The organism is Rothia mucilaginosa ATCC 25296 (genome assembly GCF_000175615.1).
Lineage (GTDB): Bacteria > Actinomycetota > Actinomycetes > Actinomycetales > Micrococcaceae > Rothia > Rothia mucilaginosa.
Genome location: NZ_ACVO01000014.1, coordinates 1 through 57,671 on the forward strand (window position 1 = coordinate 1; position 57,671 = coordinate 57,671).

A 57,671-nucleotide genomic window follows, 5' to 3' on the forward strand; every position below is an offset into this window, starting at 1 on the left:
GGCCCGTGCCGGTTCTGCGGCCCGTGCCGGTTCTGCGGCCCGAGCTGATTCTACGACCCGAGCCCAGCCGCGGAAAAAGGATGCGCCGCTACTGAGCGATGAGCAGCTCCGCACCACCGCCGAGCTGACCGTGCGCGATCTTGCCGCCTACGCCCGAGGCGAGGTGAGCCGCGCCGAGCTGAGCGAACGCGCGGCACAGCGCGCTAGCGCCACCTACCGTAAGGCGCTCAAAACGCTCAAGCATTCGCTGGGTCCCGCCGCGCACACCATGACTGATGACGCTATCTACGAGCTGGTCGATATTGCGTTGGCGGCGCGGCAGGCAACTCAGCCGGAAGCACATCAGCCGGGGGAACCTGCCCGGAAAGCACCCGCCCGGAAGAAGCCGGCTCAGAAGAAAACAGTTCAGAAGGAACTAACTCAGAACGAACCGATCCCGCAGGAGAGCGAAACTGCCGCGCGGGATATTTCGGCGCGCCCGCAAAAGGTAACGAAGGCAAGCGAAGGGGGCGAGCAGAAGCCTGCACCCAAAAAGACTGCATCCAAAAAGGTCGCAGCGAAGAAGACTGCTCCCGCAAAGAAAGCAACCGAATCCGAATCCTCGGTGAAGAGGGTAGCTGACTCCAAGACCGCTACGCAGAAAACCCCCGCGCCGAAAAATGCTGCGCCGAAAACCATGCTGAAGAAAGCGCCCGCCCAGAAAACTTCCGCGAAGAAGGCAACTACGAAGAAGGTTGCGGCTGAGAAGCCCACATCAGCTGCCGCGGAGGCTAAGAGCCGTGCCCTGGCGCGCTACGCCTCCGAAGATCGCATCGAAAATGCGCCGCTCAAAAAGTACCTGCCAGCGCCCAGCGCCAAGGCAATCGCTACACACCTGGACCTGCACACCGTCGGAGAGATGCTCGAATACTTCCCGCGCAAATACCTGCCGCGCGGCGAGCTCAGCTCCTTCGCCGAACTCGTTGAAGGCCAGGACGTCACCATCATCGCCCGCGTGGTGCACGTGAGCACCCGAACCATGGCGGCGCGCCGCGGCAAAATCACGGAAGTGACCATCACCGACCGGCTCTCCGACGCCACCGGGCAGGACGCACCCGCAGGTTTTGGGGCTGCCGGTTTTGGTGCCACTGGTTTTGGGGCTGGCGGCCCTGTATCCGTGGTGCCCGGGCGAGCTAACCGCCCCGGCGCATCCGGTGCATCCAGCGTATCCGGCGTATCCAGAGTATCCGGTGCGCCCGCGCAGAGCTGGCAGGCGACCGGGATGCACAACCCGCGCATCAACGCGCTCGCTAACTCCACGCAGAACCCAGCTGCCCAGAACCCCGTGGTACAGAATTCCAGTGCACAGGGCAGGGGAGTGCAGCCCGTCTCCTACAGTGGCTACGCAGACAGCTACGGTCAAGACTCGTTTGGTCAGGATAGTTTTGCGCAGGGAGGCCTCTTTGGCGTGCCCGCGCCCAGCATGACGAACCCCGGTGCGCTCATCGGCTCGCAGATGAAGCTTTCCTTCTTCAACGCCTGGACCGCCGCCCGAGAAATCCGCGAGGGTGAAACCATGATGTTCTCCGGCAGAGTCGGCATCTACCGCGGCGAATACACCCTCACCAACCCGCACTACGCCCTGCTCTCGAAGGATGCCTCCGGCGCGGACGTCACCGACGCCGCCACCGCCCCCGTGCCCGTCTACCGCGCCCCCGTGAAGCTGCCCACCGACCGCATTAGCGGCTACATGGCGCAGCTGCTCGAAAAGGTGCCACTCAAAGAACTTGAAGACCCGGTACCCTACACGATTCGTCGCGCCCGCAAGGTGCCCTCGCTGGAGTGGACGTACCGCGCCCTGCACACCCCGGACTCTGAGGACACCTGGCGTGCCGCGCAGGCACAGATGCGTTACCGTGAGGCGTTCGTGCTGCAGAGCGCGCTCGCCCGCCTGCATTCGGTGCGTGCCGCGCACCTGACCCAGCCGCGCCCCGCCGTGGAGAGCGGCCTCGCCGATCGGCTGCTTCAGGTTCTGCCCTACGAGCTGACCGAGGGGCAGCAGAAGGTGGGCGCTGAGATTGCCGCGGATTTGTCGAGTGAATCGCCCATGAACCGCCTGTTGCAAGGTGATGTGGGTTCCGGTAAGACCGTGGTGGCTCTGCGCGCCATGCTGCAGGTTGCCGATGCGGGCGGCCAGTCCGCGATGCTCGCCCCGACCGAGGTGCTTGCCGAGCAGCATTTGCGTTCGGTGCTGGACATCCTGGGGGATATGGCTGCGCCCGAAGACTCTGACGCTGATGATTCTGCCGAGGGAATCCCTTCGGGGAGCGGGGAGGAACCCGACCGTGTGCGTGTGCGCCTGCTGACCGCCTCCATGGGTACCCGCGCCAAGCGCAAGGTACTGCAGGAACTCGCCGACGGCACCGCCCAGATTGTGATTGGCACCCACGCCCTGCTCTCCGACGAGGTGAGCTTCCACGATTTGGGTCTGGTCGTCGTGGACGAGCAGCACCGCTTCGGCGTGGAGCAGCGCGACGGCCTGCGCGGCACCGACGGCGCCCTGCCGCACCGCCTGGTCATGACCGCAACGCCCATTCCGCGTACCGTCGCCATGACCGTGTTCGGTGACCTGGACGTGTCCGTGCTCGACACCCTGCCCGCCGGCCGCCAGAAAATCTCGACCCACGTGGTGCCCCTTGCCGAGAAGCCCGCCTGGGCGTCCCGGTTGTGGAGGCGCGCCCGCGAAGAAATCGACGCGGGTCACCAGGTGTATGTTGTCGTCCCCAAAATCGGGGAGGATGGCGACAGCTTGGAGGAGGGTGCCGCGTTCTTTGGCGCATCCAGCCTGAACGGTGCGGGCGCGGGCAACTCTGCCCAGGGCTATTTCGGTCAGAGCGGTAGCGCCAGTAGCGACGGCAAGGTTCAGCTGACCTCGGTCGCCTCAATGTACTCCTACCTGAGTGCGGAGGACGCCCTCGTCGGCGTGCGTATCGGCACCCTGCACGGCCGCATGGACCCGGCGGAGAAGACCTCCGTCATGACCGCTTTCGAGCGCGGTGAGATTGACCTGCTCATCAGCACCACCGTCATTGAGGTGGGCGTGAACGTCCCGAACGCCACGCTCATGATCATCATGGACGCCGACCGTTTCGGCATCTCGGGCCTGCACCAGCTGCGCGGTCGTGTGGGTCGCGGCGGCTACGCGGGCACCTGTCTGCTGGTTACCCGCCAGGAGGAGGGCGGCGTGTCCCGCGAGCGTCTGGATGCGGTTGCCTCCACCACGGACGGCTTCGAGCTTTCCCGCATCGACCTGGCGCAGCGCCGTGAGGGTGATATTCTGGGTGCTGCACAATCGGGCTCGAAGAGCACCCTGCGGTTCTTGCGGGCGCTCGCCGATGCCGACATTATTGAGCGTGCCCGCGAGGATGCCCGCTCGGTGGTGGAGAAGGACCCGACGCTGGCTAAGCATCCGTCGTTGGCGCGTACGATTGACCGCGCCCTGGACGCTGACCGTGAGGCGTTCCTCGGCAGGGGATAAGCGCGCAACGGGGCAGAACCCTCTGCCCGCCCACCAACCTGCGTTGCCCACCACTCGCTGAAACCGTGACGTCAACACACCACACTAGTTAAGAGGAGAGACCTATGAGCCGTATTATTTCCGGTGCTGCCGGAGGCGTTCGCCTTGCTTCGGTTCCGGGGGATAATACTCGCCCCACCACCGACCGGGTGAAGGAATCCCTCTTCTCGAAGCTGGAAAGCTACGACATTATTCGTGGCGCCCGCGTGCTGGACGCCTTTGGCGGTTCGGGCGCGCTCGGTTGCGAGGCGCTCTCGCGCGGTGCCGCCTCCGTGACGCTGCTGGACACGTACCCGAAGGCTGTTGCGGTGATTCGCAAGAACGTTGCCGCGGTGGAGAAGGCGATGGGCCGCACTGGTTCTTCTGGCGCTACCGGTTCTACGGCGCACGTGCAGCAGTCTCAGGCGCTGACCTACGTGAAGTCCGCCTCCGGGCCGTGGGATCTGGTGTTTGTTGACCCGCCCTACGCCATGCCGAATGAGCAGGTCAGCGAGCTGCTGGAGGCGCTCACCCCCAAGCTTGCCGAGGGCGCCGTGGTCGTGGTGGAGCGTTCTTCGCGCGATGCGGAGCCGGTGTGGGGCGAGGGCCTGTACTGTTTTTCGACCCGTCAGCACGGCGAGACGGTGCTCTACTATGTAGAGCCTGACGAGGTTGAGGAGCAGGCGGGCGACGAATCCGGCGAGGACGCTGAAGAGCTCGCCGCCTGACCTTTCCGCCCGCATCCTGCGCTCGCCCGCATGCCGCTAACCCGCATCCTAAATTCGCCCGCATCTACTCATTCCAACGTCTGATATTTATTCGTGAAGGAACCGCCATGATCGCCCTCTGCCCCGGATCTTTTGACCCCGTGCACCACGGCCACCTGGAAATCATTGCCCGCGCCGCTCAGCTCTTTGACGAGGTGATCGTGGGCGTGGCGCACAATAGCTCCAAGAAATACCGTTTCTCCCTGGAGGAGCGCGTGCAACTGGTGCGTGAGTCCCTGCAGGAGCTCGGCATTGAGGGCGTGAGCGTGGAGCCGATTCCGCCGGGCGTGCTGCTTGCCGAGTACGCGGCGGAGCGTGGCGCGAAGGTGCTGGTGAAGGGTCTGCGTTCGGCGACGGACTACAGTTATGAGGCTCCGATGGCGAGCATGAACCGCCACCTGGCGCAGGTTGAGACGGTGTTCTTGGCGGGTGAGGACCGCTACGGTGCGGTGTCGTCCACGATTATTCGTGAGGTGGCGTCGCTGGGTGGTGACGTGACTCCCTTCGTGCCGGAGGCGGTCGCCCGCGCCCTGAAAAACACCAAGGAAAACGCCTAGAAAACGCCTCATCAACCCGGGCGCGCACCCGTCCGACACGCCCACCGGCAGGACCCCGGCAGAATAACTCGCACCGCCGACCGGGCACTTAAGTCCCCCAGTAGTAGCCCCGACCGACCGATTAAATGCCGCGCGGCGCCTCCTTAAGGGGATATTTAAGAGGTGAGCGCCACTTAAAGAGATTTAAAAGGCGCTTAATCTTGATTAACGGTGCGAATGACCCCTAAAATGGGACTTTGGTTTATACATTTCGTAAGGAGAAACGCCATTTCACGTGCAGACGCATCGCCGCTGGTGGTATCGGTTACTAACCTGATGCACCGTCCCGGCACCATGGAAACCCTCACCGAGGTCGTGCCCGCACCGGCAGACCTGGGTAACGCGCTCATCGGCGTGGAAGAGGGTTCGGATATTGACCTCGATATTCGTATGGAGTCTGTTGTTGATGGTATCCTAGTTACCGGCTCCGTCGTTGTGGATGTACACGGCGAGTGTAGCCTCTGCTTGGATCCGATTGATTACGAGATGTCGGCCAATATTCAAGAGCTTTTCGTCTTTGAGAAGGCCCCGGCTGGCGGCCCCGAAGACGAAGTAGATGAGCAGTACGCCGTTGAGGATGATTCCATCGACCTTGAACTGGCTCTGCGGGACGCAGTAATCCTTCAACTGCCGTTCCAGCCTGTTTGTAGGGACACCTGCCAGGGTCTGTGCGCCGATTGCGGTGCGCGCCTGGAGGATGACCCCGGGCATCATCACGAGGTGTTGGATCCGCGCTGGTCGGCCCTGCAGGGCCTGCTCGGCGCAGATACCGAAAACTAAATTGTTGTTACTAGAGATTGTGAGATAGCTGTGGCTGTTCCCAAGCGCAAGATGTCCCGCGCTAACACCCGCGCACGCCGTTCCCAGTGGAAGGCATCCGTGCCCCAGCTGGTTAAGACCGTTGAAAACGGTCGCGTGACCTACAGCCTGCCCCACCAGGCAAAGGTTGTAACCGACGCTGCAGGCAACGCCCTGTTCCTGGAGTACAAGGGCCGTAAGGTTGCAGACGCCTAAGAAGCGGTGAATCCTTATGACTGAATTTCCTAGTGTTGATACTAGGGAGTTGCGTAAACGTCTCGGAGTCGATATCGACGCCGAGACGTTTTTGCTATCCCTAACCCACCGCTCCTACGCCTTCGAGAACCCCGGGGTGGAGCATAATGAGCGCCTGGAGTTCCTGGGCGATTCGGTGCTTTCCCTGGCGATTGCTGAAGAAGTGTACCGACGCTACCCCGACCTGCCCGAGGGCGAGCTCGTGAAGCTGCACCACGTGGTGGTGTCTACGGTGGCGTTGGCGAAGGTGGCACGCGACCTGGATCTGGGCAGGTACATCCTGCTCGGTAAGGGCGAGATTCACACCGGCGGCGCCGATAAGGACTCGATCCTTGCCGACACCATGGAAGCGATTTTTGGCCTGACCTACTTGGAGTGCGGTCGCGAGGCGGCTCGTGACCTGGTGCTGCGCCTGATTGCGCCGCTGCTCGACGATGAGAAGGTCCTGAACTCTGGACGCGACTGGAAGACTGAGCTGCTGAACCTCGCCACCGCCCGCGGCTGGGGAGACGTGCGCTACGAGGTCACCGGCGAGGGCCCGGACCACGCGCGCGTGTATACTGCGGTCGCTATTGTGGCGAACCAGCAGACCGGTACCGGTGTGGGTCCGAGCAAGAAGGAGGCGGAGCGCCTTGCCGCTGAGCAGGCGTATCGCGTTCTGGTTTAGGCTCATTCAAGCATCCTGCAGGTCTGTTAGCTCTGCGGGTTCTTGATTCTGCAGCCTCGCTGATTGGAGGGAATCATGCCCGAACTGCCCGAGGTGGAAACCGTTCGTGCGGGCATCGCCGACCATTCGTTGGGTCGGCTCGTGCAGGCGGTGCGCGTGGTCGATGCCCGTTCGCTACGCAGGCACCTGCCCGGTCCCGCCCACTTTGAGGTGGCACTCACCGGCAGGGCGCTGCGCGGTGCCTACCGCCGCGGCAAGTACCTGTGGCTGACCCTGAGCGAGGCGGATGGCACGCTTGCTGACGAGGCGCTCGTGGTGCATCTGGGCATGAGCGGTCAGCTGCTCGTGCGCGATGAACCGGGCGATGAACCGGGCGGTGATTCCGGCAGCGACTCGGGCAGCGAGTCGGAGGCTCGCGCGGCCTTTGATGAGCAGCCGCGGCACCTGCGCGTGGCGCTCGAACTGGGACCGGTGGGAGCTACCAGCGCTGCGGGAGCCACCGGCGGTACGGTGAGCACCAACCGGGCAGGCACCGGGCAGCGGTTGCTCTTCGTGGATCAGCGCATCTTCGGCGGCATGTTCCTCAGCCGGCTGGTGCCGGACGTACCCGCGGCAGTTGCAGTGAATGAAGCTGCGGCGGGTGAAGCAGCGCCGGGTGAAGTACCGGAGCGTTTTCTGGTACCTGAAGCGGTCAAGCACATTGCCCGCGACCCGCTGGACGAATTCTTCGACCCCGCGGCGGTGCGCCGCAAGTTCCTGCGCACCTCCAGCGGCATTAAGAAGGTGCTGCTGGACCAGTCGGTGATCTCCGGCGTGGGCAATATCTACGCCGACGAGGCGCTGTGGCGTGCGCGGCTGCACTACGCGAAGCCCGCACGCACCCTCAGCGCCGCCCAAACCCGCGAACTGCTGGAGGCGGTCACGCAGGTGCTGCGCGAGTCCCTGGCGGCGGGCGGCACAAGCTTCGACGCCCTGTACGTGAACGTGCTGGGCGAGTCGGGCTACTTTGAGCGCTCGCTGAACGCCTACGGCCGGGCCGGGGAGCCCTGCCACCGTTGCGCGGAGGCGGGCCGCACAACCCTGATGGTGCGCGAACCGTTCCAGAACCGTTCGTCCTACCGTTGCCCGCACTGCCAGCGGGCGCCGCGTTCTCGCTAGATAAAGGCTCACGCTAGGTAGAAGCTTACGACAGGTAAAGGCTTACGATAGGCACAAGCTCACGCTAGATATGCGAATGACGGCGTAGCTACGTTCCTCCCATACGGGGGATGTAGCTACGCCGTCATTCGTTTAAACCTCAGTTGTATAAACCGGGGGTGGGGGGAGTCAACCCGAAAGCCACCCCGATAAGAAGCAACTGGCGGCTGTACCTATCGCTTGTACCTGTCCCCGTAGAACAAGCCCAGACGCTCGTAGCCTTCCTCAATCGACACGGCGGGCTCCCACTGCAGAAGCTCACGGGTGCGGCGCTGATCAAACCAGTGTGCGGTCGACAGCTGCTCGGCGAGGAACTCCGTCATCGGCGGCTCATCACCGGCGGTTACGTTCTTCGGCAGGCGTTCCCACACGCGCTCAATGACCTTACCCGCCAGGGCCGCAACCTTCGCCGGAACCGAGAAGCGCGGGGCGGGAACGCCCACCGCCTCACAGAAACCACCCAGTAGTTCAGCGATAGTGCGCGGCTGACCGTTCGTCACCACCAGCGCCTTGCCCGCAAAAGCGTCGAGGCGTTGGTAGCCGCGCACCACGGCGTCCGCGGCGTTATCAATGTAGAGCGTGTCAATCAGGCCCGTACCGCCAGAGAGCAGAGGCAGGCGGCCCGCGGCGGAACGCTCCAGAATGCGCTCGACCAGCTGGGTATCGCCCGGTCCCCACATTAGGTGAGGACGCAACGCACCCACGCGCAAAACCCCGCCACCGGGCAGGGGAGTACCGTTCGCCTCCAGCGCCAGAAGCTCAGCGGCAGCCTTCGAACGCGCATAGTTACCGCGCGCATGCTCCGGGGACGCCACGCCGGCACCGTCACCCACAATCGCCGCACCGGCATGAGCCACCGACGGCGACGAAATGTACAGGAACGAACCCACCGAATGGTTCAGCGCCGCCTGCAACAGGGTGCGGGTACCCTCAATGTTGATGCGCTCATAGTCAGCCCACTCGCCGCTCACCGAAACCTTCGCCGCGGCATGCACCACGCCGTTCACGCCGGTCAGCGCCAGATCCACAGCCTGCGCGTTCGTAATATCGCCGCGCACCTGCTCAAAACGCGGGCGAATCGAATCGGGCAGAAGCGCCGCAATACCCGAATCGCCACGCTGAAAAACGCGCACATCGTAGCCGGCACGCAGCAACGCCAGAACGCTCTCACGACCCAGCAGGCCGCTCGCGCCGGTAAAGAGGATGCGCTCGCCAATACGCGGCGCGAAATCGGGCTCCTCAACCGGGCGCAGCGAACGCGGGGCGGGGTCGGTGTAGCGCGCCGCCAGCGGCTGCGCAGGCTTGCGGAACCGCGCCGTCGGGGAGGTCACCGCATGCGCAGTCGACAGGCGGTGTCCAGACAAGCGGGGTGCGGGCTCGTGGGAAGAGGACTCACGCGAAGAATGAGGGGACATCATACTCCTTAGACTTAGGGATCCGGCAGGCGCTTACGCCCCCGCAAGGACCTTCGACGCCCACTCACCCAGGGCGGGGCGGTCAATCTTCGAATTATGGCGAATATCGGTCGGATGCTCGTGCACCACCAGCACCGCGGCAAGTTCCACGCCGGTGTCCTCGGCAACCTTCTGACGCACCAGCTGCGACAGCTCGAAGGGCGCCACACCCTCCGCAATGGGGAAGCGGCGAGCGCCGGGCACGCGATCGAGCAGGGCACGCTTGAGACCCGATGCCGACTGGCGCGCCTCCAGGGTGGCGGTGTTCGCGGACGCCTCAATGACCAGCACCGGAGCGGCAGTACCGGCAGGGCCCACCGCGACCAGGGCGGCGCGGCGCACCTCGGGCAGGGACTCGGCGGACTGCTCAGCCGCAACCGGAGTCAGCACGCCCTGCGAAGTCAGCAGCACGTGGGCGAGGCGACCCTCAACCCACAGGCGACCCGAAGCGTCCAGATGACCGACGTCACCGGTATGATGCCAACCCGGAGTGCTAATGGACTGCTCCTCAGTCACCCACAGGGTGTCGTAGCGGTCCTTCACATGCGGTGCCGAGACCAGAATCTCACCGGTCACACCCGGCTCATGGGTCAGCTCATCCGCGACCGAACCGTCCTGCAGCAGAGGCGCAATAGCCACCGCCGCACCGTACACCGCGAAACCAACGCACACGCCGTCACGGGCGAACGGGTCAAGCACCTCACCGGCAGCATTCGGGGTACCCTCAGCAATCGCCTGGCGAATCATCTCGAAAGACACATCGGTCACCGGCAGACCCTCGGTCATGCCGTACGGGGTGTGCAGGGAGGCGTTCGGCACCAGGGCGGAGAGCGCCTCCAGCAGTGGCACGGGAATCGGCGCGCCAGCACTCAGAACGGTCTGAACCTTAGCCAACGCCGCACGCTGCTCACCGCTGAGCTCATCGGCGGTCGCCACCACATTCACCAGGGCGGCGGGGGATGCAAACACGACCGACGCATCAATAGCCGCCGCAGCCGACGCCAATGCCGAAGCCGTCAGGGTCTTCGGGCGGGTCACATCCATCGTCGGGGTCACGCTGGTAGCACCCAGCGCCGGACCCAACAGCGCAAACGGCGCGAAGCCAGCCACCAGACCGCTACCGGGCGCAAAACCGTACGTATTCGCAATGGCATCGCGCATACCCGCCAGCTGACGCTGCGTGTACACCACACCCTTAGCCGGGCCGGTCGAACCGGAGGTGTACAGCACCGCCGCATCAGCATCCGGCACGGGGGAGGGGAACTCCACCACGGTCGGGGTGGGCACCGGCGCACCCGGAGTACCGTCAGCGGCGGGCGCGGTAAACACCGAACCGGCAACGCCCAACAGCTTCTCCTGCACCGAACCCAGCGGCTCCACAGAAATACGCACACCCGGCCACAGCAGGGTACGGGCGGCACTGAGCGCGGTGGGAATACCCACCAGGAAGCTCGGGTTAGCGCCCTTCAACGCGCGAGTCAGACCCGGAATACCCAGACCGGTATCAGCCACCACAATAACAGCGCCCAGCTTCATGCAGGCGTAAATCAGGGTGGTCAGGCGGGCACCCGGAGGCACCATCAGGTTCACGCGGTCGCCCGGACGCACACCCAGGGCGTGCAGGCGGGTCGCGGCGGCGTTGACCTGCTGGTTCAGCTCAGCCCAGGTCAGGGTCACAGAAACGGAGGTGCCGTCGCCCTTGGGGTCCATATCCACCACGGCGGTGGAGGTGTCATTGGCGCGTTCGGTGAGGGCAGCGAGCATGGGGCGGAACGCCGCGGGAACAGCGCCCTCAGCGCCCTCAGCGGCAGTGCCCTCGCCGGTAGTCAGACCGTGGCGGCGCGCGCGGGCGGCACGATGCTCCGCCTCAACGTTGTGCGGGGGCACCAGAGCGCCATCCTCCCTTGTGCCGAAAGTCTGCGCAAGCCACGAAATCATGGGGGTGGCAATATCGTAATCCTCAATGACCAGGTGCGAGGCCTTCTCGTAGCGGTGCACCTTTGCCTGCGGCATGCGCTCCATCAGGTCGAACAGGTAGCGGCGCTGGAACACCGGGTCCTTCGTGCCCCACTGGAAGAACGCGGGCACGTCCAGGTCACGGATCTGCTCGGCAATACGCTGCATCGGCGTATAGGAAGGAATATCGGTGCCGGTCGGAATATCACCCACAAAATTACGCACACCCTCACGCCACGCCGAATGAGCGTACGGCGCACGGTACGTACGGTAAATCGCCTCGTTCAGTGGGCTCGGGTACAGGCGCTTAGGCTGCTGACCCACCGGCTGCGGCAGGGCGCCATCAAGCGCCCCGGCACCGGCAGAACCCGGCGCGGGCAGGCGGCCCTCATTCTGAGCCAAACCCAAGGTCACATCAATAAACGCGGTCGAATCGTGAGTACCCCACTCGTGCACACCCAACGCCAGGCGCAGGGCGGCAGGGATATTCTCAATGCCGTCATGGTAGACCGCGGTGTTCGTCAGCATCACGCCCGAAAGAATCTCACGATGCTCCAACGCCCAACCAAAGGACACCAGCCCACCCCAGTCATGGGCGAGGGTCACGACCGGCTTATCGGTCTCATCCAGACCGAGTGCCTTCGTGAAATCACCCAGGTCAGCGATACGGTCGGTCAGGGAGCGGCGCTCACCCTCCAAATCCAGGTGGGTGCGCTCCGAATAACCCATATCAATCTGATCAACCGCAACCACACGCCACGGGGCGCGCTCATTCACACCCGCATCCAGCACGGTACGCCACAGGTACGACCAGGTCGGGTTACCGTGCACGCACAGGATCGTGCCAATCGGCTCCAAACCCTGCTCGACCAGCACCGGAAGGTTATCCAGGTAGTGCCAGCGGCGCGCGCCAGCCTGCTGCGCCCGCTGCTCAATGGGGGCGGAGGTGGGCACCTCCAGAAGGTGGGAGTAGCGCGGGTTCACGCCCGCCCATTCCTCCGGGTTATACGGGGGCTGAGCCTTAGGGAAGTTCAAATGGCGCATGCTGGGAATCCTTCCGGATCGAATCGGTGAATGTCTACCGCAAAAGCTAACGGGTTACCGGCTAAAGGCTGCTGGCTACCGGGTTACCACTGAATCTCAAGCAGGGCAGTGTTCAGGCCAGAACCCACACCCATGCACAGAATACGGTCGCCTTCCGTGTAGGTCGGCGCGCACTCGGCGAGAGTCATCGGCAGAGCCGCCGCAGCCACATTGCCCCACTTCGGGAAGGTCAAGGGGATGCGCTCACGCTCAATACCGACCGCCTCAATAATGGCGTTCGTGTGGGCGTTAGAAATCTGATGGGTCACGTAGGAGGTCATATCGTTCCACTCCCAGCCGTCCTGATGCGCCTGCTCCCACGCCTGCGCCACCAGCTCCAGACCGTGCTTGAGCAGGCCCTCGGCGTCAGTGTTCATACCCTGATCCGCCTCGCCACCGATGCACAGGTTACGGTGTTCAGTGCCCGCGCGGGACACCGAACCGACGATGCGGTGGCCCTCCGGGTGGCGGTCAGCGCGACCAATCACAGCCGCTGCCGCACCCGAACCGAGGGTCAGGGTCGCGAACTGAGCCAGCACATCCTCGCGGGTCGAATCGGGGTTGTTCAGAATGCGCACCGCGGTACGGTGCCACGGGGAGGGGTCCTCGCCAGCGACAATCAGGGCATAGTCGATAGCGCCCGCATCAATCATGGTGGAGGCGACAGTCATCGCGTTCACGAAGCCCAGGCAGGCGTTCGTAATATCGAAGTTCAGGGCGTGACGCGGCAACTCCAGGCGGTCGTGCACACCCACCGAAACGGCGGGCTCAAAGTTATCGCGAGTCACCGAAGCGTTAATCAGCAGGCCAATCTGGGAACGGTCAATACCCGCCTCCGCAATAGCCTTCTCGGCTGCGGCAACCACGCCGTCCTCGAAGGTCTGGCCTTCAGCCCAGCCGCGGCGAGTGCTAATACCGGCAAGGCGCTCCAGCAGGCCCTTCGGCATGCGCAGACGCTTATAGGTTTGGGCCAGCTGCTCATCGAAGTAGTCGCTCGTGACGACATCCGGAGGCAGCTCATGGGTAATGGACAGCAGAGCTGCATTAGCGTGGCGAATGTCAGAGTTCGTGCCGACCTTATCGGCGGATGCATTCAACAATGGTGTGGCCCTTGAAAATAGAAGTCAGTGGGATACATAGAAAAACGCGGGGATGCGAACAGCGGCCCCGCAGAATTCGTGATGCTCATTCCAATCTACCGCACCGACCGGGCGAACCCGTATCCGTAGACCCAATATGAACGCGCCCGTTCACCCCGCGCGTAAGATGATGCACAATGAGGAACTTTGAACCCCCTTCACCCCGTGCACGTTCACGCCGCTCGCCTGCCGCACCGCGTACACTAGAGGGATGCCGCCACGCACCACAGAACGTGCCCGGCACACACCAGTTCTTCTGCAGAAAGGCCCCTTGTGCACCTGATGTCGCTGACCCTGCGCGGGTTCAAGTCTTTCGCCTCCGCCACCACTTTTGAGTTCACCCCCGGCATTAATGCGGTGGTCGGCCCCAACGGCTCCGGCAAGTCCAATGTGCTGGATGCGCTCGCCTGGGTTATGGGCGAGCAGGGCGCTAAGAGCCTGCGCGGCGGCAGCATGAAGGACGTTATCTTCGCGGGCTCCGGCGAGGCTGGTTCGGGTGACGGCGCCCAGCGTGCGCCCCTGGGCCGCGCCAAAGTCACCCTGACTTTCGATAATTCTGATGGCACCCTCAGCATTCCCGCTGATCGGGTGCAGATTTCGCGCACCATGTTCCGCTCCGGCGGCAGCGAGTACGAGATTAACGGTTCCCCGGCGCGCCTTGCCGACATTCAGGACCTGCTCTCGGAGGCGGGTCTGGGTCAGCAGATGCACGTGCTCGTCGGCCAGGGTCAGCTGGATGCGGTCCTGCACGCCACCGCGCAGCAGCGTCGCGACATGATCGAGCAGGCGGCGGGCGTGGTCAAGTATCGCCGCCGCCAGGAGAAGACCAGCCGCAAGCTGGAGTCTGTGGCATCGAACGTTACCCGCCTGAGCGACCTGGTTGCCGAGCTGGATTCGCAGCTGCAACCGCTGAGCGAGCAGGCAGAATCCGCCGCGACTGCACGCCAGCTACAGGCGCGCATCCGCCAGCTGGAGGCGGTGCTTTTGGCTCGTCAGCTGGGTGTTCTGCAGGCTGAGCAGGCGCAGGCTCTCGCCTCCGAGGTGGAAGGTACCCGCCGCGCCGAAACCCTGAAAGAACAACTGGAGGCGGCACGTGCAGCGTCCGCGAAGCATCAGCAGGAGCAGAACCGCCTGAACGCTGAGGTCACCGCCTGCCAGAAGGCCGTGTCGACCCTGCGCGAGTCCGCCGCGCGCGTGCGCACCGTGCAGTCCATCGCCGCCGAGCGCGTGCGCACCTACCGCGTGGAACTGACCGAGGCGACCGCCGCCGCCCGCGCCGGATACGAACGCGCCCTGGAACTGCTGGAAGAACGCCGCGAAGAGGCAGAGCGCGCCGTGGAAAGCTACGCCAGCTTTGAGGAACGCTACGATGCGGCGCTGAAGAACCTTGAGAAGGCGGCGTCCGAGGTGGCGCAGACTGAGCGCGCCTCGGGCGAGGCGGCGCGGTCTCGTGCCCGCGCGCAGGCCCAGCTGGATGCCGCCCGCGCCGCTGCAGTGGAGGCGACCCGCGCCTACGCGGCGGCGGCTGAGCGTGCCGCAACCCTGCGTGAGGCGCTGGGCCAGAGCCTGGGCGAGGCACCCGCCGAGCCCGGTGCTGAATCTGCCGAGGCGGTGTTCGACCCCGAAACCGGCGAGCTCATGGATTCTTCGAACGAAGGCGTGAGCCTACTGCGCGTGCTGGATGCCGTGCAGATTGACCCCGAGTATGCCCGCGCGGCGTCTGCGGCGCTGACATCGCTCGCGACCGCGGCGTTGAGCGTGCCGGTTGAGGACGCCGAGGTGTCGCAGTTGCGCGGTGATAAGGGGGACGAAAGCAACGAATCTGCCGCGAAGGAACTTTCAACAGAACTGCCCGAAACCACCCTGCCCGAATCCTGCGCTACCGAGCTGCACGAGCTGGGTATCCGCCCCGCCACCGAGATGATTGAACCGCTCAGCGAGGACGCCGCCGCGCTCGCCGGCATCGACGAGCACGCCCTGGCGCGCGTCACCGCGGCGCTGGGTGAGCGCCTGGCGGGTGTGCTGTTCGCGCCGGATGCCGCCTCCGCGGAGCAAGCCCTGCACCTGCTCGCAGAGAATACCTTCGCAGGTCAGCGCACTATGTGGCGTATTTTTGACCCCGCAGGCACCGAGCACACCCGCTACAGCCTGCTCTACCCGGCTGAGGGCGCCAGCCCCCTGGAACTTGCCGCCGCATACCGCGCCGCCTCCCAGGTCGTGACCCGCACCCGCGCCGAACTGGACGAAGCCGAACAGACCGTTCAGCAGGCTCAGACCGCGGCAGAATCGGCGGTCGAAGCAGAACGCGAGGCGGCGAAGGCAGCGGGCGTGGCGAGCGCCGAGCATGCCCGCGCCTGCGCCCAGGCGGAGTCCCTGGAAGCCTCCGCGCAGAACATTCAGAATGAGCGTGCCCGCCTGAACGAGCGCCTCACCGCCGCGGAGGAATCCGTAGCCGAAGCGCGCACCGCCTACGAGTCGGCGCGTACCCGCGAGGATTCCTACCTGGCGGGCACGGGGGAGCAGGCACCGGCGGCAAAGATTGAGCGCCGAGCCCAGCGTCTGGGTGAGGTGCTTGCCGAGCAGGTGGGCGAGCGTGAGCAGCAGCTGCACGAGCTGAGCGGCGCCCTGAAGAACGCCCAGGAGGGCCTGACCAGCACGAACGATGAGGTACAGGATTTGCAGGCGGCGCACGCGGCGGCGCTGACCCTGCTGGCGCGCACCCAGACGGAGGCGGCGCGCGTGCAGGAGCGTGTGCAGGCGCTGGCTGAGCGTGCCCGCCTGGTGACCGGTTTGACCCTGGAGCAGCTGGAGGGGGAGTACTCCGAGCAGCTGCCGGTTGACGTGCCCGCAGATGAGGCTTCCGAAAACGCGGCTTCTGAAAATGCTGCTACCGAAACGGCGTCAGAGACTACCGAAGCCTCCACCGAAAGTGTCCGCGCTCGCCTCAAGGCAACCCGCGCCGAACTGGAGGCGCTGGGCGCCATTAACCCGCTGGCGCTGGAGGAGTACGAGGCGCTGTCCGAACGCCATGCCTACCTGAATCAGCAGATTGAGGATTTGAAGGCGACCCGCCGCGACCTGAACACGGTCATGGACGAGGTCAGCAGCCACATTGCGGAGGTGTTCACCGCCGCGATGGAGGATATTAACACCCACTACCGCCGCATCTTTGAGACCCTGTTCCCGGGAGGCGAGGGCCACCTGGAGCTGGACGACCCGTCCGATCCGCTGAATTCGGGTGTGGAGATTCACGCGCGCCCGGCAGGTAAGAAGGTTAAGCGCCTGTCGTTGCTATCTGGCGGTGAGCGTTCGCTTGCTTCGCTGGCGCTGTTGATTGCGATTTATATGTCTCGCCCGTCGCCGTTCTACGCCCTGGACGAGGTTGAGGCGGCGCTGGATGACCGCAACCTCTCGCGCCTGCTGCAGGTGATTGGTGAGTTGGGGGAGCGTTCGCAGCTGATTGTGGTGACGCATCAGAAGCGCACGATGCAGATTGCGGAGACCCTGTACGGGGTGTCGATGCGCGGTGGCGTGTCGACGGTGCTTTCTCAGCAGATGGAGGAGTTGCGCGAGCTGCTGTAGCTCGCCGCACACCCACCCCGGCGAACGTCACATGTCCTAGGAGTGGTCATGTGCACTCCGGGGTACAGGTCACCGCTTGCGCCCGGGTACTATAGGGGGATATGTGCGAACACCGCCCATCTATTTGCGGTTGGCGTGGTGTTTCGCTGTGATCAGGCCTGATGCCCCGCCCTACCCGCGGTGCGCATCCGGCGGCAACCATCCAGGGAAGGAATAGTGATGAGCGAGAACCTGGCAGATGCTTTCCTCAACGGCGAGTCGTTGAAGAATGCCCCCGGCCCCTATTTTGGTGAGTACGGCGGGCGGTGGATGCCCGAGTCGCTGATTGCCGCCATGGATGAGCTGGAGGCAACCTTTAACGAGGCGAAGAACGACCCCGAGTTCATTGCCGAGTTCCAGCGTCTTTCTGCTGAGTATTCGAACCGTCCGTCGCTGCTGACTGAGGTTCCGAAGTTCTCTGAGCATGCTGGTGCGCGTGTGTTCCTCAAGCGTGAGGACCTGAACCACACGGGTAGCCACAAGATTAATAACGTGCTGGGTCAGGCTTTGCTGGCTAAGCGTATGGGTAAGACCCGTCTGATTGCTGAGACCGGTGCGGGTCAGCACGGTGTTGCGACTGCGACCGCGGCTGCGCTCTTCGGTATGGAGTGCGTGGTCTACATGGGTGAGGAAGACACTGAGCGTCAGTCGCTGAACGTGGCTCGTATGCAGCTGCTGGGCGCGAAGGTGATTGCGGTTCAGAACGGTTCCCGCACCCTCAAGGACGCCATTAATGAGGCGCTGCGCGACTGGGTTTCGAACGTTGAGAACACCCACTACCTGCTGGGTACCGCCGCGGGTGCGCACCCGTTCCCGGCGATGGTGCGTTTCTTCCACGACGCTATCGGTGAGGAGGCGCGCGAGCAGATTCTGGCTGAGACTGGCCGCCTGCCTGATGGTATTGCTGCCTGCGTGGGTGGCGGTTCGAACGCGATTGGTCTGTTCCACGCGTTCTTGGACGATGCGTCGGTTGAGATTTACGGTTTTGAGGCTGGCGGCGACGGTGTGGATACCGGTCGTCACGCGGCGACCATTACTCTGGGCCGCCCGGGCATGCTGCACGGCGCGATGACCTACCTGATGCAGGATGAGGACGGCCAGACCATTGAGTCCCATTCGATTTCTGCTGGTCTGGATTACCCGGGCGTGGGTCCGGAGCACTCCTACCTGTCCGATATTGGTCGCGTGACCTACGAGCCGGTGACTGATACCGAGGCGATGGACGCTCTGCGTCTGCTCTGCCGCACCGAGGGTATTATCCCGGCGATTGAGTCCTCGCACGCTCTGGCGGGCGCGTTGCGCGTGTGCCAGCGTTGGGCTGCTGAGGATCCGGAGGCGGCACGCGAGAAGACGATGATTGTCTGTCTGTCCGGTCGTGGCGATAAGGACATGGAGACCGCGCTGAAGTGGTTCGGCCTGGGTAAGGCGATTCCGTCCTCGACCCTGATGACCGGTAATAAGGAAGCTGCCGCATCCGCTGCACAGAACGCACAGGCTGAAAGTGAGGCTAAGTAATGAGCTACCAGGACGCTATTTCTCAGTCGGCACCTTTCACGGTGCTGGATGGTTCTTTCCCCGCTCCGAATGCGCAGTCGCCTCTGGCGGCTCGTCTGGCTGAGTGCGAGAAGCAGGGCCGTGCGGCGCTGATCGGCTACCTGCCGGTGGGCTTCCCGACCCTGGACGAGTCGATTGACGCGGCGATTGCTCTGGGCAATAACGGCGCGGACATTATTGAGCTGGGCGTGCCTTATTCTGATCCGGTCATGGATGGCCCGGTGATTCAGAAGGCTACCGGCGTGGCGCTGGAGAACGGCTTCAAGCTGCCTCAGCTGTTTGAGGCGGTCCGCCGTATTACCGAGGCGACCGACGCGGTGGTTGTTGTGATGACGTACTGGAACCCGGTTCTGGCGTACGGTGTGAAGAATTTTGCGCGTGATTTGGCGGCTGCCGGTGGCGCGGGCATGATCACCCCGGACCTGGTGCCTGATGAGGCGTCGGCGTGGTTTGAGGCTTCTGACGAGTACGGTCTGGATCGTATTTTCTTGGCTGCTCTGTCTTCTTCGCCGGAGCGTTTGGCGACTATTGCGAAGGCGTCGAGCGGCTTCGTGTACGCCGTGTCGGTGATGGGCGTGACCGGTGCCCGCACCTCCGTGTCGGAGGCGGCTCGCACCCTGGTTGCGGACATTAAGGCTGCCGGTGCGCCTCGTGCGTGCGTGGGTCTGGGCGTTTCGACTCGTGCCCACGTTGAGGAGATTGGCGAGTATGCGGACGGCGTGATTGTCGGTACCGCGCTGGTGAAGGCTTTGGCTTCTGGCGGTGTTGAGGCGGTGGCTAAGCTGACCCGTGAGCTGGCGGGGCGTGAAGGCTAATGTCTGATGTGCTGTCGCTGGCGAGCGTGCCGGTAGCTAACGTGCTGGCTTCGATTCCGCTGGGTTCGATTCCTTCGCCGAGCGTTTCGTACCTGCAGCTGGGCCCGTTCCGTGTGCATTTCTATGCCCTGTGTATTCTTGCGGGTATGGCGGTGTGCTTGTGGCTGGGTTCTCGCCGTTGGAAGGCGGCGGGTGGTACCCCTGAGCGCGTTTTTGACGTGGCGATGTGGGCTATTCCGGCGGGCATTATTGGTGCCCGCGCCTACCATGTGCTGATTACTGACCCGGGTAGCTATTTCGGTCCGAATGTTGCTGATCCGTGGGCTTTCCTGAAGATTTGGGAGGGCGGCATCGGCATTATGGGTGCCGTGTCGGTTGGTGCGTTGGGCGCCTGGTATGGTTGCCGCCGCTACGGGATGAATTTCCCGGCTTTTGCGGATGCGGTAGCGCCGGGTATTCTGCTGGCTCAGGCGTTTGGCCGCTGGGGTAACTGGTTCAACCAGGAGCTGTTCGGTAAGCCGACGACTCTGCCGTGGGGCTTGGAGATTAGCGCGTCGAGCGGTAATTTCCCGACCCAATATCCGGCGGGTACGCTGTTCCATCCGACGTTCCTGTACGAGTCGCTGTGGAACCTGCTGGGTGTGGCGTTGCTGCTGTGGCTGGGTCGTAAGGGCGTGCTGAAGCTGGGTCAGACCCTGTGGCTGTACGTGTTCTACTACGGTGTGGGCCGCCTCTTCATTGAGATGTTCTTGCGTATTGATACCTCGGAGATGCTCTGGGGCGTTCGTATTCACGTGTGGACTGCTCTGTTGCTGGTTCTGCTGGGTGCTGCTGGTTTTGTGGTGGCTGGTCGTCGTGCGGCGGCGAAGGCTGCTGCGGGTATTGAGCCGGCTCCTGCAGAGATTGCTCCGAAGCCTGCCGCAGATGAGCCTGCAGAGGGCGCTGAGGAGAAGGCAGCCGAGAAGGCAGAGCCCGCGGAAGGATTTGACTCTTCTGAGTCTTCGACGAAGGGCTCCTAGCTTTCATCTTCTAGCTCTATCTAAATTTCATAGAAAAACCGCCGGATGGGGGAGCGCCCCCGTCCGGCGGTTTTTTATGCCCGCTATTTGTGCTTGCTGTCTGTTTCTTGCTGGTGGATGTTCTCATGGTGGCATGTGCCGGGACCCTGCGTGGATTTGGGCTGTTGAGAAGGCATAATAGAGGTATTGCGTGTGGCGGGTTCCCGCGTAAGGAGTATGAGGCTCTTCGAACGCCCGTCGCGTCTGCGTTTAGAAACACCCACTCGACGTACAGGATTTTTATCGTGAGCTCTTCTGCCGGCGATTCTTCGCGCCCCGTTTCTCCCTCTTCTCGTCCGGGTCTGACCCGTCGTCGTCTTGTGGCTGGTGCGGCGTGGGCTGCCCCGGTTGTTGTGGCGTCGTCGGTGATTCCGGCGTATGCGGCTTCTGATGAGGAAGGCGAATGCACCGGCCCTTACGAGGATTCGACGATGGTCACTGCCGGTGACGGCGTGAAGAAGGTTGCCGTGCTGACGGTTCCTGCGGGCGCTAAGCGTATGCGTTTTACCGCTGTGGGCGGTGCTGGCGGCACGAACTACACTGTGGCTGATGCCGGTTCCGGTGCCATGGTGGAGGGTTCTATGGCTGTGCGCGGCGGCCAGACTATTACTCTGACTGCCGGTTCGGGTGGTATCGGTAATGGTGAGCTGAAGCCCGCTGAGGGCGGCGACGGCTACGGTGTGGGCGGCTCCTCGAAGGCTTCTTCGCCGGTTCCCGCGAACGTTGTTTCTGCGATTAATGATTTGACCCGCATTTCTGGCGGTGTGACCGGTCGCGGCGGTATGAGCGCTGTGCTGTATTCGGCGTCCGGCGGTGGTTCCTCCGCTATTGAGGTGGATGGTGTGCCCATGATTGTTGCCGGTGGCGGCGGCGGTGCCGGTGTGCTGGCGTCGTATGCGACGGTTCTGCCGAATCCCGCGAATGCGGGTGCTGTGCGCCCGACCGCGCACTATTCGCTCGATAGCTCCGGTGGCGAGCACCAGTTCAGCACCGGTGGTGGCGCTGGTTCAGGTGACGGCGACGGTTCGCCCGGTTTTGTTGGTTTCACCTCGTACGAGGCGCAGTCTGATCCGATTCTGACGGTGAACCCGGGTTCGGGTGCCGCCGGTGGTGTGGGCGGTGCCGGCGGTGAGAAGCTGAACCCGCCGGCTGTTGATGGTTCGGTGATTGGTTTTTCGAGCACCTCCACCCAGAAGCTGGTGAGCACTGCGACTGCCGGTGCGGCGGGTGCGAGCGGTTTCCGTGCGAAGGGCGCCGATGGTGTGGCGAGCTATTCGTACCAGTGGGATCAGACTCCGGAGGGTACCGATAACCGCCCGTCGAATGCTGGCGAGCTGTTTAACGGCTACCAGTCTGTGGTTTCTGGAGGCGGTGGCGCCGGTTATGGCGGCGGCGGCTCCGGTGCTGCGTTGAGCGTTTCGGCTCGTGTGGTGTCGCAGAAGTGGAATAACGATTCGGCTCGTGCCCGCTATGCGGTGGGTTCGGTGCAGCTGGCTGGCGGTGGCGCTGGCGGCGGTACGTTCATGGATTCTACGGTGCGCATCATGGATCTGGGTTGGGCGTTGAATGCTCCGAATGGTCCGGGTGAGCGCGGTGCTGGTTATATTGAGGTTGCTTTCTGCTTCTAGGCAGCTAAGTCTCATCGGCTAAGAGTTCCTGTGAGCCTGTAGGAATCGTATAGGTGCAGATTGAACCCTTTCTTTAGGGTGGTATGCGCCTCAAACTTAATATTTAAATTTTTTCTGAGTGCCTCCCAAGCCGCTTGTTTGGGAGGCATTCTCATCTTCTGTGTTGTTTCGTCATAGCGTCATATCAACCTTTGGCGGTTTAGCGCATTGGTCGGAATGGACCTTATCGAAAGCTCATCCTTGCTCGTGAGAACGCCTCTATCTAACCCCTCTGTCATATTCGGGGAAGGTCCTTTAGATTGGCGGCTCATCATTTTACGGTGGAAATGTAAAGAATACGCGCGCTCACCCCGCTAGGTTGCACAGCGCAGATTGCAGATTGCGGCTTGAGCGCGGCCACCGATGACTAAGGAGTTTAGGTCATGTGCAAGGAAACCATGAAGGCTGTTGTTGTCCCTGAGAAGGTTGACGGTTCGGTTGTTGTCCGTGAGGTTCCCGTTCCGGCTGTCGGTTACGGCCAGGCGCTCGTGAAGATTGAGTACTCGGGCGTGTGCCACACTGACCTGCACGTGGCTTCCGGTGATTTCGGTGAGGTTCCGGGTCGTATTCTGGGCCACGAGGGCATCGGCCGTGTCGTCAAGGTCGGTGAGGGCGTTGAGTCCCTGAAGGAAGGGGACCGCGTGTCGGTGGCTTGGTTCTTCGAGGGCTGCGGCCACTGTGAGTACTGCACCTCGGGCCGTGAGACCCTGTGCCGTTCGGTGAAGAACGCAGGCTACTCGGTTGATGGCGGCATGAGTGAGTACACCTTGGTGACCGCTGATTACGCTGTGAAGGTTCCCGAGGGCCTTGACCCGGCACAGGCAAGCTCCATTACCTGCGCTGGTGTGACCACCTACAAGGCAATTAAGGAGTCGCTGGTTCGCCCCGGTGAGTGGCTGGTTGCTTACGGCGCTGGCGGTCTGGGCAACCTGGCTGTTCAGTACGCTAAGAAGGTTTTCGGCGCCAAGGTTATCGCTGTTGATATCAATGACGACAAGCTGGCTCTGGCTCGTGAGACCGGTGCTGATCACGTCATCAACGGCCGTGAGGTTGAGGATGTTCCGGCTCGTATTCGCGAGCTGACCGGCGGTGGCGCTCACGCTGCTGTGGTGACCGCGGTATCGAAGGTTGCGTTCAACCAGGCTGTCGAGTCGGTTCGTGCGGGCGGTTCCGTGGTGGCTGTTGGTCTGCCCTCGGAGATGATGGAGCTGTCCATTGTGAAGATTATTCTGGACGGCATCCGCGTGGTGGGCTCCCTGGTGGGTACCCGTCAGGATTTGGCGGAGGCATTCCAGTTCGGTGCTGACGGCATCGTGGTTCCGGTGGTTCAGCTGCGTGAGGTTGACGAGGCACCGGCTGTCTTCGAGGAAATGGCGGCGGGTAAGATTACCGGCCGTATGGTTCTGGACTTCGCTAGCCTCTAAGCTAGCGGATGGGTCGAGGCGCCCGGTAGGGCTTCAAGGTCTCACTCGGCTGGGGTCTTGCCGGTAGTTTCGATGGTTATAGCGCCTAGGGCGCATCCCGTGTGGCGGGGGAGTAGGGGTACTCTTTCTGCTGTGCATACGACGCGGGGTGCGCCTTAGTGTTTTTAACGCGGCGTTTTAGGGTTCCGAGTTTTGAGAGCCGTTATCGTGAGGAGCTGAAAACCTCTGTGAGTACTAGGCACCTAAACGTAATATACGCGGGAATTTATTTTTGAAAATATCGGGGAATATCTCAAAATTTTCACAAAATTAGTTCAATATAGCATTTTGTTTGACATCTACAGGCCTCAAAATGCATACTTGTATTGTAAACATTCAACCACTGGTTGAAGCGTAATATTTGCCGAAGAGATAGGTTTCGAACGCCCCTGCACCTACCCTAGATGTAACGGGATATGACGTGTGAAGGTTTCGGCCCTCCTAGATATCGATTCCTTCTCCCAGAACGCCATACCCGGGTGAATTTCAGCATCTTCGTACCGTGCCGTTATTCACCGTTGAGTCCTTAATTCCGGCCAGGCGCCCCTCTAGACACCTTCGGATTGAGGTCTCACCAACGATTAGTGTGGGCCCCACGGACATAGTCAATGGGGACTATGTCCGCCACACTAATCCGGGGCTTTTAGGACACTGCATGACTTCGTGGTGGTTCGCCCGCCACGCTATAAATTTACCTGCCGGCACGGGTAACATAGCCGGGTTCTCTACTCACTCGGTAACCCACCCGCTGCAGAACGCATCTTGATTTTTGTGTTGTTCAGAAGATGCTTCCTGTAGCAAAAGAACGAGGGGCACCTCTGCCAGGTGCCCCTCGTTTTTATATGCGCGTTGCAGTGTTTATTAGCTGCCGCGCCGTTGAGTAAATGCCACGCTCTTAGTAGATACCGCGCCGCGCGGTCCAGCGGATCGTGCCACGCTCAAAGTCCATGTAGTACACGCCGTTCGCGTAGGACTCGTCGCCGCGTGCCGCACCGTAGCGAGCGGTATTCTTCTCCCAGTGCTTGAAGATTGCGCCGTTACCGTTGGTCTCGTACGCACCGTACGCATCCGACCAGAGCAGTACCTTGCCGGAGGCGAATCGCACCTGAGCACCCGTGGAGGTGGCGGTTTCGTCGGTCACCGGTGCACCCCAGGTGCCGCGGTGCTGCAGGAAACGGTGGTAGAACGCGCCGCCGGTGTGCAGGCGGTGGGTGCCGGTCTGTGCGGACCACACGTAGGTGGTGCTGCCGGTGAATTCCTGCTTGATGATGCCGTTGCCCAGATTCTGCTCGTCAGTGGTGGGCGCGCCCTTCATGCCTGCCTTGCGCCAGGTTGCATAGATGGCGCCGCGCTCGTTGAGGATGTGGGTTCCGTATGCGTTGGACCAGTAGCCACCCTCACCGTTGGCGAAGGAGACCGCGATGGTGTCGGAGCGGGTTTCCTCGTCGGTGGTCAGGCCGCGGAATCGTGCCACGTCCGAGCGGAACTTATAATCCAGGCCGCCGTTGGTGACCAGCCAGTGCGAACCGTGAGAGTTCGTCCAGTAGATGGTCTTGCCGTTGGTGAACTTCTGCGCATACACGCCGTGACCCAGAGAGTACTCGGTGCCAATCGGGTTGCCGTAGAAGGAGCGGTTTTCGTTCCAGTAGCTACCGATGCCGGTGCGAATATCAATCGAGCCGGTCGCGGTGGTCACCACGTTCGAATCCTGTACCGCGCGGTCTTCTGCCGAACGGTCTTCCGCTGCGCGGTCTTGGCCGTTCGACCAGTTGCGGTGCACAGCCTTCGGGTTCTTCGCCAGAACCTTCAGATCGTTCACGGTGCCGGGGAAGAAGTTCGAATCACCCACGAACGGACCAGAATCGGTGAACTGCCAAATGTCGTAGCCGCTCCAACCCGCCGGAATCGCACCGACCACGGTCGAGTAGCTTGCCAGGTGTAGCGGCAGAGTGCCGAACTGCGGCGAACCCACGCAGTGCGACCACCAGGAGGTTGCGGTGTACACCATCGGGGCACGACCGGTCAGTGAACGGTAGGTGTCCACAAAGTCGCGGGTCCAGGCGGTCAGCTGCGCCGGGGTCATGTTGTAGCAGGTGTTGCCGTAGGCGGGGTAGGGGTTGAACTCGATGTCCAGCAGGCCGGGCAGGGTCTTGCCGTCGGCAGTCCACGCGCCACCATTCTGCACGAAGTAGCGTGCTTGATCGGCACCCGAGGAGGTGCGGGGGTTTGCGAAGTGGTAGGCGCCGCGCACCATGCCCGATTCGGCGGAGCCGTTGTACTGCTGACCGAAGTAGGGGTTGGTGTAGTAGCCACCCTCGGTTGCCTTCACGTAGGCGAAGCGGGAACCTGCGGCGTAGGCGCTCGCCCAGTCCACGTTCTGCTGGTGCGAGGAGACATCCATGCCGAGGGTGCCGCCGCTCGGGGTCCATGCGGAGCGGCCCTGTGCCAGTGCCTGACCGGATGCTAGCGCCTGACCGGAAGCCACGCCCTGCGCGGAGCTCTGGGTTGCGGAGATACCGCTCAGAGTTGCGGTGGAGGCGGGGGAGGTGGCGCCGGTTCGCGCGTTGGCGGTGCCCAGGCGTTCGCGCTCGCCCGCACCCATGGCGGGGTTGGAGCGTTCGACCAGAGATGCATCCGGGGCGGGGGCGTAGCTGAGCTCCTCGTAGGATGCGTTGGGGTTGACCTCTGCGGCTGCGCTCGCGCTGGGGGCGGCGAAGGCGGCGGGAACGGAGGTGAGGGATGCGGCGACCAGGGTGACTGCGGACGCCATGATGGAGCGGGCTGCCGCGGAGCGCGCGGCAGTCTGGAGTTTCTTCATAGATTTTGCCTGTGTTTGAGAGGTGGATGTGCCGATGTGGCCCTGTGCGGGGGCTTCTGGCACGAGTGAATATGTGGGGTAGCTGAAGTGATGTGTGTCGGTTGCCGGGTATGTCAAGCGGCTGACACAGCTAACAGCGTACGGTACCTGCACCGATGTGCGCAATGATTTGGGGTGTCATTCTGGCGGCATATCTTTCGCAGAGTGCACAGTAACCTGGAATCTTTGGGGTGTCTGTTTTACTTTGTGGCTTGTCGGTGCATTTATTGGCTCAAGTTTTTGGGACAAAATTTTAGGCACGCGACACGCCGAGGCGTTGCGAATTTCACTCTGTGGACTGCTGTATTGGGGTATTGCTGCGTCGGTTCGTTGTTCAGGGTGGGCCTCAGCATCTAGAGCTACGTTGCCGGGATGCAGTCGGGTGCTGATGCGCCGGGCGGTGCCTCTTGCGACTTTTGGGCATAAGGAAAGGGGTGGGCCGCACACACAAAGACCCACCCCTCATATTCCGGGTACTGTATTTGGCGCGGCCTCGCACCGGCACCCGGAGTTTCATGGTCGATGCAGGAGAGATGAAGAGTCATCGACCACGTATATGGTGCCTGTTGGCACGTTTTTCTCGGCTCTTCCCGCCCGCTCTTTCAGGTTCTGATGTCCGGCTGAAAGAGACGGGTGGGAAGAGGCGAAAGTTTATGTTTCCTCGAATTTTTTAAAATTTCGAGGGCTTAGAGGAACTTGGCGATGTCCTCGACCAGAGGCTTGAGGGTCTCGCGGTCGATGTACTCAGCCTTGCCGGTTTTGTAGCATTCGAGCATCTGCTTGATGCCCTCGTTGGGGTTCGGGTTGGCCATGAGCCATGCACGGACCGGGCCTTTCAGCGCGGTCTTGTGAGCCAGCGAAATCTTGTCAAAGTCGATGCCGCCACGCAGGTGGTAGACGGGGCGACCTTCGGTCAGTTCGGGGGTGTAGCTCTTGGCGACGGCCTTGTCCAGCAGCTTCTTCGAGTACTCACCGGTGAAGGAGACGGTGAAGAAGGCGGTGCGGTTCTTCTTGGGTGCAATGATCGGCAGAATCTTCTTGCGAAGTGCCGGTGCGCCGTTGAGGAATCCACCGTAGTCGCTGCCGGCAATGACGAAAGCATCGAATGTCTCTGCCTGCTCGGGGGTGACCTTGGAGGCGGGGACAGTCTCAACTTCGGGAGCCTGCGGGAGCGCACGCAGATCTTCTGCCAGCCAGGTGGCGTACTGTTCGGTGTAGCCGTAGGTGGAGCCGAAGATAATCAGCACGCGAGTAGTCATCTGTGAACCTTCCAGATATATTTCGCATTTCAAATACTAATTATGGGTTCCAATATAGGCTAGGCGCGCGAAAATGTGAAATCGCCCAGCCCTTGGATGCCCTATCTATCTTCTCATAGCCCACTCTGAGTGTCTCTATGTTTTTGAAACACGCCCGAAGGTTCTCGAGTGTGACTAAATATTGCACAGTGCCCATTTTCTATAGGTAAAAAGCACCCTAATTTACTTTCTGGGTGACATGGAGGCGCGGGGACTGTGAAGTGGGTTTGGGTGAGGTGAACAGTAGGTGGGGAAGGGGTGCATAAAATGCGACGTGAAACACAAGTTCTTCGGTGGAAAGAGTTGGGAGAAACATACCCAAGAGGGCGCAAAACCCCTATAATTGAGAAAGAGTCCCACGCATCCGGCATGTGGTTACTTGTTAGAACACGTGGGAATAATTGGGAATTTGACGTTAGTCTTCCCCGGAAAATCAGTGTGAACCCTCAGAGGTCACACAAAACAACACACAAAGGTTAGGTACATGAGGCGCGCAAAAATCGTTGCAACCATCGGTCCGGCAATCGAGTCCCCCGAGAAGATCTCCGAGGCAATCAAGGCTGGCCTGAACGTCGCCCGTCTGAACATGAGCCACGGTGACCACGCCGAGCACCAGGCACGCTATGACACCATCCGTGAAGAGTCTGCAAAGCTCGGTAAGGACGTTGCTATCCTCGCCGACCTGCAGGGTCCCAAGATTCGCCTCGAGCGTTTCGCAAACGGCAAGGAATACCTTGAGCCCGGCGCAGACTTCACCATCACTTCCGAAGACGTTGAAGGTACCGCAGAAATCTGTGGCACCACCTACAAGGGTCTGCCCGGCGACGTAAAGCTCGGCGACAAGCTCCTGCTCGACGATGGCAAGATCCGCCTCGAAGCTATTGAGGTAACCCCCACCCGCGTTCGCACCCGCGTGGTCGTCGGTGGCCCCATCTCCAACAACAAGGGCATCAACCTGCCCGGCGCAGCAGTCTCCCTGCCCGCACTGACCGAGAAGGACGCAAACGACCTGCGCTTCGCACTGAAGATGGGTGCAGACATCATTGCACTCTCCTTCGTCCGTACCGGTGCAGACGTTGACCCCGTCCACAAGATCATGGAAGAAGAGGGTATCCGCGTACCCGTCATCGCCAAGATCGAGAAGCCCCAGGCTGTTGAGAACCTGCAGGACATCATCGACAAGTTCGACGGCATCATGGTCGCTCGTGGTGACCTCGGTGTTGAGCTGCCCTTCTCCGAGGTTCCCCTCGTCCAGAAGAAGGCAATCGACATGGCACGCCGCTGGGCAAAGCCCGTCATCGTGGCAACCCAGGTGCTCGAGTCCATGACCGACAACCCCGTCCCCACCCGTGCAGAGGTTTCTGACTGCGCTAACGCAATCCTCGACGGCGCAGACGCAGTGATGCTCTCCGGTGAGACCTCGGTCGGTAAGTACCCGATCCTGACCCTGCAGGCTATGGCTGCAATCGTTCAGGATACCGAAAAGGGCGGCCTGTACCGCGTGCCCGAGCTGGATCGCAAGCCCCGCACCCGCGGTGGCGCAATCACCCGCGCAGCAGTGAACATCGCTGACCAGCTGGACGCAAAGCTCATCGTTACTTTCACCCAGTCCGGTGACTCTGCACGTCGTCTGGCACGTCTGCGTCCCGAGACCCCGATTGTCGCGTTCACCACCAGCTCGAAGGTTCGCTCCTTCCTGTCCATGCTGTGGGGCGTTGACGCTGAGCAGGTTGAGATGATCACCGATCAGGAAGGTCTGTTCCAGTTCGTGGACGAGTACCTGCTGAAGAACGGTCTGGCAGAAGCTGGCGACCTGGTCGTCGTTGCTGCCGGTGCTCCCGCAGGTCGCGCAGGTACCACCAACATGGTTCAGGTACACCGCGTCCACGGTGCTGAGGGCGAGCGCGAGGCTCTGCGTCCTTACGAGGAGGACGAGGTCAAGCGCTAAGCCGCTCACCAATCTTTTTTCGATGCGTAGCTGAGGGTAATTCTCAGCCTGTACGCTCGGTGTATAGAGACCGCCGCCCGGTCGTGAAACTCTCACGGTCGGGCGGCGGTTTTGTGTGTCTGCGGGGTGTTTGCTTCCGGTGGGTTACGGGGACAGCGGGAAATACGCGGGCATAGAAGTAGATACAGAAAAGCGGCGGGAAAGCTTCAAGCTTTCCCGCCGCTTTTGCGTTGGTGCCCGAGGTGGGACTCGAACCCACACTCCGAAGAACCTGATTTTGAGTCAGGCGCGTCTGCCAATTCCGCCACTCGGGCGTATCACGCATTTGTGCGTAACACCTTTAGAATTCTAACCCAGGCTGTCTAGAAAATCTAATCTATCTGACGTGTTGAGCAGGCTGAGGCGGGGCGCGGAACATCTACTGAGGGTTTCTGTTGCGCCTCTATGAGGGGGTAAGTCTGGAACCTGCCGCGCATTTGCCGAGGGATGTAGGAAGGGTGCGGGAGGGGACGTTGAGTGTAAATCCTGAGCTCAGGGTGAACCGGTGCCACTTATCCACAGGTGGAGGCGGGGGAGAAAGCGCGCATCCTGTATCCTTAAAGACTGACTAACCATCCCCGTTCGCCTTCGCGGCTGGGGGCCACCTCAACGTTAAGAAAGTGATCACGGCTCGTGTTCAATTCTCTCTCCGACCGCTTGACGGCAACTTTTAAGAACCTGCGCGGCAAGGGCCGCCTCTCCGAGGCAGACATTGATGCAACCGTCCGCGAAATCCGCCGCGCCCTGCTCGACGCTGACGTCGCCGTCCCCGTGGTCCGCGAATTTACCGCCCACGTGAAGGAACGCGCTCTCGGTGCGGAAGTTTCCGAGGCGCTGAACCCCTCCCAGCAGATCGTCAAGATCGTGAACGAGGAGCTGGTGAGCATCCTCGGCGGTTCGACCCGCCGCATCAACATGGCGAAGAGCGGCCCGACCATCATCATGCTGGCGGGTCTGCAGGGTGCCGGTAAGACCACCCTGGCGGGCAAGCTGGCTCACTGGTTGAAGGGCCAGGGCCACACCCCGATGCTGATTGCATCCGACCTGCAGCGCCCCAACGCGGTGACCCAGCTGAAGGTCGTTGGTGAGCGTGCGGGCGTGCCCGTGTACGCGCCGCACCCCGGTGTGACCAGCGAGTTTGACGTACCCACCGGCGATCCCGTGCAGGTGGCACGTGACGGTGTGGCTGAGGCTCGCGCTAAGCTGCACGACGTGGTGATTGTCGATACCGCGGGTCGTCTGGGTGTTGACGCTGAGCTCATGCAGCAGGCACGTAACATTCGTGACGCTATTGAGCCGCACGAAGTTCTGTTCGTTATCGATGCGATGATCGGTCAGGACGCCGTGAACACCGCTAACGCCTTCAACGAGGGTGTGGACTTCACCGGTGTGGTCCTGTCTAAGCTTGATGGTGACGCCCGCGGTGGTGCGGCTCTGTCGGTGGCTTCGGTGACCGGCAAGCCGATTATGTTCGCGTCCACCGGTGAGAACGTCACTGACTTTGAGCAGTTCCACCCGGACCGTATGGCAAGCCGCATCCTGGATATGGGTGACATCCTGACTCTGATTGAGCAGGCTGAAGCTCAGTGGGATAAGGCTGAAGCCGACCGCATGGCGAAGAAGTTCATCGATCAGGAAGACTTCACTTTTGAAGACTTCCTGGCTCAGATGCAGCAGATTCGTAAGCTTGGTTCCATGAAGAAGCTGCTCATGATGATGCCCGGTGCGGCTCAGATGCGTCAGCAGCTTGAGGCTTTTGACGAGCGCGAGATTGACCGCGTGGAGGCGATTGTTCGCTCCATGACCCCGCATGAGCGTGTGGCTCCGCGCATCATTAACGGTTCTCGCCGTGCCCGTATCGCTAAGGGTGCGGGTGTGACCGTGTCTGAGGTGAACCAGCTGATGGAGCGTTTCGCTCAGGCTCAGAAGATGATGAAGAAGCTCGCTTCGGGCAAGATGCCCGGCATGCCCGGTGGTATGCAGATGCCCGGCATGGCGGCTGCGGCCGGTGGCGCTCGTAAGAACGCGAAGAACAACAAGAAGAAGAAGGCTCGCTCCGGCAACCCGCAGAAGCGTGCGGCGCAGGAGGCGGCAGCAGCTAAGGCGCAGCAGGCTCGCGCCGGTGCTGCATTCGGTCAGCAGGCTCAGAACCAGGAGATGGATCTGTCCAGCATGAACCTGCCGAAGGGCTTCGAGAAGTTCCTGCAGTAAGAGCAAATATGAGCCCGGTAAGGGGTGGTACGGGTGCGCACGTGGTGACGGGCGCACCCGTACCGGTATGGTGCCCGGTTTGGGTGCATGAATGGGTGTGAAGGGAAGGTATCAATGGCTCAGAACGAGCAGAATTGGGATCGAGAGAACGCGGATGATCAGCTGAATGAGCAGGTCACGCCGTGGTCTCAGCGCGCCTTCGCCGATGATGCTGTAGAGGACCCTGCCGGTGAGTCTGCTGGAGAATCTGCAGTTGAGTCTGTAACTGAGGAGGGCTCGCTGGGCTTCTCTGATGCTCCCGCAGAGGTTCTTGAAGACGACCTTTCGGGCGATCTTGAAGACGGCATCGCAGGCGACTTTGCGGACGGCTTCGACAATGATTCGAACATCCTTCCCGGGTACACTCCCGTCTGGGCGCGTATCGCCCTCGAGTACGGGGAGCACTCTGCCGAACTGGCGGGCGACCTCGTCTACTCCAGTGAGAGCGACGACCCCGCCGTTGACGACGTTGCCGCAACCATCCTGAACCTCATTCGTGAGGCCCGCAGCATGCACGATGAGGTGAAGGCGGAAGACCCCGATACGCAGCGCGCCTGGAACGACCGCACGAAGGTTGACCGCCTCGCCGCCGCCCTGGAGAGCGAAGAGTGGACCGTCGATAAGCTCACCGGCATGTGGGACGATGCCCCTGCACCCGCCGGAACCGGCGAATCTGATAGCCCCGAGTACCTGCGCGCCCAGGACGAGGAGCGCACCGCCGAGAAGCAACGCAATGAGCGCATCGAGCAGACCATGGAGCTGGAGGAGAAGATTCAGCGCCGCCGCATCATGGCTCGTTCCACCACCGATGAGGAGCTGATTGCCGCCCTTATTGAGGCGACCGCCGCCTCCCCGGAGCTGATTGCTTACGAGATGGGTGAGCATCAGGTGCAGCTCTACGTGCTGTGCGCCGTGGATGATGAGGGCTACATGAACGTGCTGGAGGTCGCTGATGGCCACCTGCACGTGGGTACCCCCGTTGAGGATTACGTGGCGCAGCTGGTGGATCAGCTGCCGGTTACCGGTGCCGCCCTTGAGGGTGAGGCGACCGTGTGGGAGGAGCTGCCCGGTGGGCAGGGTGAGCTGGAGTTCCTGGTGGATGGCGACGCCGCCATGCTCGTTGACCTGCCCATTGACATGATTACGGGGCTCCTTTTGGCGTACCTTCCTGCCGGTACTCGGCAGGTTGTTGCCGCACCGGCGGGGGAGTGGACCCTCATTTCTGCCGACCCGGTGGACCTGATGGCGCTGCTGGGCCTGCTGAACTGCAACGCCCTGATTGCTGAGGGCAACGCGAACCAGCAACACCTGGTGGTCTATGAGGAGCCCACCCGTGAGCCCTACTCGGATGAGGAATGGTACCTGGAGGCGTTCGGCGAACCCTACGAGAACATCGTGGAGGAGTTCACCTGGCAGCGTGTGCCTAAGCGCCTGAACCGGGCCCTCAGCCGTGAGGAAGTCGCACGTTTTGGCGGCGTGTTGGAGGATCTGCTGTCGGAGCTTCCCGGTAGCGCCCCGGAGCTTTCGGGTTCGAAGATTTTCGGTTCCGATGAGGAAGAAATCGAGCAGGGCATCGCTAATGTCATGGCGATGTTTGGTGTGGAGGCTGACTCCATTGCCGGTCGCCGCCTGAATGCGTACCTGCGCGATACGAGCAATACCCTGGCGCTGGAGTCGGTGCTGCAGCTACTGGACGTTCCTACCGAGCTGGCGCTGGTGCCGACCACCGGTTTTGATGTGGCGTCGATTAGCACGGCTCGCGTGTTCGGCAACGAGGATGAGGAGCTCGCGCAGTCCGCCGATGCGACCGTATCTATTGATGCTGAGGCTACCTTCTCCGAGAGTACTCCCGCCGAGGATGTTTCTTTTGACGATGAGGAGATTGAACCCTACCCGGGCGGCTACACCTCGCCCCTGGACCGTAGCTACCGCCTGGTGGCGACCGGTCGCCGCGTGACCCTCTCCGAGTGGATGGACGCTCTCAACAACGCGCACATCCCCTACGAGTACACGCACATGGGTTCGCCGGAGGGCTCTGCGCCGGATTCCTTCGTGGAGACCGAAGAGGGTTACCTGTCTCTTGACAGCGCCCTGCACGAGGCTGACTCTTCGCCTACCGAGGAGCAGGCATCGCACGAGGCAAAGGTAAGCCAGCAGGCTCCCGAGCCTTCTGCCGCGCTCGCACCTCAGAACGAAGCCGCCCCGAGCGTTGAGACCGTGCCCGATGCTTCCTCAAGCTCTGCAAATCAGAGTCCTGCACCCCAGGCCCCCGCACCGCAGACCACCTCCACTCAGGGCTCTTCCGCTCAGAGTCCCGCGCCTCGTTCGCGCCGCAAGCACCTGACCCCGGAGCAGATTCGAGCGAAGACCCGCCGTGTGGGTCTTGTCCTGGGTGCGGATGTGACGGCTCAGAGCGCTATCGCTCTGACCTTGGCGAATGTGGCGCGCCGCCGCCGTGCTCAGGGTAAGGCGAGCCGTAAGTTCTCGGTGGCGGCAGCACTCTTCGCCCTGAACGCTACGGTTGAGTCGGCTCTGATTCCGACGGTTCTGCGTTCATTTGAGCAGACGCAGATGAAGAAGCATGCCCGCCCGGTGGCGGATGCTGAGCTGGTGCATCCTGGCGATGCTACCTCGGAACAACCCTCGACCAAGCGCACTCTGATTGATGATTTGCGTGAGGGCCACTACCGCACGGTGGAGGATGCCGCCCCGTCCACGGAGCAGGCACCCTCTGGACTGCGTGAGCGTGCCCTGGGTATAGTGCGTAGCATCAGGCAGCGCGCTGCGAAGAAAACCGACCGCTAAAGGAAAGAAGCCATGAAGGATTCCTATCTGAGCGATGAAGAGCTGAAGGCTTTTATCGCCACCTTGCCCACGCGCCGTTTGGCGGCGGGCGCGCTGATTCGTAATGAGCGCGGCGAGATGCTGCTGGTGAAGCCGAACTATAAGGACGGCTGGATTCTTCCCGGCGGCACCGTGGAGGCTGGTGAGGCGCCCAAGCCCGGTTGTGAGCGTGAGATTGTGGAGGAATTGGGCCTGGATGTGAAGCTGGGCCGAGTGCTGCTGATTTTCCACGGCTTGTCGCTGGGTGTGTGGGGCGATTCGACCTACTACATGTATGACGGCGGCGTGATTGCGGCGGATACGAAGATTACCCTGCAGGATGCTGAGCTGGTGACCTATGAGTGGGTTGCTCCGGAGAACCTGGAGGGTTATGTGCGCCCGTCGATGGTGGATCGTCTGCGTGAGTGCTACCGCGCCCTGGAGACGGGGGAGACTCTGGAGATGAGCAACCTCGACTAGCGGCGGCTACAGGGCGGTTGCGCAGGGGGCTACCGGGCACAGAACGCTGTTTAAAAGTGATGTTCGGTGCCTGTGGCAATTATTTTTCCGTGTCGCTAGCTTAAAATCTCGGGCTCTGATACCCTAACTGAGTACCCGGCGACGCGCGACCCCTCTCTTCGCGCGCCGTTGTGTCCATAGAGGCGCCGTGAATGGCCCGCCCCACGGGTGCTGAACCGCGTGCCTCGCACCAAATTATGAAACAGGAGTAACCACTAAAGTGGCTGTTAAGATTCGTCTCAAGCGTATGGGTAAGATCCGCGATCCTCGTTACCGCGTTGTGGTCGCTGATTCGCGCGTCAAGCGCGACGGTAAGACCATCGAAGAGATTGGTATTTACCACCCGACCGAGCACCCCTCGCGTATCGAGATCAACTCTGAGCGTGCTCAGTACTGGCTCTCCGTCGGCGCACAGCCGACCGAGCAGGTTCTGGCTCTGCTGAAGCTCTCGGGCGACTGGGCTGCATTCAAGGGCGAGAAGGCAGAGTCCAAGGTTCTGCCCGTCGAGGCTAAGGCTGAGTTCGTTGTTCCCGAAAAGGGTTCCGTGATCCTGCCCGAGGCTATCACCCCCAAGGCTGAGAAGGCTGAAGAGGTTGCTGAGGAAGCAGCACCCGAGGCTGAGGCTGAGGAAGCAGCTGAGTAATTATGTTGGCTGACGCACTCGAACACCTGGTTCGAGGGATTGTCGATCGTCCGGAGGACGTGAAGGTGCGCCTGCGCACTCAGCGTCACCGTGAAACCCTTGAGGTTCGCGTGCATCCGGATGACCTGGGCCGAGTTATCGGCAGGTCTGGTCGTACCGCCAAGAGCATCCGTCTGGTGATGGACGCTATTTCTGATGGCGAGCCGATGCGTATCGACATTATCGACACCGACAAAAAGCGACGCTAGCTCGTAAACGCTTGAAGCCCCCGCTCCCGGAATTTTTCCGGAAGGCGGGGGCTTTCGCGTACCCGAGTCCCGGTGGTAGTGCGGGCGGCAGAATGCGCCCGTCCTAAGTGCCCGGTAGAATAGTGGGAGCCGTGCACGTGCACGGCGTAGGTTTTTAGCTTGTATCCAGCGGAGGAAAATTATGCAGGTTGTGGTGGCTCGTATCGGTAAGCCTCACGGTATTCGTGGTGAGGTGACGGTTCAGCTCTTTACTGATGCCCCGCAGGAGCGTTTTGCCCGCGGCGAGGTGCTCGGTATCGAGAATTTCAAGCCCGGCTCTGCTGCCGCTTCTGTGGCGCCCACCGGTGAGCTGACGGTTGCCGGTGCCCGCTGGAACAAGAAGATTCTGGTGGTCCGTTTTGATGAGGTGACTACCCGCAACCAGGCTGAGGAGCTGCGCGGTAGCCGCCTGGTCTACGAGGTTCCCGAGGATGAGGGCGACGAAGAGGGCTTCTACGAGCAGGAGCTGGTGAACCTGCCCGTGTACCTGCTCGCGGACGTGCCCGAGGGTGAGAGCCCCGTGGATAATCCGGCTGTGGGTAAGCCGCTGGGCAAGGTGACCGGTCTGCAGACCATGCCGGTTCAGGATTTGCTGCTGATTAAGCTGGCTCGTTCGCCGCGTCTTGCCTCCGGCGCGGGTGAAGAGATCATGATTCCTTTTGTTGAGGAGATTGTGCCTGAGGTGGTTCCCCCGACCGAGGATGAGCCCGGCTTTGTGCTGCTGACCCCTCCGGCGGGTTTGATTGACCTGGTCGAGGACGCTGAGCAGGATTCTGCGCAGGCGACTGAGCAGGCGGGGGAGTAGTCCGTGCGCTACGATGTGGTCACGATTTTCCCCGAATACCTGGAGCCGCTGAAGCTGTCCCTGCTGGGGAAGGCTCGTGAGAAGGGTCTGGTAGATCTGCACCTGCACGATCTGCGTGAGTACACCTTTGACCGTCACCGCACGGTGGATGACACCCCGTACGGCGGTGGTGCTGGCATGGTGATGAAGGCGGAGCCGTGGGGTTTGGCGCTGGATGAGGTGCTTGCCGCCTCCCCTCTGAACGCTTCCGAAGACTCTACTGAGGGTGCCAAGTCTGAGGGCACTGAGCCCGCCGCTGATACCCGCCCGTTGCTGATTGTCCCGTCCCCGGCGGGTGCCGTTTTCGATCAGGCGATGGCGTATGAGCTGGCGGAGGAGAAGCATATTGTCTTCGCTCCGGCGCGCTACGAGGGCATTGACGAGCGTGTGCTGGACTGGGCGCAGGAGAGCTTCCGCGTGATGCCCGTGTCCCTGGGCGATTATGTGCTTTACGGTGGCGAGGTTGCAGTCATTGCGATGATTGAGGCTATCACCCGCCTGATTCCGGGCGCGATGGGTAATCCCGCCTCCCTGGAGGAGGAGTCGCATACGGGTGGTCTGCTGGAGTATCCGGTGTACACGAAGCCCGCGGTGTGGCGTGAGCGTGAGGTGCCGGAGGTGCTGCTGTCGGGTAATCACGGTGCGATTGCGCGTTGGCGTCGTGACCGTCAGATTGAGCGTACCCTGGAGCGCCGCCCGGATCTGCTGGAGGCGTACCCGGTGGAGCAGTGGGATAAGAAGGATCGCCGCTTCTTGGCTGAGCGCGGGGTGCATTTTGCGAACCCGGCGAAGGCGGCTCAGAAGAAGGCGAAGAAGAACCCCGCACCGCAGGCTGATAGTGCGGCTCAGGCGGCACAGCCTGATACTGCACAGTCTAATACCGTGCAGCCTAATACTGTGCAGACCCAGCCGGAATCCTAAGCTTCGAACGGGTGCCTGTGGGTGCCTCGTGATTCTCTGAATGGGGGTTAGCGTCATATAACTGTTAGTTGGCGCTAACCCCTATTTTTTGTGCCCGCGACCCGTTATTCTGAGGTTAACCTCGCTAAGAACATAGCCTATCTATAGGTGGGGCGAGGTTGTAGCCCGCTTTCATCGTTGAAAGCACGTACTCAACAGAAGGAGGACACATGTCCGTTGTTAAGGTTCACCGTTTGGCTGTCGTTGGTGACAATCGTGCTGAGCTGGAGAAGCGCTTTGCCGCTGCCCGCCACATCGCTGACTCTTTCCCCGGCTTTGAGGGTTTTGAGCTGTGGCGCCCCCTGGATGAGGGCGGCGACTATTTCGTGGTGACCCGCTGGGTTGATGAGGCAAGCCATGATGCGTACGCGGCGGCTCGTCGTGAGCGTGACCCGAATACTGTTGTTTCTCATGCTGATGGCACCATGAGCTTCGAAAAGGTGGAGTTCGGCGAGTAACGGGCCGCGGCGAGTAACTGGTCACTCTGGGGAATTAATAGATAAACCCTGCCGGTAATTGCTCTGAGTAGGGGTTTATCTCATTTTTATCTCAAATAGTGAGGGGTCGCGCTAACTTTTCTGAATATTGCTTTAAGTGGGTATTAGCCCATGTGGAAGCAATATAAGGAGGGTTTAGGGCGGCCCCTCCTTGATTTTTCGGGGTTTAAAATTCGCAGGTATTTTGCTGTGATTGGGTATGTGGGTTCGGCACTATAAAACACCTGAAATACGCTCAATAGGAACCGGCGGAATACCTCAATCCTAAAGTGACACCATGGTGCAAAAAGGTTATTATTGTTCCCGAGAGCACGCTTCGCCCGAGTCGGTAGTTCGGGCGGGGACAGCGATCCCCTCTCAGCTGCATCGCATGACGTAGCTGAGTCACTCAAGGGAATATTCAGTGCACCCGTGTGAGTCATCCTCTGCATAGGAAGGTCTGGCAAGGGTGCCGACTCAACTATCACGTATTCACGCATGTGGTGCATGGTACTGGACCCCGCAATATATGGGATGGGAGCTTGGTGGTTCGAGCGTTCATTGTGGTTGATGACCCTCCTAACCGTGGATAGGAAAGTGCTTTGCAAAGCGGGTGAGCAAGCCGGTGGTCCGGACCGGTGCTCACCCGCTCCGCTGTTTAAAAGATTCCTTCAGGCCCTAATGCTTTTCGGGAACTGGGCGCTCGCGGAACTCGATGGGTCGCTTCGCCTTGGGTAGTGAGTACATGACGCGCAGGTACGCATCCTCCACCAGCTCTTCTAGTACCCGCTCGGTTATGCCTTCGCCGGCGCCCACGGAAATCCAGTGCCGCTTATTCATGTGCCATGCCGGGATGATGCTCGGGTAGATGCGCTGCAGCACCTCGGATTCTTCCGGGTCGGTTTTGAGGTTCACGATGGGGTAGCCGATGCCCTCCGTGTACATGGCGAAGATCTTGCCGCCCACCCGGTACACCGTGTGCTCGGGCCCGAACGGCTGATCGCGCGTCGCCAGCGGCATGGCGAGCGCGAGGCGGTCAACGGTATGCTCGAGGTCTTCGGGTGCCAGAAGTTTGGGGGAGGGGTTCGTACTCATAATTTCGAGTCTATCCGGTTGTTGGTGGTTCTACAGTGTTGATATCTAAGGGCTGATACAAAAATTGGGGTGTATGCAATGGTTTGCATACACCCCAGATTTTTTAGTGCCCTACTTATTCATGAGCTTGTGGTCAATTCCCTCGCGGGTAAAGGCCTGAATCGTATCCTGCAAGTCTTCACCCAGGTGGCCCCAGGAATCAGTGTGAGCAATGTACACCCGCTGGGCGCCCAGAAGCTTTGCCGCCTTTGCGGTATTCTCGGCGGTCATGGTCATGTCGAATTCGGGTCCGATGGGGTGTGCAGCACCCGCAAAAAGGATAGCGTCATCAACGGGAGCAATGCGCTGAGCAATTTCCTCTACAACGTGAAATTCGGAGTTGTCGCCAGAAATGTATACGGTCGGTTCTCCTGCAGCCTGCAGGAGGAAACCAATAACGGGACCGGCCTTCTCCTGAATTTCGGGGATGTTCGGGCCGTGGAGTGCAGGCATTGCGGTGACGGTAACTTCAGTAGAATCCTTTGCCACGATGAAGGTATCCCAGGGAGCCAGGCCGGTGACATTGGTGAGGCCTTCTGCCTGAAGGTTCTTTTCGCCGTCTTCGGTGGTGATGACGTGGCCAACCTTGGGGAGGAGGGCGCGGCCGCTGGTGTCAAGGTTGTCGGGGTGGGTATCGTGCGAGAGTAGGACTGCATCGATGGGGAGAACCGATTCGGGGGTGATGGGGGCGCCGGCAGTCTTCTTGAGAACGGTAATGCCCATGTCGTAGTCCTGAGGGGCATCAAAGGTGGGGTCGGTTAGGAAGCGCAAACCCGCGTATTCAATCAGGACGGTGGGGCCGGTGATGACGTTAATCGTAGGCATAAAAGTATTCCTCTCATGGATAAAATGTGTTTTTGCCGTGATTAACCATAGGTGTTTTCACGGAAAAATGCAAGTGATACCATGAGAAGTATGGAAAATTCTCACCGAACCGCCCACCTTCCTGCGGCACCCGGAAGCCAAGAACACCCCTGCATAGCGTTAGCAAATACGCTCTATACAACACCTGGCGGCAAACAATACGATCTGCTTGAAACCCCAGAAACAGCCACTGAATGGGCGCACGAACACCACATCGTGAATAACTCGTATGAGCTGCAACCCTATTGCGCCAGCAGATTCATCAGCTTTCGATACGTCATCAAAGAACTGTTTGACGCGTACCTAAACCAGCGCCCTCCCTATCCGGGTGCGCTTCACGCCGTCAACAAGACAGCACATGAGGCGCTCACCATGAACGCTCTAGCGTGGGATGCAGAAAACCGGCGGTACACGCGGCGAGTTGAAGACCCCCTCACCCAAGAGGTGGATTACGCCATCGCCCGCATCGCCTACGACGCCATCACATTACTGACCGGCGAAGAAGCAGATAAACTCTCTGAATGCGAAGCACCCGACTGCGACCGCATCATGTTGCGAACCCATGCGCGACGTAGATGGTGCAGCGTGCGTTGTGGTGACCGTATCCGCGCCGCCCGCTCCTATGAACGTAAACGCGCGCAGGCTGAAGGTGACTAAAAATCGTGCAGGCTGAAGATGGGGAATATTTGACTAAGTCGTCAGCGCGCCGCAGAATCACGCTAAAATAGGTAACTATGGCTGAATTTATTTATCAGATGATCAAGGCCCGCAAGACTGTGGGCGACAAGGTCATCCTTAACGACGTGACGATGTCGTTCTTCCCCGGCGCCAAGATCGGTATGGTTGGCCCGAACGGTGCGGGTAAGTCGACCATCCTGAAGATCATGGCTGGCCTCGACCAGCCCTCCAACGGTGAGGCACGCCTGACCGCAGGCTACACCGTGGGTATCCTCATGCAGGAGCCGCCGCTGAACGAAGAGAAGACCGTTCTGGGCAACGTTGAGGAAGGCGTGGGCGAAATCAAGTCCAAGCTGGACCGCTTCAACGAAATCTCCGCCCTCATGGCTGAGCCCGACGCTGACTTCGACGCCCTCATGGAAGAAATGGGTCAGCTGCAGGAAGCTATCGACGCCGCTAACGCATGGGACCTGGACTCCCAGCTGGAACAGGCAATGGAAGCGCTGCGCTGCCCGCCCGCTGACATGCCCGTCACCCACCTCTCCGGTGGTGAGCGCCGCCGCGTGGCACTGTGCAAGCTGCTGCTACAGAAGCCTGACCTGTTGCTGCTCGACGAGCCCACCAACCACCTGGACGCAGAGTCCGTGCTCTGGCTGGAGCAGCACCTGCAGTCCTACGAGGGTGCCGTCATCGCGATTACCCACGACCGTTACTTCCTCGATCACGTGGCAGAATGGATCGCCGAGGTTGACCGCGGTAACCTGTACCCCTACGAGGGTAACTACTCCACCTACCTGGAGAAGAAGCGTTCCCGCCTCGAAGTTCAGGGCAAGAAGGACGCTAAGCTCGCTAAGCGCCTGAGCGAGGAACTGGACTGGGTCCGCTCCAACGCTAAGGGCCGCCAGGCTAAGTCGAAGGCTCGTCTGGCACGCTACGAGGAGATGGCTGCGGAGGCTGAGAAGACCCGCAAGCTTGACTTCGAAGAGATTCAGATTCCTCCGGGACCCCGCCTGGGTAACGTCGTTATTGAGGCTGAGAACCTGCAGAAGGGCTTCGACGGCCGCTCCCTGATTAACGGTCTGTCCTTCTCCCTGCCCCGTAACGGCATTGTGGGTGTGATTGGTCCTAACGGTGTGGGCAAGTCCACCCTGTTCAAGACCATCGTTGGACTGGAGCCCCTGGACGGCGGCGAGCTGAAGGTCGGCGAGACCGTGAAGATCTCGTACGTCGACCAGAACCGCGCGAACATCGACCCGGAGAAGAGCCTCTGGGAGGTCGTCTCTGACGGTCTGGACTACATCCAGGTCGGCAACGTTGAAATGCCTTCGCGTGCGTACGTTTCCGCGTTCGGCTTCAAGGGCCCGGATCAGCAGAAGAAGGCGGGTGTGCTCTCCGGTGGTGAGCGTAACCGTCTGAACCTGGCGCTGACCCTCAAGCAGGGCGGTAACCTGCTGCTGCTCGATGAGCCCACTAACGACCTGGACGTTGAGACCCTCGCATCCCTGGAAAATGCGCTGCTGGAATTCCCCGGCTGTGCAGTAGTCGTCTCTCACGACCGTTGGTTCCTGGACCGCGTGGCAACCCACATCCTGGCGTGGGAGGGCACCGATGAGAACCCGGATCAGTGGTACTGGTTCGAGGGTAACTTCGAGTCCTACGAGAAGAACAAGATTGAGCGCCTCGGCCCTGAGGCTGCTAAGCCGCACCGCGTGGTGCACCGCAAGCTGACCCGATAGGGTTTGGCGGTGAGCCCCGCCTCCTGATGCTGTTGAAGCGTGAGGAGGCGGGGCTTTGCTGTGCCCGCTGGACGCCGTATGCGCTGTATTCCGTATGCACTGGGCGCCGTATGCGCTGGCGAGGGGAGGTGCGTGTGTTCACCGGTAGAAATAGTTCGCCCAGTAGTCACCGGTACGTCATAGCAGAGTACATATTCGCGGTTTAATGGACGTGTATAACTAACGCATTTGATACGAAGGGTAGAGTGTCATGCTTTCAAAATATAACTGGATGTCCTTAGCCACCGGTCTGTTGCTGGTTGCAACGGCAATCTACATGTTCACCAACCCCGCCACCCCGCTGGCTGTTCTGGGTTTCGTGTTCTCGATTGCGGTGCTGCTCGGTGGCGTGTTTGAGCTGGTCCGCTACTTTGGCGCGTTGAAGCCGGCACGTACCGGCTGGGACCTGGTTAACGGCATCCTGACCGTGGTGGTTGGTCTGATTCTGCTGAGCGCTTCGGCTGGTGCGCAGGCGACGTACATTCCGACTATTGTGGGCGTGTGGCTGATTGCGTGGGCGCTGATTCGTCTGATGACTGCTCAGGGCCTGAAGTACCTGAGCTTCGCCGCCGGACGCCACCTGCAGTTCTCTGCTATCGGTACCCTGATCCTGGGTTTGCTCGTGCTGCTGTTCCCGATGTTCTTCGGTGCGGTGGCAGTGTGGCTGATTGCCCTGGTGCTCCTGCTGGCTGGTCTGGTGTTTGTGGGTGACTTTTTCGTTTCCCGCCGCACCAAGCGCACCGTGCACATTTCCCCGGACGGTGTGATTGACGTCGAAGCCAAATAAGAGCTTCTTCGGCCCGTCTAGAACGTACACTAGAACATAAGAAAGACCGTGTGAGACAACCACCTCACACGGTCTTTCTGCATGCTCTAACGTTTTGAGCTGTCGCTGTGCCGAAGCTTTAGAGGGTGTACCTGCGGCTTTAGCGGTACTCTGCTCTATCGGTACTCTGCTTTAGCGGTACTCCGGCAGGCGGAACATCATTTCCTGGGCCACGGTCGCCACCAGCTCACCGGAACGATTGAAAATCGAACCCTGCGCGAGCATCCTGCCGCCCTGCGCGCTCGGGGAATCCAGCACGTACAGCAGCCACTCATCGGCACGCGCCGAACGGTGGAACCACATTGCGTGATCCAGTGAGGCGCTCTTGAGGCCCGGCTCCAGCCAGAACTTGCCGTGACGGCGCAGAGCCGGCTCCAGCGGCAGATAATCCGAAGCGTAGGCGATAGCGGCGCGGTGCTCCGCCTCCGAGGCCTCAGAACCATCAGCACGCACCAGGCGGTCAAAGGTCTTGAACCACACACAGGCACGCGGCTGTGTCGAGGAGGCATCCGCCTGAGTGTACAGGGGCGCGTCCACGTGTCGCATATCAATGGGGCGTTCCCACGCGACCGCCTGTGCAATGGGGTGGGGGAGCTGGCCCAGATAATCGCTGACCATCGGCAGCGACTCGGGGTCCGGAACCTCCGGCATAGTCACCGCGGTGTGCTCCGGGCCGCGGCTATCCGCCTGGAAAGACATAATCGCCGAGAACATGGGCGCCTCATCCTGGAACACCTGCACGCGGCGGGTCGAGAAGGAACGGCTATCGTTCAGGCGCTGAGTGGCGAAGAACAGTTCACGCTCAATATCGCCGGGACGCAGAAAGTAGGCGTGAATCGAGTGGATGTCCTTGCTCTCCACCGTGCGGTCGGCGGCAATAATCGACTGGGCAAGAACCTGACCACCGAAAGTACGCGGCTGCTCGCGGGTGAGCGTCACGCCGGTAGACACTTCATCACTACCGAAGGAGGCGGGCGCCGCCTCCACGGGGGAGAGGTCCAGCATCCGCATGAGGTTTTGGGTCACAGTGGGCTTGGTCATGGTTTTATTCTCGCACGTTTTCAATGAACCGGTTTCTGGCGTAGAGTGGGAGAGCATACTCTGAGACAACCACGACAGGTTGATTCGGAACATTGACTAGGAACAATGACTCGGATTGTTGATCCGGAACGTCTGCCTAACACACCATCGCATATATCACCCACCAACTTGCCACCGAGCAGGCCAACGCCGAAAAGGAGCAGAAATGACTACGCCGTCTGAAACTATCCCTGACAATACCCCCGTGCAGGAGAACGCTCCCGACCAGAACAGCGCACCGAATGCGGCAGCACCCATTGAGCTCAAGTACAACCCCCACGAAGGCGTGGAGGAGCCCTACCTGATTCTGCCCGGCGGCGCGCAGGGTGCCGCAGTGGTCAAGGATCTTGCCACCTACATTTCTCGCGCTCTGGCGGTGAACCCGGACGCCGCTATCCGCCTGACTGCGCGCGGCCGCGTGGTGGCGGTATTCGCCTGCTCCCTGGAGCCGGAGGACGCCTCCTCGAACACCCCGGTCATTATGGGTCTGCGCGCCCTGCACCTGCTGGCTGACTCCACCCTGGACATGACCGTTCAGGCGCAGGCGCTGCTGGACCGTCTGGCGCGTCTGCAGAAGCAGGCAGAAGAACAGGGTAACGAAGAGAACCCGCAGCTGGTGCTGTTCATGCCGCCGGTGACCGTCAACGCTAGCTGGGCTGGCAAGTCAGCCCCGCTCAGCGGCTGGTACGAGGTTGGTACCGTCCCGGTTGAAGAGTTCCACCGCGCCACCGCAGAAGGCCTGGAGGCGGTAGAACGCGCCCTGCCCGAGAACCCCGGCGCTGCTGTGCTTTCCACGGTGCGCTCGCGTATTTGGTCCTCCGATATGGTGCTGGAATACCTACCTGAGTTCGATACCGTGCTAGTACCGACCGGCGCGGCATTCGCCCTGCGCGTGTTCGGTTTCATTCCGGAAGGCTTCACTGGCGATCTGCCGCTGTTCGCTGCGCATGTAGGTTCGGAGGAGTGGCTGCGCATTGTGGCGCCCGCCGGTATGGTGCTGGTGCGCCGCGGTTCCAGTTCGCTACTCTAACTTTCCTCGAGACATTTCTATACTTTTTACGCTGGTGGTGTGGGCTCTTTGCCTGCGCCACCAGCGGTTTTTCTATGCCGTATGACATCAACGGGGTAGTTGTAATAATGACATTCGATAGGGCATTACTTTACGGAAATAGGGTATTCTAGAAAAACTACGCCCTTTCACCGGGGCGTCTTTGACACACCGATTACCAGCCACACCGCACGGGAACTCTTCCGCCGCGCCCTCACCAGGCGCATTCTTCCCGTACGGATCGAAAGTGAGACCTATATGGATCTGATTGCAGTCGACATTGACGGTACCCTTGCCAGCAACCGAGATCAGATGGACAAGTACCTGACCGGTTTCTTCGCAAGCAACCGCCGATTCTTCAAGGCCATCCGCAACGCCACGGTCAATGTTGAAATTGCCGACCGTGTTCGCGAAATCGCGGCAGACACCGGCGCAGAGGTCGTAGTAATTACCGGCCGCGATGGCACCTACATGAAGGAATTGAACCAGTTCATCGCCCGCGCAGGTCTGGAACCCAAGCACGTGTTCGCTAAGCCCGGCAACGACGGCTCCAACAGCCCCGCATGGAAGGACTCCGTCATTGAGTCCCTGATTGCTGACGGCAACCGCATTATCCACGCTTTTGAAGACACCGACCACGAGGTGTACCTGCGCCGCGGCATTCCCGTCACCTGGGTCGCCCCGATTCGCGACTACATTGGCGAATGGCACTACGAGTCGATTGACATTGACCCGGTCGCCTGGGCTGCCGAGCAGCGTGAGAAGGAAGCCGCTCGTGAGCGTCAGAAGCGTCGCCTTGCGGAGGGCGTGCTCGCACACCAGAAGGCCGAGGCGAAGGAACGCCAGGCAAACGTCGCGGCATAAAACCCGCACACTAACTTGAGAGCTGCGGTGGGTAACCCACTCAAACGAATGAGGCGCCGGAAGGATTCAATCCTCCCGGCGCCTCATTCTAATGCTATATGCGTTGATCGAAGCTGATGTACTCGGCTGATTACACAGTTAGTTTACGCGGTGCCGAGCAGTTCACGCAGACGAGTCGCAAAGGGGCCCGCCAGCTTATGGTGCGCCTTCTCCTTCAGATGCACGCCATCAGCCATGTCACCCTCAGCCAGGTAGAGGCTCTGCCAGCCCGAGGTGTCCATGAACAGCACGCCGGTCTCGCGGGCACCCTGCCTTGCCACCTCGTTTGCCACGTGACGCTTATGCGCCACCTGCTTATCCGGTGCAGACGCCTCATCCATAGACACCACACCACCGAACACAATCTTCGACGACGGGTACATACGTCGCAGCTGCTCAATGACCTGAGTCTGGTGAGCGTTCACGTGCTCGCGCGCCTTCGTCTCATCCTCGTGAATGTAAATGTCATTGCCGGAGGCGTCCAGGTAAATCACGCCGGGGTTACCGCTCGGCAGAGCCCAACGGCCACCCATCACACCCTGATAGTAGGAGGGGCACACACCCTCGCGGGCAGTCACAAAACCGATGCCGCCGCAACGGAACAGGTACGGGACGAAACCTGCCTGCTTCAGACCCAAACCAACCCAGGAGGTTGCGGTCACCTGCGAGTCACCAATCACCAGGGCATCCTTAGCGCCAAGAACATTGGTGTTACGCGGCAGACCGTTCGCCTTATCCCAGTAGAGTTCAGCCTTCTCAAACTTGGTGTACAGAACGCCCTTCTTGGATCGCCAGCTCACCGGCAGACCCTCCCAACCGGCAAAGTCGCTGTACCCGCGCTGCTTCCACCAGTGCTCGTAGACGCCGGATTCCACCGCAACCGGACCGTACTTGGGGGTGTACATGACCACGCCACCCTTGAACTGCTGAACCAGCATGTCGGCGGCATCAGCGGAGGTGGGGAACGGCGCCTGAATCTCACCGGTTGCCTGCGCGCCCTCCTTGCCGAAGGCGTTCTGCGCGGTGCGTTCCATCTTCTGCGCCGGGGTGGTCGGTTCCGGAGTCGGCTCGGGGGAGGGGGACTCGCTGGGGCTTTCCTGCGCCGACTGGGTAGGCTCGGCGCCCGCAGCAGCGGTAGCGGCGGTGCCACCGGGCGCGATGAAGCCTCCTGCGGAGTACACGCCAAAGGAACCGGCGGCAACCACAGCAAGGATTGTGCCGGTCAGAGAAACTTTCGCGATAGGAGACTTGATAGAAGGCATGCACAACAGTATACGATAGGCGCAACCCCAAGTAGAGAGCTTTTGAGGGATATTCAAATGAAAATAACAAAAAATATGCACCGCAGTGACAAGAATTAGACTCGGTGCGCAAACCGGTGTGCAAACCGGTGCGCAACTTGGGGCACAACTCAAAATAGAACCGGCATAAACCCCATATAGAAACGTCCCCTCCCACCCCGAATCGGGGTAGAAGGGGACGAATAAAAACCCATGAGTAAAAACCTATGAGAGCAGGTGGCGAACCCGCCTCAGCTCATAAGCATTGTTAAATGTCAGCAGCCTGAACCTTCAGTGCACGAGCCACGCCGTCGCGTGCCTCCGCAATCTGACGGTACAGAGCCGCAGCATCCTCAGGCAGAGAAGCCAGGTACGCCTCGGTACGTTCCAGCAGCTCAGCGGTCGGCTCGCTCGGGTACATGCCACCAATAATCTGCATGGAAATCTCGTGCGAACGCGAACGCCAAATACCCTCAATCTGCTCGAAGTACGGCTCATTGTACTGGGCAATCAGCTCGGGCTTGCCGGACTTGAAACCGGAAATAGCGTAACGCTGAATCATGTTCGACAGCTCGCCGGTCACCATGATCTTGTTCCAGTACTCAGCCTTTGCCTCCGCGGTCGGAATCGATGCGTATGCCTGAGCGGCGTACTGCTGACCGTTTGCAGTGTTGTCGTTCTCCAGCTCCGCAGCGATCTGCTCGGCGGAGAAACGGCCACCGGTAGCCAGGCGGCACACCAGGTTCCAACGCAGGTCAGCGTCAATGTCCAGGCCCTCAAGGGTCAGCTCACCCTCGAAGAGACGCTGCACGTTGTCGTACTGCTCCTCGGTGCGGGTCTGGTTGATGAACGCCTGCAGCAGCTGAAGCTGAGCATCCGAATCGGGCTCTGCAACGCATGCCAGCTCCCAGAGACGGTCAGCGGCACGGTGGCGGGTCTCCTCGCGAGCCTCGGGAGCCACGAAGGAGTGCAGGGTAGCGGACAGGTTGTTGATCTGGGTGCGCAGAGCGGTGGAGTTGGTCTCCTTACCGATGTTGTTCAGCACCAGGTCAACGTACTTACGTGCCGGCATCTGAGCGTCACGCACGGTATCCCAGAGCGAACCCCAGACCACGCCGCGAGCCACGGACGAATCAATGTCGCCCAGGTGCTTGATAGCGGTCTCGATGGAACGCTCATCCAGGCGAATCTTAGCGTACGCCAGGTCCTCATCGTTCAGCAGCAGCAGGTCGGGGCGCTTCTTGCCGATAGCCTCCTCAACCACGGTCAGCTCGCCGTCAATGTCCAGCTCGATGCGGTCGGTGCGGGTCAGCTTACCGTCCACCAGGTTGTAGAAACCAATTACCGCACGGTGCGGGCGCAGGGTCTCGAAGCCCTCAGCGTAGGACTGGCGGATACCCAGCGAAGAGATGTTGCCAGCCTCGTCATTCTCAATCTCAACGGCGAGAGTGTTAACACCAGCGGTCTCAAGCCACTTAGCGCTCCACGCACGCACGTCACGACCGGAGGTGCGCTCCAGCTCAACCAGCAGGTCGTCCAGAACGGTGTTGCCCCAGCTGTGCTTATCGAAGTACACCTTCAGAGCAGCCATGAAGTTCTCCTGGCCAACCCATGCCACCATCTGACGCAGCACCGAAGCGCCCTTCGCGTACGTAATGCCGTCGAAGTTCACCTGAACATCGGCAAGGTCACGAATCTCAGCCACAATCGGGTGAGTCGAAGACAGCTGATCCTGACGGTACGCCCAGGTCTTCTCCGATGCGGCGAAGGTGGCCCACGCCTCCTTCGCGTAGCGGGTGTTCTCCGCAGCAGCCAGGGTTGACATGAACTCAGCGAAAGACTCGTTCAGCCACAGGTCGTTCCACCATTTCATGGTGACCAGGTCGCCGAACCACATGTGAGCCAGCTCGTGCAGAACGGTGATAGCGCGGCGCTCACGCAGAGCCTCCGCAACCTTGGAACGGAAGACGTAAGTCTCCAGGTAGGTCACGCAGCCAGCGTTCTCCATCGCACCGGCGTTAAACTCGGGCACGAACAGCTGATCGTACTTCTCGAACGGGTACGGGGTCTTGAACTGCTCCTCGTAGAACTCGAAGCCCTGACGGGTCAGCTCAAACATGTCCTCAGCATCCACAAACGGCATGAGGGACTTACGAGCGTACACGCCCAGCGGAATCACGCGACCCTCAGAGTTGGTCAGCTCGCTGGTGACCTTCTCGTAGGGGCCAGCCACAATCGCGGTAATGTACGAAGACATGCGCGGGGTCGGCTTGAAGAACCAAGTCTTCGCACGGCCGCAACCGCACTCCTTCTCCTCAACCTTCACCTCGGGCTGGTTAGACACAACCACCCAGTGCGAGGGAACGCGCACAATAAACTCGAATTCAGCCTTCAGGTCGGGCTGCTCAAAGACGGGGAACACGCGGCGGGAGTCCGGCACCTCAAACTGGGAGTACAGGTACACTTCGCCGTCGGCGGGGTCCACGAAACGGTGCAGACCCTCACCGGTGTTGGTGTAGAACATCTCTGCGTCAATGACCAGGGTGTTCTCAGCAGCAAGGTTCGGCAGCTGGATGCGCTCGCCGTCCGCCAGGTCGGTGCTCAGCTCTTCGCCGTTGAGGTTAATGGACTTGACCGAGGAGGTGATGGCGTCAATGAAGGTGGAGGCACCTTCCTGAGCGTCGAAGCGAATCTCAACCTTCGAGGAGAAGACGTCTTTGTCCTTCGGCAGGTCAAGTTCAATACGGTACGAGTGCACGCGCTTAATAATGGATGCGCGTTCGGTTGCCTCATTGCGGGTTAGGTTCAGGCCGGGCATACAGCTCCCTCTCCTTAGATGTGAATAGCGTGCCGTGTTGACACGCCCTGTCATGGTGCGCTGGTTCCCGAGGTGCGCGGCTCCTGCGACGCTGCATACGTAGCGCTGGAGGCGTTCAAGTTTGGGCGCGGCGAATCGGGACACCAAAAAGTGCCATATCCCACAGTCTACCGTATAGGTGGGGGTCTAGAAGGCTCCGCATTACCCGAACCCGCGCGAATTCGATACAGTTAAGACAGAAAAAACCCAAACGGGGAAGCGTATCCCACCTGATGGATGCGCGGCGCACTCTAGCAACGGCGCTCAGAACTGAGAACCGGCGCCTCCCACGAACGCACAAACGCACGTCACACCAAGACAAAATCACCAGGAGAGTACCATGCGCGTACACATCGCAACCGACCACGCTGGCCTCGAACTGAGCCACTACCTGATTGAGTCCCTCACCGCTGCGGGCTACGAAATGATTGACCACGGCCCCGCCGACTACGACCCGCTGGACGACTACCCCTCGTTCTGCATTAACGCAGCCCTTGGCGTGAAGCGTGACCGCGAGGCTGGCCTGGACTCCCTGGGTATTGTGCTGGGCGGTAGCGGCAACGGCGAGCAGATGGCTGCGAACAAGGTTGATGGTATCCGCGCGGCTCTGGCATGGAACCACGACACCGCAGCGCTGGCTCGCGAGCACAACAACGCACAGGTTGTAGCTGTGGGCGGTCGCCAGCACAGCAAGGAAGAAGCACTGGAAATCATCAAGGTCTTCCTGGCTACCCCCTGGACCAACGAGGAGCGTCACGCACGCCGTATCGGTCAGCTGGCTGAGTACGAGCAGACCGGCGACATTGCCGGCAAGCAGATTGACGCTGCCTAAGCTCTAAAATCTGAGGCGCATAGTGCAGGCTATGCGCCTCAGTCGTCTTTGCACCCCATATAATCCGCACTATTTCTAGCCGACAAGTTTTCGAGGAGAACCCGTGCCCGAAGGCCACTCCATCCACCGTATCGCCCGCCAAATCAGTGACGTCTTCACCGGCGAGCGCGTGCAGGTTTCCTCCCCGCAGGGCCGCTACGCTGAGGGTGCCGCCCTGCTGGATGGGCACACCATCACCGGGGCGTACGCGCACGGCAAGCACCTGTTCGTGACCTTTGAGAACGACCTGACTCTGAACGTGCACTTGGGTATTTACGGTAACTGGAGCTTCGGTGGGGATGAGACGTTCACGGGTGCTTCGAGCATTGGCGCGCCCCGCAAGATCGGCGAAAAAGAATACGCGGCGGGGGAGGGGGAACCCTACGCCGGTCCTCCTGAACCGAAGAGTACGGTGCGTTGCCGTATTGTTTCGGAGCATGGCTGGGCGGATCTGGTGGGCCCGACTATCTGCCGCACCCTCACGCCGGAGGAGGTACGCACCGTCCGCTCCAAGCTCGGCCCCGACCCGCTCAACCCGGATGCCGACCCCGAACAGTTCTACCGCGCGGCACGTAAGAGCTCCCGCCCGATTGGTGTGATTCTGATGGATCAGGCGGCAATCTCCGGCGTGGGCAATATCTTCCGCGCCGAATCGCTGTACCGCCAGGAAATTGACCCGCTACGACCCGGCAAGAGCCTCAGCGACGAGGAACTGGAGCGACTCTGGGAAGACAATAAGCACCTGCTGGTCATCGGCGTGCGCGTGGGGCGCATCATCACCACCGAACCCGAAGACCGCCCCGGCATACCCGAAACCGAAGCATGGCCCGACCACGCCAACTACGTGTACATGCACCACGGCGAGCCCTGTCGCCGCTGCGGAACGACCATCCGCATGGAAGAAATTGCCGGCCGCAAACTCTACTGGTGCCCCGGCTGTCAGAAGTAGCTACAGGAGGAGAAGAATAATGGCTGAGGCTCTATTGGTGGTGGATGTTCAGAGGGGTTTTCTGCATCCGCAGCTACCGGCTAGAAATAATGACGGTGCGGAAGGGAAGATGCAGAAGATTATGGAGGATTTCCGCTGTTCAGGGCGCGAAATAATCCATATTCAGCATCGGGGAACGGATTCGAGCTCCTTCTTTTACGATGAGGAAAATATTAGGTTCCAGAGCGGATTTGAGCCTCGTGTGGGGGAGAAGGTATTTACAAAAAATGTGAATAGCGCATTTATTGGTACAAATCTGCTTGCCTATCTGCGTGAACGCGGGATTGATCGGCTCATGGTGATGGGTTGTACGCTGCCGCATTGTGTGTCTACCACTGTGCGGATGGCGGCAAATTATGGTTTTCAGGTGACTCTTGTTGAGGATGCCTGCGTAACCTTTGCTCTTTCTGATGGTGCCGGTGATTTTCTTTCCCCGGAGATGGTGCACCTCTACAATATTGCGGCGTTGCGCGATGAATTCGCCACGATTGTCTCGGCGCAGCAGGTGCTTGAGAAGTATATATAAGTTAGGGTGGAGCGTGCGGATTCCGAGCGCGCGAGGAAACAAATCCGCATGCGGAAGGGATTCCTGGAGATTAGTTCTCGAGGGATGACGGGCTGGAGTCTAAAAGTTTCGAAAGCTTTCGGAACTTTTAGACGTAAGCGATTCCCGGAATCCCCGGAATGTAAAAAGGCCCCGACGCTTGCGTCGGAGCCTTTTTCATGGAGGGGATGACGGGAATCGAACCCGCGTAATCAGTTTGGAAGACTGAGGCTTTACCATTAAGCTACATCCCCGGAATGGAACTTGACCATAGTAGCGAGGTTCCATCTGTGCTGTCAAACTCTTTGACGTGTTGGCGCGGTTTTGCGTGGTGGCCTTTGCCTGTTCTTGCGGGCGCTCGCCTCCTCTTTTTGTGCCGGTCTGCGCATCCTTATTAGGGTAGTACGCGCTCAGTGGAAATAAACCGTGCACGAGCCGCTGTGTTGGGCATTTAGCGGGAAAACAGGTAAACTAGGGCACTGACTGTGTTAAACACGCAAGTGTGCAACACGGTCGGTTTCACGGGGCGTGGCGTAGCTTGGCTAACGCGCCTGCTTTGGGAGCAGGAGATCGCAGGTTCGAATCCTGTCGCCCCGACGTGAAACGGTTGCCGCGACGCTACAAAGTCGTGGCGCTCTTTCCACTAAGCAACCGCGGCACACACGATTCGTGCCGCACCGAAACTATATGAGGAGATCACGGACGTGAAGACCGCCGTCGAGAAGCTCAACCCGACCCTCGCAAAGATTGAGGTCGAGGTTCCCTTCGCAGAATTCAAGCCCTACCTGGACCGCACCTACAAGAACCTCTCGGGTCAGATCAGCGTTCCCGGCTTCCGCAAGGGTAAGCTGCCCAAGCAGCTCATCGAGCAGCGTGCGGGCTTCGACTACATCGTCGAGGCATCCCTGAACGACGCTCTGAACGACTACTACGCACAGGCACTGGGCGAGAACGAACTCTCCCCCCTGGCACAGCCCGAGCTGGACGTTCAGTCCCAGCCCTCCACCGAGAACCGTGAGGCAGACGTCAAGCTGACCATCACCGTCACCGTCCGCCCCGAAATCGAGCTGCCCAACTACGAGGGCCTCGAGGTTGAGGTTGACGAGGTAGAGGTCACCGCTGAGGACGAGGTTCAGGCACTGGACGCTCTGCGTGAGCGCTTCGGCACCCTGAAGACCGTTGAGCGCCCCGCAGCTGACAAGGACTTCGTGACCATCGACATCGCCGCAGAAATCGACGGCGAGCAGGTAGACGCAGCAAACGACCTGTCCTACCAGATCGGTTCCGGCACCATGCTCGACGGCATCGACGAGGCTCTGACCGGCCTGTCCGCTGGCGAGGACGCAACCTTCGAGACCAAGCTCTCCGGCGGCGAGCACGCAGGCGAGCAGGCAGTCATCAAGGTCAAGCTCTCCGCAGTCAAGGAGCGCGAGCTGCCCGCAGCTGACGACGAGTTCGCACAGCTGGCTTCCGAGTTCGACACCATCGACGAGCTGAAGGAAGACATCAAGAAGCAGGTTGCAGAAGCTAAGGTTGCCGAGCAGGGCACCCAGGCACGCGACAAGGTCCTCGCAAAGCTCGTTGAGCTCGTCGAGATCCCCGTCCCCGAGAAGGTTATCGAGGACCAGCTCGAGCAGCACTTCAACAACCCCAACGCTGAAGCAGACCACGACACCGAGGAGCACCGCGCCGAGGTTCGCGAGAACACCGAGACCGCTTTCAAGAACGAGATGGTTCTCGACGCTGTTGCGGACAAGGAAGAAGTGACCGTTGACCAGGCTGAGATGATTAACTACATCATCACCATGAGCTCCCAGTACGGCATGGACCCCAACCAGTTCGCACAGATGCTGGACGGCTCCGGCCAGGCTGGCGCACTGGTCGGCGAGGTTCGCCGCTCCAAGGCTCTGGCAGCAGTGCTGAAGACCGCAGTGGTCAAGGACACCAAGGGCAACGTTGTTGACCTGTCCAAGTACCTGGGTGAGGGCGAAGAGGCAGCTGCCTAAATCCCCGCCACGGTCTGCAAAAAGCCACCCCGCTAGAGGGCGTGAGCTGATTGCTTGAAACGTGTAGCCTCAGCGGGCATCCACCGAATTACCGGTTGGGTGCCCGCTGAGGCTCTTTTCACCCCAAACTATTCCGCCCTCAAGTTATTCCATACCGAGGTTTTCGCCTCTGCTTCACCCCCTGGCGAACGAACAACCCGAAGGGAAGCGGGGGAGAGCAACTATCGGTAAGGTAGTAGCAACGAAACTTTTCGCGTGCGCTCCGGCGCGTAAATCGCGCAAAGATGCAGCGAAGACCCATTAGAGAAGAAGAGGAAGAATGTCCAGCTACATGCCTCTGCCCATCGGCGCCTCCCAGGCAGCCGGCGTGGCGCCCGCGCCGTCTATGGCAACCCCCATCGTTGGTGCCCAGGAAGATTACGTCTACAACAGCCTCCTGAAGGAGCGCATTATCTGGCTCGGCTCCGAGGTGCGCGACTCCAACGCCAACCTCATCTGCTCCCAGATGCTGCTGCTCTCGGCTGAAGACCCCGAGGCAGACATCTACCTGTACATCAACTCTCCCGGCGGCTCCGTCACCGCCGGCATGGCTATCTATGACACCATGCAGCTCATCCCGAACGACGTGGTGACCGTGGTGACCGGTATGGCAGCATCCATGGGTCAGTTCCTGCTCACCGCAGGCACCATCGGCAAGCGCTACGCAACCCCGAACGCCCGCATCCTCATGCACCAGCCCCTCGGCGGTATTGGCGGTACCGCATCGGATATCCGCACTCAGGCTGAGCTGATTCTGGACATGAAGAAGCGCCTGGCAGAGATCACCGCTGAACGCACCGGCAAGAGCCTGGAAACCATCCTGAAGGATAACGACCGCGACAACTGGTTCAATGCGGAAGAAGGCCTGGAATACGGCTTCTTCGACCACATTGCCACCACCGCCGGTAAGCTGCCCGAATCGAAGAACGCATAAGGGAGATGCACATGAACTACCTGCCGAACGATATCACCACCTCGGCGCCGGCTATGCCGAGCAACCGCTACGTGCTCCCCAGCTTCGAGGAGCGCACCCCCTACGGTTACAAGCGTCAGGACCCGTACGCAAAGCTGTTCGAGGACCGCATCATCTTCCTGGGCACCCAGGTGGACGACGCATCCGCTGACGACATCATGGCTCAGCTGCTGGTGCTGGAGGCACAGGACCCCGAGCGTGACATCACCCTGTACATTAACTCGCCCGGCGGCTCCTTCACCGCAATGACCGCCATCTACGACACTATGCAGTTCATCCGCCCCGAGATCCAGACCGTGTGCCTGGGTCAGGCGGCATCCGCTGCGGCGGTTCTGCTGGCTGCCGGTACCCCCGGCAAGCGTCTGGCACTGCCGAACGCTCGCGTGCTGATTCACCAGCCCGCGCTGAGCGGCCAGCAGGGCGGTCAGGCATCTGACATTGAGATTCACGCGAACGAGGTTATGCGTATGCGTGAGTGGACTGCACAGACCCTGGCACTGCACTCGGGCAAGACCTACGAGAAAGTTGACCGCTCCATTGAGCGTGACAACATTCTGACTGCGGCTGCTGCCCTGGAGTACGGCCTGGTCGATAAGGTGCTGGAGTCGCGTAAGCTGCGTAAGCCTGCGACCAACACCGCTATTTCCCACACCTAAACTTTAGTTTTGAGGAATATCCCGGAGCGTTTTTCGGGGGAGGGGCGGCATCGCTCCGTGTGCGAGCCTTCGGGCTGGTGCGCGGTGCGGTGCCGCCCTTTTTGCGCCCGCCAGGGGTACGGCAAGGCAGGCTGATATGTGGCGTTGACCTGCGCTTTCTTGCCGGGCTTTAGCGTCACATGCCTACCGTCATATGCCGGAGTATCAGCCCCGCCGCCGTCATAAAAGACTCGCTTTGTCATATGCCCGGTAAGTCCGTTCATTTGCGGTGCGTAATTCTGAGTTCCGGGGTGAACTCCGGTAGCCTTAGAGAGGGAGAAAATTCGAGTATTTCATACCGGTTTCTCACTCAAACCACGGCGCCCACCACCCGCCGGTGCCCCTCCTGAGAAATCACCGCAGACGTCAGGTCACTGACCCTTCTGCACCGATTTCACCACGCCGATCGAAAGGGAATCTTCGTGGCCACAGACATCATTGTGCCTCCCGAACAGCCCAACGCCAGCATGCGATGCTCCTTCTGCAAGAAGACTCGCGCGCAGGTTTTCAAGATTGTGCTCGGCCCGAATGTTTCCATCTG

Annotated in this window: 44 protein-coding genes and 3 tRNA genes (1 of these 47 running past the window's edge); 35 read left to right on the plus strand and 12 right to left on the minus strand. The window is 60.8% G+C overall.

Annotated features, from left to right (window positions below):
• The first annotated feature begins 268 nt into the window (after positions 1–268).
• The 7 genes from ROTMU0001_RS03220 to mutM all read left to right on the plus strand — a co-directional run bounded on the left by ROTMU0001_RS03220 (position 269) and on the right by mutM (position 7,776).
• Positions 269–3,517, plus strand: coding sequence for a helicase-related protein (locus ROTMU0001_RS03220; RefSeq protein ID WP_425357309.1), 3,249 nt, complete (start codon positions 269–271; stop codon positions 3,515–3,517).
• A 104-nt stretch (positions 3,518–3,621) separates the two neighbouring features.
• On the plus strand, positions 3,622–4,263 hold the full coding sequence (gene rsmD, locus ROTMU0001_RS03225) for a 16S rRNA (guanine(966)-N(2))-methyltransferase RsmD (protein ID WP_005508105.1): 642 nt from the start codon (positions 3,622–3,624) through the stop codon (positions 4,261–4,263).
• 107 nt (positions 4,264–4,370) lie between these two features.
• Positions 4,371–4,859, plus strand: coding sequence for a pantetheine-phosphate adenylyltransferase (coaD, locus tag ROTMU0001_RS03230; protein ID WP_005508106.1), 489 nt, complete (start codon positions 4,371–4,373; stop codon positions 4,857–4,859).
• 210 nt (positions 4,860–5,069) lie between these two features.
• Positions 5,070–5,678, plus strand: a complete 609-nt coding sequence (locus ROTMU0001_RS03235) for a YceD family protein (protein ID WP_005508107.1) — start codon at positions 5,070–5,072, stop codon at positions 5,676–5,678.
• Positions 5,679–5,708: 30 nt separating this feature from the next.
• Positions 5,709–5,912, plus strand: coding sequence for a 50S ribosomal protein L32 (rpmF, locus tag ROTMU0001_RS03240; RefSeq protein WP_005505656.1), 204 nt, complete (start codon positions 5,709–5,711; stop codon positions 5,910–5,912).
• A 16-nt stretch (positions 5,913–5,928) separates the two neighbouring features.
• Positions 5,929–6,618 (plus strand): ribonuclease III, encoded by a 690-nt coding sequence (rnc, locus tag ROTMU0001_RS03245; protein WP_005508108.1) that lies wholly within the window; start codon positions 5,929–5,931, stop codon positions 6,616–6,618.
• Positions 6,619–6,693: 75 nt separating this feature from the next.
• Positions 6,694–7,776, plus strand: a complete 1,083-nt coding sequence (mutM, locus tag ROTMU0001_RS03250) for a bifunctional DNA-formamidopyrimidine glycosylase/DNA-(apurinic or apyrimidinic site) lyase (RefSeq protein ID WP_005508109.1) — start codon at positions 6,694–6,696, stop codon at positions 7,774–7,776.
• 212 nt (positions 7,777–7,988) lie between these two features.
• On the opposite strand, the gene ROTMU0001_RS03255 is transcribed toward mutM, so the two are convergent.
• The 3 genes from ROTMU0001_RS03255 to ROTMU0001_RS03265 form a co-directional block, all read right to left on the minus strand.
• Complete coding sequence (locus ROTMU0001_RS03255; protein ID WP_005508110.1) at positions 7,989–9,230, minus strand: NAD-dependent epimerase/dehydratase family protein; 1,242 nt, start codon at positions 9,228–9,230, stop codon at positions 7,989–7,991.
• Between the two features lie 33 nt (positions 9,231–9,263).
• A complete protein-coding gene (locus ROTMU0001_RS03260; protein ID WP_005508111.1) occupies positions 9,264–12,269 on the minus strand; it encodes an alpha/beta fold hydrolase in 3,006 nt (1,001 codons plus the stop codon).
• Between the two features lie 83 nt (positions 12,270–12,352).
• Positions 12,353–13,408: a 3-oxoacyl-ACP synthase III gene (locus ROTMU0001_RS03265; RefSeq protein ID WP_005508112.1), complete on the minus strand. Its 1,056-nt coding sequence runs from the start codon at positions 13,406–13,408 to the stop codon at positions 12,353–12,355.
• A gap of 321 nt (positions 13,409–13,729) precedes the next feature.
• On the opposite strand from ROTMU0001_RS03265, the gene ROTMU0001_RS03270 reads away from it, so the two are divergent.
• The 6 genes from ROTMU0001_RS03270 (at position 13,730) to adhP (ending at position 23,586) form a co-directional block, all read left to right on the plus strand.
• On the plus strand, positions 13,730–17,029 hold the full coding sequence (locus ROTMU0001_RS03270; protein WP_052293949.1) for a chromosome segregation SMC family protein: 3,300 nt from the start codon (positions 13,730–13,732) through the stop codon (positions 17,027–17,029).
• A 219-nt stretch (positions 17,030–17,248) separates the two neighbouring features.
• Positions 17,249–18,583 (plus strand): tryptophan synthase subunit beta, encoded by a 1,335-nt coding sequence (trpB, locus tag ROTMU0001_RS03275; RefSeq protein ID WP_005508114.1) that lies wholly within the window; start codon positions 17,249–17,251, stop codon positions 18,581–18,583.
• The gene (gene trpA, locus ROTMU0001_RS03280) at positions 18,583–19,437 is read left to right on the plus strand and encodes a tryptophan synthase subunit alpha (RefSeq protein ID WP_005505666.1); all 855 of its coding nucleotides are present in this window, start codon (positions 18,583–18,585) and stop codon (positions 19,435–19,437) included. The genes trpB and trpA overlap by 1 nt, the downstream gene beginning before the upstream one ends.
• Positions 19,437–20,456, plus strand: a complete 1,020-nt coding sequence (gene lgt / locus ROTMU0001_RS03285) for a prolipoprotein diacylglyceryl transferase (RefSeq protein WP_005508115.1) — start codon at positions 19,437–19,439, stop codon at positions 20,454–20,456. The genes trpA and lgt overlap by 1 nt, the downstream gene beginning before the upstream one ends.
• 284 nt (positions 20,457–20,740) lie before the next feature.
• The gene (locus tag ROTMU0001_RS03290; protein WP_005508116.1) at positions 20,741–22,123 is read left to right on the plus strand and encodes a hypothetical protein; all 1,383 of its coding nucleotides are present in this window, start codon (positions 20,741–20,743) and stop codon (positions 22,121–22,123) included.
• 422 nt (positions 22,124–22,545) lie between these two features.
• Positions 22,546–23,586: an alcohol dehydrogenase AdhP gene (gene adhP, locus ROTMU0001_RS03295; RefSeq protein ID WP_005505671.1), complete on the plus strand. Its 1,041-nt coding sequence runs from the start codon at positions 22,546–22,548 to the stop codon at positions 23,584–23,586.
• 934 nt (positions 23,587–24,520) lie between these two features.
• Here adhP and ROTMU0001_RS03300 read toward each other — a convergent pair.
• Both ROTMU0001_RS03300 and ROTMU0001_RS03305 read right to left on the minus strand, forming a co-directional pair.
• Positions 24,521–26,443, minus strand: coding sequence for a GH25 family lysozyme (locus tag ROTMU0001_RS03300; RefSeq protein WP_005508117.1), 1,923 nt, complete (start codon positions 26,441–26,443; stop codon positions 24,521–24,523).
• Between the two features lie 725 nt (positions 26,444–27,168).
• Positions 27,169–27,741 carry a flavodoxin domain-containing protein gene (locus tag ROTMU0001_RS03305; RefSeq protein WP_005508118.1) on the minus strand — a complete coding sequence of 191 codons (573 nt, stop codon included), beginning with the start codon at positions 27,739–27,741 and terminating at the stop codon, positions 27,169–27,171.
• A gap of 523 nt (positions 27,742–28,264) precedes the next feature.
• Between ROTMU0001_RS03305 and pyk the strand changes: the two genes are divergently transcribed.
• Entirely contained in the window at positions 28,265–29,728 is a 1,464-nt protein-coding gene (gene pyk, locus ROTMU0001_RS03310; protein ID WP_005508119.1) for a pyruvate kinase, read from the plus strand.
• Positions 29,729–29,959: 231 nt separating this feature from the next.
• Here pyk and ROTMU0001_RS03315 read toward each other — a convergent pair.
• Positions 29,960–30,042: transfer RNA gene (locus tag ROTMU0001_RS03315), tRNA-Leu, on the minus strand.
• 358 nt (positions 30,043–30,400) lie between these two features.
• Here ROTMU0001_RS03315 and ffh point away from each other — a divergent pair.
• The 8 genes from ffh (at position 30,401) to ROTMU0001_RS03355 (ending at position 38,551) form a co-directional block, all read left to right on the plus strand.
• Positions 30,401–31,978: a signal recognition particle protein gene (ffh, locus tag ROTMU0001_RS03320; protein ID WP_005505683.1), complete on the plus strand. Its 1,578-nt coding sequence runs from the start codon at positions 30,401–30,403 to the stop codon at positions 31,976–31,978.
• Positions 31,979–32,092: 114 nt separating this feature from the next.
• Positions 32,093–34,822: a hypothetical protein gene (locus ROTMU0001_RS03325; RefSeq protein WP_005508120.1), complete on the plus strand. Its 2,730-nt coding sequence runs from the start codon at positions 32,093–32,095 to the stop codon at positions 34,820–34,822.
• Positions 34,823–34,834: 12 nt separating this feature from the next.
• Positions 34,835–35,320: an NUDIX domain-containing protein gene (locus ROTMU0001_RS03330; protein ID WP_005508121.1), complete on the plus strand. Its 486-nt coding sequence runs from the start codon at positions 34,835–34,837 to the stop codon at positions 35,318–35,320.
• A 259-nt stretch (positions 35,321–35,579) separates the two neighbouring features.
• Complete coding sequence (gene rpsP / locus ROTMU0001_RS03335) at positions 35,580–36,002, plus strand: 30S ribosomal protein S16 (RefSeq protein WP_005508122.1); 423 nt, start codon at positions 35,580–35,582, stop codon at positions 36,000–36,002.
• A 2-nt stretch (positions 36,003–36,004) separates the two neighbouring features.
• A complete protein-coding gene (locus tag ROTMU0001_RS03340) occupies positions 36,005–36,250 on the plus strand; it encodes an RNA-binding protein (protein WP_005505691.1) in 246 nt (81 codons plus the stop codon).
• Between the two features lie 181 nt (positions 36,251–36,431).
• Complete coding sequence (gene rimM / locus ROTMU0001_RS03345) at positions 36,432–37,094, plus strand: ribosome maturation factor RimM (protein ID WP_005508123.1); 663 nt, start codon at positions 36,432–36,434, stop codon at positions 37,092–37,094.
• Positions 37,095–37,097: 3 nt separating this feature from the next.
• On the plus strand, positions 37,098–38,054 hold the full coding sequence (gene trmD, locus ROTMU0001_RS03350) for a tRNA (guanosine(37)-N1)-methyltransferase TrmD (RefSeq protein WP_005508124.1): 957 nt from the start codon (positions 37,098–37,100) through the stop codon (positions 38,052–38,054).
• A gap of 209 nt (positions 38,055–38,263) precedes the next feature.
• Positions 38,264–38,551 (plus strand): antibiotic biosynthesis monooxygenase family protein, encoded by a 288-nt coding sequence (locus tag ROTMU0001_RS03355; protein ID WP_005508125.1) that lies wholly within the window; start codon positions 38,264–38,266, stop codon positions 38,549–38,551.
• A 696-nt stretch (positions 38,552–39,247) separates the two neighbouring features.
• Here the strand turns inward: ROTMU0001_RS03355 and ROTMU0001_RS03360 are convergent.
• Together ROTMU0001_RS03360 and ROTMU0001_RS03365 are read right to left on the minus strand one after the other, a co-directional pair.
• Positions 39,248–39,664, minus strand: a complete 417-nt coding sequence (locus ROTMU0001_RS03360) for an MmcQ/YjbR family DNA-binding protein (protein ID WP_005508126.1) — start codon at positions 39,662–39,664, stop codon at positions 39,248–39,250.
• Between the two features lie 111 nt (positions 39,665–39,775).
• Positions 39,776–40,528, minus strand: a complete 753-nt coding sequence (locus tag ROTMU0001_RS03365) for an MBL fold metallo-hydrolase (RefSeq protein ID WP_005508127.1) — start codon at positions 40,526–40,528, stop codon at positions 39,776–39,778.
• A gap of 90 nt (positions 40,529–40,618) precedes the next feature.
• Between ROTMU0001_RS03365 and ROTMU0001_RS09005 the strand changes: the two genes are divergently transcribed.
• The 3 genes from ROTMU0001_RS09005 (at position 40,619) to ROTMU0001_RS03380 (ending at position 43,807) form a co-directional block, all read left to right on the plus strand.
• Positions 40,619–41,224: a CGNR zinc finger domain-containing protein gene (locus ROTMU0001_RS09005; protein ID WP_080548160.1), complete on the plus strand. Its 606-nt coding sequence runs from the start codon at positions 40,619–40,621 to the stop codon at positions 41,222–41,224.
• 77 nt (positions 41,225–41,301) lie between these two features.
• Complete coding sequence (ettA, locus tag ROTMU0001_RS03375) at positions 41,302–42,981, plus strand: energy-dependent translational throttle protein EttA (RefSeq protein ID WP_005508129.1); 1,680 nt, start codon at positions 41,302–41,304, stop codon at positions 42,979–42,981.
• A gap of 271 nt (positions 42,982–43,252) precedes the next feature.
• A complete protein-coding gene (locus ROTMU0001_RS03380) occupies positions 43,253–43,807 on the plus strand; it encodes a DUF308 domain-containing protein (protein WP_245534278.1) in 555 nt (184 codons plus the stop codon).
• Positions 43,808–43,978: 171 nt separating this feature from the next.
• Here the strand turns inward: ROTMU0001_RS03380 and ROTMU0001_RS03385 are convergent, their stop codons facing one another.
• A complete protein-coding gene (locus tag ROTMU0001_RS03385) occupies positions 43,979–44,887 on the minus strand; it encodes an acyl-CoA thioesterase (RefSeq protein WP_005508131.1) in 909 nt (302 codons plus the stop codon).
• Positions 44,888–45,092: 205 nt separating this feature from the next.
• Between ROTMU0001_RS03385 and ROTMU0001_RS03390 the strand changes: the two genes are divergently transcribed.
• Together ROTMU0001_RS03390 and ROTMU0001_RS03395 are read left to right on the plus strand one after the other, a co-directional pair.
• The gene (locus ROTMU0001_RS03390) at positions 45,093–45,956 is read left to right on the plus strand and encodes a DUF8185 domain-containing protein (protein ID WP_005508132.1); all 864 of its coding nucleotides are present in this window, start codon (positions 45,093–45,095) and stop codon (positions 45,954–45,956) included.
• A 276-nt stretch (positions 45,957–46,232) separates the two neighbouring features.
• On the plus strand, positions 46,233–46,838 hold the full coding sequence (locus ROTMU0001_RS03395; RefSeq protein ID WP_005508133.1) for a phosphatase domain-containing protein: 606 nt from the start codon (positions 46,233–46,235) through the stop codon (positions 46,836–46,838).
• 143 nt (positions 46,839–46,981) lie between these two features.
• Here ROTMU0001_RS03395 and ROTMU0001_RS03400 read toward each other — a convergent pair whose 3' ends face one another.
• Together ROTMU0001_RS03400 and pepN are read right to left on the minus strand one after the other, a co-directional pair.
• A complete protein-coding gene (locus ROTMU0001_RS03400) occupies positions 46,982–48,139 on the minus strand; it encodes an SGNH/GDSL hydrolase family protein (RefSeq protein ID WP_005508134.1) in 1,158 nt (385 codons plus the stop codon).
• Between the two features lie 286 nt (positions 48,140–48,425).
• The gene (gene pepN / locus ROTMU0001_RS03405) at positions 48,426–50,975 is read right to left on the minus strand and encodes an aminopeptidase N (protein ID WP_005508135.1); all 2,550 of its coding nucleotides are present in this window, start codon (positions 50,973–50,975) and stop codon (positions 48,426–48,428) included.
• A gap of 379 nt (positions 50,976–51,354) precedes the next feature.
• Here pepN and ROTMU0001_RS03410 point away from each other — a divergent pair, with 379 nt between their 5' ends.
• The 3 genes from ROTMU0001_RS03410 to ROTMU0001_RS03420 all read left to right on the plus strand — a co-directional run bounded on the left by ROTMU0001_RS03410 (position 51,355) and on the right by ROTMU0001_RS03420 (position 53,399).
• Complete coding sequence (locus ROTMU0001_RS03410; RefSeq protein WP_005505713.1) at positions 51,355–51,846, plus strand: ribose-5-phosphate isomerase; 492 nt, start codon at positions 51,355–51,357, stop codon at positions 51,844–51,846.
• Positions 51,847–51,949: 103 nt separating this feature from the next.
• The gene (locus ROTMU0001_RS03415; RefSeq protein ID WP_005508136.1) at positions 51,950–52,834 is read left to right on the plus strand and encodes an Fpg/Nei family DNA glycosylase; all 885 of its coding nucleotides are present in this window, start codon (positions 51,950–51,952) and stop codon (positions 52,832–52,834) included.
• A 19-nt stretch (positions 52,835–52,853) separates the two neighbouring features.
• The gene (locus tag ROTMU0001_RS03420; RefSeq protein WP_005508137.1) at positions 52,854–53,399 is read left to right on the plus strand and encodes a cysteine hydrolase family protein; all 546 of its coding nucleotides are present in this window, start codon (positions 52,854–52,856) and stop codon (positions 53,397–53,399) included.
• 198 nt (positions 53,400–53,597) lie between these two features.
• Here ROTMU0001_RS03420 and ROTMU0001_RS03425 read toward each other — a convergent pair.
• Positions 53,598–53,671: transfer RNA gene (locus ROTMU0001_RS03425), tRNA-Gly, on the minus strand.
• 268 nt (positions 53,672–53,939) lie between these two features.
• Here ROTMU0001_RS03425 and ROTMU0001_RS03430 point away from each other — a divergent pair.
• From ROTMU0001_RS03430 to clpX, 5 genes are all read left to right on the plus strand, one after another.
• Positions 53,940–54,014, plus strand: a tRNA-Pro gene (locus ROTMU0001_RS03430).
• Positions 54,015–54,121: 107 nt separating this feature from the next.
• The gene (gene tig / locus ROTMU0001_RS03435; RefSeq protein WP_005508138.1) at positions 54,122–55,423 is read left to right on the plus strand and encodes a trigger factor; all 1,302 of its coding nucleotides are present in this window, start codon (positions 54,122–54,124) and stop codon (positions 55,421–55,423) included.
• A 319-nt stretch (positions 55,424–55,742) separates the two neighbouring features.
• Positions 55,743–56,396, plus strand: coding sequence for an ATP-dependent Clp protease proteolytic subunit (locus ROTMU0001_RS03440; RefSeq protein WP_005505718.1), 654 nt, complete (start codon positions 55,743–55,745; stop codon positions 56,394–56,396).
• 5 nt (positions 56,397–56,401) lie between these two features.
• Complete coding sequence (locus ROTMU0001_RS03445) at positions 56,402–57,091, plus strand: ATP-dependent Clp protease proteolytic subunit (protein WP_005508139.1); 690 nt, start codon at positions 56,402–56,404, stop codon at positions 57,089–57,091.
• Between the two features lie 461 nt (positions 57,092–57,552).
• Positions 57,553–57,671, plus strand: the start of a protein-coding gene (clpX, locus tag ROTMU0001_RS03450; protein WP_005508140.1) for an ATP-dependent Clp protease ATP-binding subunit ClpX. Its footprint extends 1,249 nt past the window's final position; the window shows 119 of its 1,368 coding nt (coding positions 1–119); it begins with the start codon at positions 57,553–57,555; its stop codon lies off the right edge, out of view.

Coding starts and splice junctions, on each gene's coding strand:
- trpA (WP_005505666.1), top strand. CDS start 18,583: ATGAGCTACCAGGACGCTATTTCTCAGTCGGCACCTTTCACGGTGCTG.
- ROTMU0001_RS03400 (WP_005508134.1), bottom strand. CDS start 48,139: ATGCCTTCTATCAAGTCTCCTATCGCGAAAGTTTCTCTGACCGGCACA.
- rnc (WP_005508108.1), top strand. CDS start 5,929: ATGACTGAATTTCCTAGTGTTGATACTAGGGAGTTGCGTAAACGTCTC.
- ROTMU0001_RS03300 (WP_005508117.1), bottom strand. CDS start 26,443: ATGAAGAAACTCCAGACTGCCGCGCGCTCCGCGGCAGCCCGCTCCATC.
- lgt (WP_005508115.1), top strand. CDS start 19,437: ATGTCTGATGTGCTGTCGCTGGCGAGCGTGCCGGTAGCTAACGTGCTG.
- pyk (WP_005508119.1), top strand. CDS start 28,265: ATGAGGCGCGCAAAAATCGTTGCAACCATCGGTCCGGCAATCGAGTCC.
- pepN (WP_005508135.1), bottom strand. CDS start 50,975: ATGCCCGGCCTGAACCTAACCCGCAATGAGGCAACCGAACGCGCATCC.
- ROTMU0001_RS03365 (WP_005508127.1), bottom strand. CDS start 40,528: ATGCCTACGATTAACGTCATCACCGGCCCCACCGTCCTGATTGAATAC.
- ROTMU0001_RS03390 (WP_005508132.1), top strand. CDS start 45,093: ATGACTACGCCGTCTGAAACTATCCCTGACAATACCCCCGTGCAGGAG.
- ROTMU0001_RS03220 (WP_425357309.1), top strand. CDS start 269: ATGACTGATGACGCTATCTACGAGCTGGTCGATATTGCGTTGGCGGCG.
- ROTMU0001_RS03340 (WP_005505691.1), top strand. CDS start 36,005: ATGTTGGCTGACGCACTCGAACACCTGGTTCGAGGGATTGTCGATCGT.
- ROTMU0001_RS03355 (WP_005508125.1), top strand. CDS start 38,264: ATGTCCGTTGTTAAGGTTCACCGTTTGGCTGTCGTTGGTGACAATCGT.
- mutM (WP_005508109.1), top strand. CDS start 6,694: ATGCCCGAACTGCCCGAGGTGGAAACCGTTCGTGCGGGCATCGCCGAC.
- ROTMU0001_RS03360 (WP_005508126.1), bottom strand. CDS start 39,664: ATGAGTACGAACCCCTCCCCCAAACTTCTGGCACCCGAAGACCTCGAG.
- ROTMU0001_RS03330 (WP_005508121.1), top strand. CDS start 34,835: ATGAAGGATTCCTATCTGAGCGATGAAGAGCTGAAGGCTTTTATCGCC.
- ROTMU0001_RS03380 (WP_245534278.1), top strand. CDS start 43,253: ATGTCCTTAGCCACCGGTCTGTTGCTGGTTGCAACGGCAATCTACATG.
- adhP (WP_005505671.1), top strand. CDS start 22,546: ATGTGCAAGGAAACCATGAAGGCTGTTGTTGTCCCTGAGAAGGTTGAC.
- ettA (WP_005508129.1), top strand. CDS start 41,302: ATGGCTGAATTTATTTATCAGATGATCAAGGCCCGCAAGACTGTGGGC.
- ROTMU0001_RS03440 (WP_005505718.1), top strand. CDS start 55,743: ATGTCCAGCTACATGCCTCTGCCCATCGGCGCCTCCCAGGCAGCCGGC.
- trpB (WP_005508114.1), top strand. CDS start 17,249: ATGAGCGAGAACCTGGCAGATGCTTTCCTCAACGGCGAGTCGTTGAAG.
- ROTMU0001_RS03325 (WP_005508120.1), top strand. CDS start 32,093: ATGGCTCAGAACGAGCAGAATTGGGATCGAGAGAACGCGGATGATCAG.
- ROTMU0001_RS03410 (WP_005505713.1), top strand. CDS start 51,355: ATGCGCGTACACATCGCAACCGACCACGCTGGCCTCGAACTGAGCCAC.
- rimM (WP_005508123.1), top strand. CDS start 36,432: ATGCAGGTTGTGGTGGCTCGTATCGGTAAGCCTCACGGTATTCGTGGT.
- ROTMU0001_RS03395 (WP_005508133.1), top strand. CDS start 46,233: ATGGATCTGATTGCAGTCGACATTGACGGTACCCTTGCCAGCAACCGA.
- ROTMU0001_RS03260 (WP_005508111.1), bottom strand. CDS start 12,269: ATGCGCCATTTGAACTTCCCTAAGGCTCAGCCCCCGTATAACCCGGAG.
- ROTMU0001_RS03255 (WP_005508110.1), bottom strand. CDS start 9,230: ATGTCCCCTCATTCTTCGCGTGAGTCCTCTTCCCACGAGCCCGCACCC.
- ROTMU0001_RS03385 (WP_005508131.1), bottom strand. CDS start 44,887: ATGACCAAGCCCACTGTGACCCAAAACCTCATGCGGATGCTGGACCTC.
- rsmD (WP_005508105.1), top strand. CDS start 3,622: ATGAGCCGTATTATTTCCGGTGCTGCCGGAGGCGTTCGCCTTGCTTCG.
- ROTMU0001_RS03270 (WP_052293949.1), top strand. CDS start 13,730: ATGTCGCTGACCCTGCGCGGGTTCAAGTCTTTCGCCTCCGCCACCACT.
- ROTMU0001_RS03445 (WP_005508139.1), top strand. CDS start 56,402: ATGCACATGAACTACCTGCCGAACGATATCACCACCTCGGCGCCGGCT.
- ROTMU0001_RS03305 (WP_005508118.1), bottom strand. CDS start 27,741: ATGACTACTCGCGTGCTGATTATCTTCGGCTCCACCTACGGCTACACC.
- coaD (WP_005508106.1), top strand. CDS start 4,371: ATGATCGCCCTCTGCCCCGGATCTTTTGACCCCGTGCACCACGGCCAC.
- ROTMU0001_RS03420 (WP_005508137.1), top strand. CDS start 52,854: ATGGCTGAGGCTCTATTGGTGGTGGATGTTCAGAGGGGTTTTCTGCAT.
- ROTMU0001_RS09005 (WP_080548160.1), top strand. CDS start 40,619: ATGGAAAATTCTCACCGAACCGCCCACCTTCCTGCGGCACCCGGAAGC.